The sequence below is a fragment of the Pseudarthrobacter lactosi genome (genome assembly GCF_055412785.1).
Genome location: NZ_JBVAYS010000003.1, coordinates 282,237 through 336,834, shown reverse-complemented (window position 1 = coordinate 336,834; position 54,598 = coordinate 282,237). Strand labels below are relative to the sequence as shown.

General features: G+C 66.2%; 53 protein-coding genes and 3 tRNA genes (2 of these 56 only partly in view). 35 read left to right on the top strand and 21 right to left on the bottom strand.

Annotation, left to right across the window (positions count from 1 at the left end; all coding sequences use genetic code 11):
- A protein-coding gene (locus ACZY0Q_RS15050) for a hypothetical protein (RefSeq protein ID WP_463918027.1) crosses the window boundary here: on the bottom strand, window positions 1-159 show its 5' end (the start). The gene continues 810 nt to the left of window position 1, outside the view; the window shows 159 of its 969 coding nt (coding positions 1-159); the start codon lies at window positions 157-159; the stop codon falls past the left edge of the window.
- A gap of 190 nt (window positions 160-349) precedes the next feature.
- Between ACZY0Q_RS15050 and ACZY0Q_RS15045 the strand changes: the two genes are divergently transcribed.
- On the top strand, window positions 350-1,042 hold the full coding sequence (locus tag ACZY0Q_RS15045) for a hypothetical protein (RefSeq protein ID WP_463918026.1): 693 nt from the start codon (window positions 350-352) through the stop codon (window positions 1,040-1,042).
- Between the two features lie 146 nt (window positions 1,043-1,188).
- Window positions 1,189-2,151, top strand: a complete 963-nt coding sequence (locus ACZY0Q_RS15040) for a spermidine synthase (protein WP_463918025.1) — start codon at window positions 1,189-1,191, stop codon at window positions 2,149-2,151.
- A 28-nt stretch (window positions 2,152-2,179) separates the two neighbouring features.
- Here ACZY0Q_RS15040 and ACZY0Q_RS15035 read toward each other — a convergent pair whose 3' ends face one another.
- Entirely contained in the window at window positions 2,180-3,094 is a 915-nt protein-coding gene (locus tag ACZY0Q_RS15035) for a LysR family transcriptional regulator (RefSeq protein ID WP_463918024.1), read from the bottom strand.
- Between the two features lie 129 nt (window positions 3,095-3,223).
- Between ACZY0Q_RS15035 and ACZY0Q_RS15030 the strand changes: the two genes are divergently transcribed.
- Both ACZY0Q_RS15030 and ACZY0Q_RS15025 read left to right on the top strand, forming a co-directional pair.
- On the top strand, window positions 3,224-4,606 hold the full coding sequence (locus tag ACZY0Q_RS15030) for an MFS transporter (RefSeq protein WP_463918022.1): 1,383 nt from the start codon (window positions 3,224-3,226) through the stop codon (window positions 4,604-4,606).
- A 57-nt stretch (window positions 4,607-4,663) separates the two neighbouring features.
- A complete protein-coding gene (locus ACZY0Q_RS15025; RefSeq protein WP_463918019.1) occupies window positions 4,664-5,413 on the top strand; it encodes a 3-hydroxybutyrate dehydrogenase in 750 nt (249 codons plus the stop codon).
- 78 nt (window positions 5,414-5,491) lie between these two features.
- Here ACZY0Q_RS15025 and ACZY0Q_RS15020 read toward each other — a convergent pair whose 3' ends face one another.
- Together ACZY0Q_RS15020 and ACZY0Q_RS15015 are read right to left on the bottom strand one after the other, a co-directional pair.
- Window positions 5,492-5,755, bottom strand: coding sequence for a hypothetical protein (locus tag ACZY0Q_RS15020; RefSeq protein ID WP_463918017.1), 264 nt, complete (start codon window positions 5,753-5,755; stop codon window positions 5,492-5,494).
- Between the two features lie 186 nt (window positions 5,756-5,941).
- Complete coding sequence (locus ACZY0Q_RS15015) at window positions 5,942-6,343, bottom strand: winged helix-turn-helix transcriptional regulator (protein WP_463918015.1); 402 nt, start codon at window positions 6,341-6,343, stop codon at window positions 5,942-5,944.
- Window positions 6,344-6,466: 123 nt separating this feature from the next.
- Here ACZY0Q_RS15015 and ACZY0Q_RS15010 point away from each other — a divergent pair, with 123 nt between their 5' ends.
- Window positions 6,467-7,330: an SDR family oxidoreductase gene (locus ACZY0Q_RS15010; protein WP_463918012.1), complete on the top strand. Its 864-nt coding sequence runs from the start codon at window positions 6,467-6,469 to the stop codon at window positions 7,328-7,330.
- Between the two features lie 41 nt (window positions 7,331-7,371).
- Here ACZY0Q_RS15010 and ACZY0Q_RS15005 read toward each other — a convergent pair whose 3' ends face one another.
- Window positions 7,372-8,007: a LysE family translocator gene (locus tag ACZY0Q_RS15005; protein WP_463918010.1), complete on the bottom strand. Its 636-nt coding sequence runs from the start codon at window positions 8,005-8,007 to the stop codon at window positions 7,372-7,374.
- A gap of 34 nt (window positions 8,008-8,041) precedes the next feature.
- Window positions 8,042-9,544, bottom strand: a complete 1,503-nt coding sequence (locus tag ACZY0Q_RS15000; RefSeq protein WP_463918008.1) for an amino acid permease — start codon at window positions 9,542-9,544, stop codon at window positions 8,042-8,044.
- Between the two features lie 226 nt (window positions 9,545-9,770).
- On the opposite strand from ACZY0Q_RS15000, the gene ACZY0Q_RS14995 reads away from it, so the two are divergent.
- The 4 genes from ACZY0Q_RS14995 to ACZY0Q_RS14980 all read left to right on the top strand — a co-directional run bounded on the left by ACZY0Q_RS14995 (window position 9,771) and on the right by ACZY0Q_RS14980 (window position 13,047).
- Window positions 9,771-10,199: a hypothetical protein gene (locus tag ACZY0Q_RS14995; protein WP_463918006.1), complete on the top strand. Its 429-nt coding sequence runs from the start codon at window positions 9,771-9,773 to the stop codon at window positions 10,197-10,199.
- Window positions 10,193-10,426 carry a helix-turn-helix transcriptional regulator gene (locus ACZY0Q_RS14990; RefSeq protein ID WP_463918005.1) on the top strand — a complete coding sequence of 78 codons (234 nt, stop codon included), beginning with the start codon at window positions 10,193-10,195 and terminating at the stop codon, window positions 10,424-10,426. Before ACZY0Q_RS14995 ends, ACZY0Q_RS14990 begins: the two co-directional genes overlap by 7 nt.
- Window positions 10,423-11,394 (top strand): NAD(P)-dependent alcohol dehydrogenase, encoded by a 972-nt coding sequence (locus ACZY0Q_RS14985; RefSeq protein ID WP_463918004.1) that lies wholly within the window; start codon window positions 10,423-10,425, stop codon window positions 11,392-11,394. The genes ACZY0Q_RS14990 and ACZY0Q_RS14985 overlap by 4 nt, the downstream gene beginning before the upstream one ends.
- Window positions 11,395-11,556: 162 nt before the next feature.
- Window positions 11,557-13,047, top strand: coding sequence for an HNH endonuclease signature motif containing protein (locus ACZY0Q_RS14980; RefSeq protein WP_463918002.1), 1,491 nt, complete (start codon window positions 11,557-11,559; stop codon window positions 13,045-13,047).
- A 14-nt stretch (window positions 13,048-13,061) separates the two neighbouring features.
- Here the strand turns inward: ACZY0Q_RS14980 and ACZY0Q_RS14975 are convergent, their stop codons facing one another.
- Both ACZY0Q_RS14975 and ACZY0Q_RS14970 read right to left on the bottom strand, forming a co-directional pair.
- Complete coding sequence (locus ACZY0Q_RS14975) at window positions 13,062-13,274, bottom strand: helix-hairpin-helix domain-containing protein (RefSeq protein ID WP_463918000.1); 213 nt, start codon at window positions 13,272-13,274, stop codon at window positions 13,062-13,064.
- Entirely contained in the window at window positions 13,271-13,615 is a 345-nt protein-coding gene (locus ACZY0Q_RS14970) for a mycothiol transferase (RefSeq protein WP_463917998.1), read from the bottom strand. The genes ACZY0Q_RS14975 and ACZY0Q_RS14970 overlap by 4 nt, the downstream gene beginning before the upstream one ends.
- Window positions 13,616-13,793: 178 nt before the next feature.
- On the opposite strand from ACZY0Q_RS14970, the gene ACZY0Q_RS14965 reads away from it, so the two are divergent.
- The 4 genes from ACZY0Q_RS14965 to ACZY0Q_RS14950 all read left to right on the top strand — a co-directional run bounded on the left by ACZY0Q_RS14965 (window position 13,794) and on the right by ACZY0Q_RS14950 (window position 18,509).
- Window positions 13,794-14,630 carry an IclR family transcriptional regulator gene (locus ACZY0Q_RS14965; protein ID WP_463917997.1) on the top strand — a complete coding sequence of 279 codons (837 nt, stop codon included), beginning with the start codon at window positions 13,794-13,796 and terminating at the stop codon, window positions 14,628-14,630.
- A 188-nt stretch (window positions 14,631-14,818) separates the two neighbouring features.
- Entirely contained in the window at window positions 14,819-16,522 is a 1,704-nt protein-coding gene (locus tag ACZY0Q_RS14960) for a urocanate hydratase (RefSeq protein WP_463917995.1), read from the top strand.
- A complete protein-coding gene (hutH, locus tag ACZY0Q_RS14955) occupies window positions 16,519-18,111 on the top strand; it encodes a histidine ammonia-lyase (RefSeq protein WP_463917994.1) in 1,593 nt (530 codons plus the stop codon). The genes ACZY0Q_RS14960 and hutH overlap by 4 nt, the downstream gene beginning before the upstream one ends.
- 161 nt (window positions 18,112-18,272) lie before the next feature.
- Entirely contained in the window at window positions 18,273-18,509 is a 237-nt protein-coding gene (locus ACZY0Q_RS14950) for a hypothetical protein (protein ID WP_056348863.1), read from the top strand.
- 159 nt (window positions 18,510-18,668) lie between these two features.
- Here the strand turns inward: ACZY0Q_RS14950 and ACZY0Q_RS14945 are convergent, their stop codons facing one another.
- From ACZY0Q_RS14945 to ACZY0Q_RS14925, 5 genes are all read right to left on the bottom strand, one after another.
- A complete protein-coding gene (locus ACZY0Q_RS14945; RefSeq protein WP_463917993.1) occupies window positions 18,669-18,926 on the bottom strand; it encodes a hypothetical protein in 258 nt (85 codons plus the stop codon).
- Between the two features lie 182 nt (window positions 18,927-19,108).
- Window positions 19,109-19,510, bottom strand: a complete 402-nt coding sequence (locus ACZY0Q_RS14940) for a universal stress protein (protein ID WP_463917992.1) — start codon at window positions 19,508-19,510, stop codon at window positions 19,109-19,111.
- Between the two features lie 70 nt (window positions 19,511-19,580).
- Window positions 19,581-21,197 carry a tripartite tricarboxylate transporter permease gene (locus ACZY0Q_RS14935; RefSeq protein WP_463917991.1) on the bottom strand — a complete coding sequence of 539 codons (1,617 nt, stop codon included), beginning with the start codon at window positions 21,195-21,197 and terminating at the stop codon, window positions 19,581-19,583.
- Complete coding sequence (locus ACZY0Q_RS14930; RefSeq protein WP_463917990.1) at window positions 21,197-21,709, bottom strand: tripartite tricarboxylate transporter TctB family protein; 513 nt, start codon at window positions 21,707-21,709, stop codon at window positions 21,197-21,199. Before ACZY0Q_RS14930 ends, ACZY0Q_RS14935 begins: the two co-directional genes overlap by 1 nt.
- Entirely contained in the window at window positions 21,706-22,716 is a 1,011-nt protein-coding gene (locus ACZY0Q_RS14925) for a Bug family tripartite tricarboxylate transporter substrate binding protein (RefSeq protein ID WP_463917988.1), read from the bottom strand. The genes ACZY0Q_RS14930 and ACZY0Q_RS14925 overlap by 4 nt, the downstream gene beginning before the upstream one ends.
- Window positions 22,717-22,968: 252 nt before the next feature.
- Here ACZY0Q_RS14925 and ACZY0Q_RS14920 point away from each other — a divergent pair, with 252 nt between their 5' ends.
- Together ACZY0Q_RS14920 and ACZY0Q_RS14915 are read left to right on the top strand one after the other, a co-directional pair.
- Window positions 22,969-24,546 carry a sensor histidine kinase gene (locus tag ACZY0Q_RS14920; protein ID WP_463918668.1) on the top strand — a complete coding sequence of 526 codons (1,578 nt, stop codon included), beginning with the start codon at window positions 22,969-22,971 and terminating at the stop codon, window positions 24,544-24,546.
- Window positions 24,543-25,208, top strand: coding sequence for a response regulator (locus tag ACZY0Q_RS14915; RefSeq protein WP_463917987.1), 666 nt, complete (start codon window positions 24,543-24,545; stop codon window positions 25,206-25,208). Before ACZY0Q_RS14920 ends, ACZY0Q_RS14915 begins: the two co-directional genes overlap by 4 nt.
- Here ACZY0Q_RS14915 and hutG read toward each other — a convergent pair whose 3' ends face one another.
- Both hutG and ACZY0Q_RS14905 read right to left on the bottom strand, forming a co-directional pair.
- Window positions 25,209-26,192, bottom strand: coding sequence for a formimidoylglutamase (gene hutG / locus ACZY0Q_RS14910; protein WP_463917985.1), 984 nt, complete (start codon window positions 26,190-26,192; stop codon window positions 25,209-25,211).
- A gap of 121 nt (window positions 26,193-26,313) precedes the next feature.
- Window positions 26,314-27,756, bottom strand: a complete 1,443-nt coding sequence (locus ACZY0Q_RS14905) for an NCS2 family permease (RefSeq protein ID WP_463917983.1) — start codon at window positions 27,754-27,756, stop codon at window positions 26,314-26,316.
- Between the two features lie 107 nt (window positions 27,757-27,863).
- On the opposite strand from ACZY0Q_RS14905, the gene ACZY0Q_RS14900 reads away from it, so the two are divergent.
- Window positions 27,864-30,257: an ATP-binding cassette domain-containing protein gene (locus ACZY0Q_RS14900; RefSeq protein ID WP_463917982.1), complete on the top strand. Its 2,394-nt coding sequence runs from the start codon at window positions 27,864-27,866 to the stop codon at window positions 30,255-30,257.
- Window positions 30,258-30,424: 167 nt separating this feature from the next.
- Complete coding sequence (locus tag ACZY0Q_RS14895; RefSeq protein ID WP_463917980.1) at window positions 30,425-31,072, top strand: copper resistance CopC family protein; 648 nt, start codon at window positions 30,425-30,427, stop codon at window positions 31,070-31,072.
- Here ACZY0Q_RS14895 and ACZY0Q_RS14890 read toward each other — a convergent pair.
- Window positions 31,069-31,701, bottom strand: coding sequence for an FAD-binding protein (locus ACZY0Q_RS14890; protein WP_463918667.1), 633 nt, complete (start codon window positions 31,699-31,701; stop codon window positions 31,069-31,071). The genes ACZY0Q_RS14895 and ACZY0Q_RS14890 overlap by 4 nt on opposite strands.
- 418 nt (window positions 31,702-32,119) lie before the next feature.
- Between ACZY0Q_RS14890 and ACZY0Q_RS14885 the strand changes: the two genes are divergently transcribed.
- The 5 genes from ACZY0Q_RS14885 (at window position 32,120) to ACZY0Q_RS14865 (ending at window position 39,391) form a co-directional block, all read left to right on the top strand.
- A complete protein-coding gene (locus ACZY0Q_RS14885) occupies window positions 32,120-33,157 on the top strand; it encodes a universal stress protein (RefSeq protein ID WP_463917978.1) in 1,038 nt (345 codons plus the stop codon).
- Window positions 33,158-33,197: 40 nt separating this feature from the next.
- Window positions 33,198-35,939 carry a PEP/pyruvate-binding domain-containing protein gene (locus tag ACZY0Q_RS14880; protein WP_463917976.1) on the top strand — a complete coding sequence of 914 codons (2,742 nt, stop codon included), beginning with the start codon at window positions 33,198-33,200 and terminating at the stop codon, window positions 35,937-35,939.
- 98 nt (window positions 35,940-36,037) lie between these two features.
- On the top strand, window positions 36,038-37,456 hold the full coding sequence (locus ACZY0Q_RS14875) for a LolA family protein (RefSeq protein ID WP_463917974.1): 1,419 nt from the start codon (window positions 36,038-36,040) through the stop codon (window positions 37,454-37,456).
- A gap of 71 nt (window positions 37,457-37,527) precedes the next feature.
- Window positions 37,528-38,472, top strand: a complete 945-nt coding sequence (locus ACZY0Q_RS14870) for an ABC transporter ATP-binding protein (protein ID WP_463918666.1) — start codon at window positions 37,528-37,530, stop codon at window positions 38,470-38,472.
- A gap of 112 nt (window positions 38,473-38,584) precedes the next feature.
- Window positions 38,585-39,391 carry an ABC transporter permease gene (locus tag ACZY0Q_RS14865; protein ID WP_463918665.1) on the top strand — a complete coding sequence of 269 codons (807 nt, stop codon included), beginning with the start codon at window positions 38,585-38,587 and terminating at the stop codon, window positions 39,389-39,391.
- 108 nt (window positions 39,392-39,499) lie between these two features.
- Here ACZY0Q_RS14865 and ACZY0Q_RS14860 read toward each other — a convergent pair whose 3' ends face one another.
- Entirely contained in the window at window positions 39,500-40,894 is a 1,395-nt protein-coding gene (locus ACZY0Q_RS14860) for a C40 family peptidase (RefSeq protein ID WP_463917972.1), read from the bottom strand.
- A 348-nt stretch (window positions 40,895-41,242) separates the two neighbouring features.
- Between ACZY0Q_RS14860 and ACZY0Q_RS14855 the strand changes: the two genes are divergently transcribed.
- From ACZY0Q_RS14855 to ACZY0Q_RS14845, 3 genes are read left to right on the top strand one after another with little or no spacing between them, the layout of a single operon-like run.
- On the top strand, window positions 41,243-42,082 hold the full coding sequence (locus ACZY0Q_RS14855; RefSeq protein ID WP_463917970.1) for a TIGR04222 domain-containing membrane protein: 840 nt from the start codon (window positions 41,243-41,245) through the stop codon (window positions 42,080-42,082).
- Window positions 42,057-42,974 carry an MbnB/TglH/ChrH family RiPP precursor modification enzyme gene (locus ACZY0Q_RS14850; protein WP_463917969.1) on the top strand — a complete coding sequence of 306 codons (918 nt, stop codon included), beginning with the start codon at window positions 42,057-42,059 and terminating at the stop codon, window positions 42,972-42,974. The genes ACZY0Q_RS14855 and ACZY0Q_RS14850 overlap by 26 nt, the downstream gene beginning before the upstream one ends.
- Entirely contained in the window at window positions 42,974-43,465 is a 492-nt protein-coding gene (locus tag ACZY0Q_RS14845) for a hypothetical protein (protein WP_463917968.1), read from the top strand. Before ACZY0Q_RS14850 ends, ACZY0Q_RS14845 begins: the two co-directional genes overlap by 1 nt.
- 42 nt (window positions 43,466-43,507) lie before the next feature.
- On the opposite strand, the gene ACZY0Q_RS14840 is transcribed toward ACZY0Q_RS14845, so the two are convergent.
- Together ACZY0Q_RS14840 and ACZY0Q_RS14835 are read right to left on the bottom strand one after the other, a co-directional pair.
- On the bottom strand, window positions 43,508-44,428 hold the full coding sequence (locus tag ACZY0Q_RS14840; protein WP_463917966.1) for a cation diffusion facilitator family transporter: 921 nt from the start codon (window positions 44,426-44,428) through the stop codon (window positions 43,508-43,510).
- 10 nt (window positions 44,429-44,438) lie between these two features.
- Window positions 44,439-44,867 (bottom strand): metallopeptidase family protein, encoded by a 429-nt coding sequence (locus tag ACZY0Q_RS14835; RefSeq protein ID WP_160677193.1) that lies wholly within the window; start codon window positions 44,865-44,867, stop codon window positions 44,439-44,441.
- Between the two features lie 73 nt (window positions 44,868-44,940).
- Between ACZY0Q_RS14835 and ACZY0Q_RS14830 the strand changes: the two genes are divergently transcribed.
- The gene (locus tag ACZY0Q_RS14830) at window positions 44,941-45,570 is read left to right on the top strand and encodes a class I SAM-dependent methyltransferase (RefSeq protein ID WP_463917964.1); all 630 of its coding nucleotides are present in this window, start codon (window positions 44,941-44,943) and stop codon (window positions 45,568-45,570) included.
- A 9-nt stretch (window positions 45,571-45,579) separates the two neighbouring features.
- Here the strand turns inward: ACZY0Q_RS14830 and ACZY0Q_RS14825 are convergent, their stop codons facing one another.
- Both ACZY0Q_RS14825 and ACZY0Q_RS14820 read right to left on the bottom strand, forming a co-directional pair.
- On the bottom strand, window positions 45,580-46,524 hold the full coding sequence (locus ACZY0Q_RS14825; protein ID WP_463917962.1) for a DMT family transporter: 945 nt from the start codon (window positions 46,522-46,524) through the stop codon (window positions 45,580-45,582).
- Between the two features lie 53 nt (window positions 46,525-46,577).
- The gene (locus ACZY0Q_RS14820) at window positions 46,578-47,651 is read right to left on the bottom strand and encodes a PHP domain-containing protein (protein WP_463917961.1); all 1,074 of its coding nucleotides are present in this window, start codon (window positions 47,649-47,651) and stop codon (window positions 46,578-46,580) included.
- A gap of 167 nt (window positions 47,652-47,818) precedes the next feature.
- Here ACZY0Q_RS14820 and ACZY0Q_RS14815 point away from each other — a divergent pair.
- The 9 genes from ACZY0Q_RS14815 to ACZY0Q_RS14775 all read left to right on the top strand — a co-directional run.
- A tRNA-Glu gene (locus ACZY0Q_RS14815) sits at window positions 47,819-47,891 on the top strand.
- Between the two features lie 90 nt (window positions 47,892-47,981).
- A tRNA-Asp gene (locus ACZY0Q_RS14810) sits at window positions 47,982-48,055 on the top strand.
- A gap of 48 nt (window positions 48,056-48,103) precedes the next feature.
- Window positions 48,104-48,179: transfer RNA gene (locus ACZY0Q_RS14805), tRNA-Phe, on the top strand.
- Window positions 48,180-48,603: 424 nt separating this feature from the next.
- Window positions 48,604-49,620 (top strand): LacI family DNA-binding transcriptional regulator, encoded by a 1,017-nt coding sequence (locus ACZY0Q_RS14800; protein WP_463918664.1) that lies wholly within the window; start codon window positions 48,604-48,606, stop codon window positions 49,618-49,620.
- A gap of 72 nt (window positions 49,621-49,692) precedes the next feature.
- Window positions 49,693-51,366 (top strand): ABC transporter substrate-binding protein, encoded by a 1,674-nt coding sequence (locus tag ACZY0Q_RS14795; protein ID WP_463917959.1) that lies wholly within the window; start codon window positions 49,693-49,695, stop codon window positions 51,364-51,366.
- Between the two features lie 99 nt (window positions 51,367-51,465).
- The gene (locus ACZY0Q_RS14790) at window positions 51,466-52,443 is read left to right on the top strand and encodes an ABC transporter permease (protein WP_463917957.1); all 978 of its coding nucleotides are present in this window, start codon (window positions 51,466-51,468) and stop codon (window positions 52,441-52,443) included.
- Window positions 52,444-52,451: 8 nt separating this feature from the next.
- Entirely contained in the window at window positions 52,452-53,456 is a 1,005-nt protein-coding gene (locus ACZY0Q_RS14785; protein ID WP_463917956.1) for an ABC transporter permease, read from the top strand.
- Entirely contained in the window at window positions 53,453-54,415 is a 963-nt protein-coding gene (locus ACZY0Q_RS14780) for an ABC transporter ATP-binding protein (protein ID WP_463917954.1), read from the top strand. Before ACZY0Q_RS14785 ends, ACZY0Q_RS14780 begins: the two co-directional genes overlap by 4 nt.
- On the top strand, window positions 54,412-54,598 hold the start of the coding sequence (locus ACZY0Q_RS14775; RefSeq protein WP_463917952.1) for an ATP-binding cassette domain-containing protein. 866 nt of this gene lie beyond the right edge of the window; only the first 187 of its 1,053 coding nucleotides appear in the window; its start codon is at window positions 54,412-54,414; its stop codon lies off the right edge, out of view. The genes ACZY0Q_RS14780 and ACZY0Q_RS14775 overlap by 4 nt, the downstream gene beginning before the upstream one ends.

The window sequence follows — 54,598 nt, the reverse complement described above, 5'->3', positions numbered from 1 at the left end:
GACAGCATCAGTGCGGGAAGTCCCGTACGTACCGCCCGTCTGCGGCGCTGCTGTGGGTAACGTACTGGGGAACGTACCGGGCGCACGTTCTCCTGTGGTTCCGCGGGTGGCCGGTGGAGCCGGGTAAGCCGAATCCTCGGGCCATTGGTTCTCTGTCATCTTCGCTCTCTCTTTCCAAAGAAGACCTCTTGTTGATCAAGAACCAGCGATACTGGCGATAAAATAGTAAGCATGATTAGTAATGGAAGGTAAGTACCCTTCCTACCTGAATTTAAAAGGGGTCCGTATCGCCTGCCGGCCTGGCATCGCAGGGACCCTGTCACAACGAAGTGGAAAGAGGCGAGTAGTTGTGGATACAACATCGTGGGTTTGGGTGATCGTTGGCATCGTAGTGGTGGTTCTGATCGTGTTGTTCCTGGTAACGGGGCGTCGCCGTCGGGCGCTAGAGCAGAAGCGGGACGATTCGAACCGCGAAAAGGCCGCCGAAATGCGCCGGAAGGCGGAGGCAGTGGAGCTCGATGCGCGTGAGAAGGAAGCCCGGGCGAGCCGGGCCCGTGCCGACGCGGAGCAGGCGCAGGTCGATGCCGCTCGGCTGAAGCAGGAAGCCGAGCAGAAGGCCAACGATGCGCGATCTCTCCGCGACGATGTGGTCAGGCAGACCGAAAAAGCTAACGCGATAGACCCGGACGTAAGTCACGACGGCGACGCCCGCGCAGACGCTATGTGGGCCGACACCGACGTGCATCCGGACGACGCCCCCCGCATCGACGGCAGGCCGCGCACCGACGCCATTCGAACCGACGCCGCACGCACCGACGCGACCCGCACTGACGCCGCACGCACCGACGCGACCCGCACTGACGCCGCACGCACCGACGCCACCCGAATCGACGGCACGCGGGCGGAGGCGCTCCGGCCGGAGTCCAACGTGAACCCGGAAGCCGACGAGCAAACTGACGCCACCCGCACCGACGCCACCCGGGCGGACGCCCTGCGGCGGGACCAGGAAAGGACAGATCGGGACAGGCCGCTCGCAACATAGCCAGGGTCGCTGCCTGGACAGGTCTGGTCTGGACTGAGACTGGGCTGGGCCCTCCTCATCGACCGGCGCTGGCGGCCTGCCATGAAGGCGGGCCGATTTGGGGTGTGCAACTAGGGTTGATCCATGACTGAAGCGGCACACGGGTAATGGCAAAGCGCGGCAAGTCAGGCGGGCGGAACAGCCAGCGTCCGACGGCGGGTGTCATCGAGGTGCCCAAGGGTACCCGTCCTGATGGCCCCGTTGAGGGCGTCTACTACATTGATACCGGTGACTGCGAGCTCATTGCGGATCAGGACAACTCCAACGGGTGGCTCCTTAAGATCAACGGTGTCATGAGCTCCCACATCGACCTCGCCGATCCGTTGTTCCTCGATTTTGAGTACATGCGCTGGATGGCGGCGCTGATTGAGTCACGGTGGCCGCCGAAATCCGGAAAGGGCGGAACCAAGGCGGCCGCACCCACCACGGGCGAGGCCGAGCGGCTGCGCGGGCTGCATCTGGGCGGCGGGGCCTGTTCCCTGGCCCGTTACTTCCACACCGCCTATCCGGACGCCCGGCAGGTGGTGGTGGAACTTGACGGCAAGCTGGCCGAGTATGTCCGCGGCTGGTTCGACCTGCCCAAGGCTCCGCTGCTGCGGCTGCGGGTGGGGGAAGCCCGCGAGGTCACCGAGACGCTCACGCCGGACAGCCGTGACTTCATCATCCGCGACGTCTTTGCCGGTTCACTGACGCCCCGGCCGCTCACCACCGCCGAGTTCAATGACCACATCAAGCGGGTCCTGTCTCCGGGCGGTATCTATGTAGTGAACTCCGGCGACGCCCCGGATTTGAAGAACGCACGGGAAGACGCCGCCACCATCGCGGCCGCGTTCGCACACACCGTCATCATCGCCGACCCCGCCATGCTGAAGGGCCGCCGCTACGGCAACATGGTCATGGCCGGCAGCGACAGCCCGCTCGACGGAGACCCGCAGCTGGCCCGGCGGCTGCTAGGCGGCGCCGTCCCGGCCCACATCTGGAACGACGCCCAGGTGCGAGCCTTCGCTGCAAACTCCCCGGTGCGTCACGACCCGGCAGCCCCGTCGGCAACACCATCGGTTGCTCCGTAACGGCCCTTTTGGGGCGCGAAGAGGGCCGTTACGGAGCAATCGATGTGTGTCCCCGCCCCAGCAGTGCATCCCGGTGCGCCACCGTCTGGTCGCGCAGTGCCTGAACAACGGCGGCCACGGCAGGGCGGCGCATCGAATCCGGCCGCAGCACCATCCAATAGGGGAGCAGCTCGGCGAAGTCGTCGGGGAGCAGCCGGACCAGGTCGTTGTGCAGATTGCCCATAAAGCAGGGCAAGAATCCGATGCCCGCGCCGGCACGGGTGGCCTCCACATGGACAAACACGTTGGTGGACGTGAGTCCTTCGCGCATGGCAGGCACCAGCCGCCGGGGTGCGTCCAGATCGTCCACCTGCAGCATCGAATCCACAAAATACACCAGCGGGTGCTCTGTCAGCTCGGCAACGCTCGCCGGCGTCCCGTTCTCGGCGAGGTAGGCACGCGAGGCGTACATCCCCAGCATGTACTCGCCCAGTTGGACGGCTTCGGCCCGGTGGACCTGCGGTTCGCCCACCACCACTTCGATGTCCAGGCCGGAGCGCTGCTGCAGTGCGCGCCGGGTCATGGTTACCACTTCCACACTCAGCCCTGGGTGTCTCCGGCGTAGCCGCGCCACTGCGGGTGCGGCGATGTAGGCGCTGAAGCCGTCGGTCGCCGTCATACGAACGACGCCGGTAATCGGGTCCGGTGCCTGGCCTGCCTGTCCCAGCGCGCTCACCGCAGCCTCCACCTGTTCGGCAACCCGGACGGCCTCCGTGCCCAGCTCCGTCAGCTCCCAGCCGCCGGCCGCCCGTGCCAGTACCCGGCCGCCGAGCGCCTTTTCCAGGGCAGCTATCCGGCGCGAAACGGTGGTGTGGTTCAGCCCCAACACTTGCGCCGCCGTCGTAAATTTAGCTGAGCGGGATACCGCCAGCAGGACCAGCAGGTCATCGGGATTCGCCTTCATATCTGCAATTGTGCACATAGCTGGTGCTGGATTGGGTATTGAAGGCGCATGTTTGTGCAGTAATACTCAGTGGAGCCATTAGTGCTGTGGATCACAGCGCGTGTCAAAGTGGACACTAAGGAGAAACTCATGAGCGTAGAGCAGCGCTCGGCAGACAATGCCGCCGGATCCGCACCCAAGGGATCCGGGCTTAAGAAGATTGTGGCCGCCTCGATGGTGGGCACAGTGGTGGAATGGTACGAATTCTTCCTCTACGCCACCGCCGCCACCCTGGTCTTTGGGAAGTACTTCTTCCCCGCCACCGGCAACGAGCTGGACGGCATCATCCAGGCGTTCCTCACCTACGCAGTGGGCTTCGTGGCGCGCCCCCTCGGCGGCATCGTCTTCGGCCAGATCGGCGACAAGCTGGGCCGCAAGCCCACGCTGCAGCTGACCATCGTGATCGTCGGTGTGGCTACGTTCCTAATGGGCTGCCTCCCGGGCTTCGCCGACATCGGCTACCTGGCTCCGGCGCTGCTGGTTGCCCTCCGCTTCATCCAGGGCTTCGCGCTCGGCGGTGAATGGGGCGGCGCCGTGCTGCTGGTTGCAGAACACAGCCCCAACAAGTCCCGAGGTTTCTGGTCCAGCTGGCCGCAGGCCGCCGTGCCGGTGGGCAACCTCCTCGCCACGCTGGTGCTGTTCGTCATGTCCTCCACCCTCAGCCCCGAGGCGTTCCTTGGCTGGGGCTGGCGTGTGGCCTTCTGGCTCTCCGCCGTGATCGTCTTCGTTGGCTACTACATCCGCACGCACGTCACCGAGGCACCCATCTTCCTGGAGGCCAAAGCCCTCGTGGAGAAGGAGCAGGCTGTCAGCTACGGCGTCTTCGAAGTGGTCCGCAAGTACCCCAAGGGCATCCTCCAGGCCATGGGGCTGCGCTTCGCCGAGAACATCATGTACTACTTGGTGGTCAGCTTCGCGATCGTCTACCTCAAGAGCGTGCACAAGTACGACACGTCCTCGCTCCTGCTGGCACTGCTGATCGCCCACGTCATCCACTTCCTTGTCATCCCGCAGGTGGGCCGCCTCGTGGACAAGCTGGGAAGGAAGCCCGTCTACCTCATCGGGTCCATCTCCGGTGCGGCCTGGCCGTTCTTCGCCTTCCCCATGTTCGATACCCGCAACGCCGTAGTGATTGTCCTGGCCGTGACCATTGGCCTGTGCCTGCACGCGTTTATGTACGCCGGTCAGCCTGCGATCATGGCCGAGCTCTTCCCCACCCGGATGCGGTACTCGGGCGTATCCCTGGGCTCGCAGGTCACCTCGATCTTCGCCGGTTCGCTGGCGCCGCTGCTGGCTACCCAGTGGCTCAAGGACTCCGGTTCCTGGCTGCCCACCGCCATCTACCTGGTGGTTGCCTGCGCGATCACCACAGTGGCGGTGCTGAGCCTGAAAGAAACCAAGGGCATTGCCCTGGAAGACGTGGACAAGGCCGACGCCGCCCGCGAGGGACTGCTCCCGGCCGGCTCACGCTGAGCTGCTTGAGCAGTTCACCGCAGGGAAATTGAGCGCGCACACGATGGGAAAAGATCAATGGAAAACACACTGAACGGCCGCAAGGCTGTGGTGACCGGAGGTGCCAGCGGGATCGGCGCCGCCTGTGTCCGGGAGCTCGCAGCCCGTGGGGCAAAAGTGGTGGTTGCCGACGTCGACTCCGCCGGCGCTGCCGCACTCGCCGATGAAGTGGGCGGCACTGCCTGGGCCGTTGACCTGCTGGACGCGGACGCGCTCTCCACCCTGAGCCTGGACTGCGACATCCTGGTGAACAACGCCGGGATCCAGCGCATCAGCCCCATCGAAGCGTTTGATCCGGCGGACTTCCGCCGGATCATCGCGCTTATGCTCGAGGCACCGTTCCTGCTGATCCGGGCCGCGCTGCCGCACATGTACGCCAACGGCTTCGGCCGCATCATCAACGTGTCCTCCGTGCACGGCATCAGGGCCTCCCCGTTCAAGAGCGCGTACGTTTCCGCCAAGCACGGCCTCGAAGGGCTGAGCAAGGTGACGGCGCTTGAGGGCGGGGAGCACGGAGTCACCTCCAACTGCGTCAACCCGGGGTATGTCCGGACCCCGCTCGTCGAAAAGCAGATTGCGGACCAGGCCAAAGTGCACGGCATCCCCGAGGCCGAGGTCCTGGCCAAGGTGATGCTCACCGAGTCTGCCGTGAAACGCCTCGTGGAACCGGAGGAAGTTGCTTCGCTAGTGGCCTGGCTGGCGTCCGATCACGCTGGCATGGTCACCGGGTCCAGTTACGTGATGGACGGCGGCTGGTCAGCGCGCTGACATCCGGCGCCTCCGCTGCCCCCACGCGCAGTCCGGCCTGCCGGCTTCGGGCCGTTGCAATCCCGCCACCTGAGGCAGCTAATCCTGCGGCCTCAGGTGGCGGTGGTCGTAGAAGAAGACCCCAGCCTCGGCGCCGAGTTCCACGGACGGACCGCGGTGGGACATGATGATCCCCGCGTGCCGGCCGTTGAAGGGATCGTCACCCACCACGGCATCGCCCACGCGATAGGGGCACCGCGGGCGGAACGCCGCGAGAACCCGGCCGCGGGCGCGGTGGACAAGGGCAGAAAGTCTGACGGGCCGCCCCATGCTGGCCAGGTCCTGGACATGTGCTTTCACCATGCGAACCACTCCTTGAAGCGGCGTGGAGCCGCTCACCTCGGTGCGGTAGCCGGAAAGCTCCCAGCAGAGGATGGTCCTCCTATTCCTGGCTGGCACCTTACAGATATCGTAGGCGCTATTCCCACCAGTCACACCAGTAACAAGTACCTGTCTTCGTGGACGGGCCCTACTTAGGGGATTTTAGGGTCAGCGCTCGCCGTTTACGATCTCGTCAGCGTTGTTGAAGGCCCAGGTGACCAGGGGAACCAGCAGGCCGGACAGTTCATAGCCGCGCTCAGTCAGGCTGTAGTCCACGCGGGGCGGAATGACCGGCTGGGCCTTCCGCAGCACCAGGCCGTCGCGCTCCAGGGTCTTGAGGGTTTGTGCCAGCATTTTCTCGCTGATTCCCTCGGCGCGGCGCCGGAGTTCGCTCCAGCGCTGCTCGCCTTCCGAGAGCGCCAGCAGGATCAGCACGCCCCATTTGCTGGTGATGTGGTCCAGGACAATGCGGCTGGGGCATCCGGCCGGGAACACGCCGTCGGCCAGTCCTTCCGGCAGGTGGGCCCGGAGATCTGCCGGCAGGACGGCGGGCCATACAGTTGCTTCCATACCCATAACTTACCAAAAGGTGAGTACCTTACCTCAAAGTGCGTACTCTCTTCTGGGAAGTAATGGCAAGGATGGCTGGTTGTGCAGGGTGACCCCCTTAGGAATGGTGAAAGGAACCAACCCATGAGCATCGTTATCACAGGAGCAACCGGACAGCTTGGCCGCCACGTCGTCGAGGCGCTCCTGCAGCGCAACGTTCCGGCAGCAGAGATAGTGGCCGCTGGCCGGTCCATTGAAAAGCTTGCCGACTTCGCAGCCCGGGGCGTCCAGGTCAGGTCAATGGACTATGCGGACCCCGCGTCCGTGGCACAGGCCCTGGACGGCGCCAGCAAGGTCCTCCTGATTTCCGGCAGCGAGGTTGGCCAGCGCGTGGACCAGCACCGCACGGTGATTGAGGCAGCAGCGGCGGCGGGCGTGGAGCTGATCGCCTACACCAGCATCGCCAACGCAGACACCACCGGCATGAAGCTGGCCGCCGAGCACCAGGCAACGGAGGCCATCCTGAAGGATGCGGGCGTTCCGTTCGCCCTCCTCCGCAACGGCTGGTATCTCGAAAACTACACCGACCAGCTCCAGGGCACGCTGGCGCAGGGTGCGCTTGCCGGCAGCGCCGGGGAAGGCAAGGTCAGCGCCGCGGCCCGGGCGGACTACGCCGAAGCTGCCGCCGCCGTGCTTGTTGCCGAAAACCAGGCAGGCAAGGTCTATGAGCTCGGTGGGGACCACGCCTTCACGCTCACCGAACTGGCGCAGGAAATCAGCGCCGCGGCCAACAAGCCCGTGGTGTACCAGGACCTTCCGGCCAGTGACTACGCCGGACTTCTTGCCGGATTCGGCGTGCCGGAGCTCTTCGCCGACGTCCTGGCGGACTCGGACCTTGGCATTGCCCGGGGTGACCTCCTGGTCAGCGGCTCGGACCTTCGTACACTGATCGGCCGGCCAACGACGCCGATGCCGGCTGCCGTCCGTTCCGCGCTCGCTTCGGCCTAAACAGCAAGCGGCCTGGTTGCCCTGCCTTCAGGGCGGGGCAACTAGGACTTGCTGCCGGTCAGGGCCAACGTTCCGCCGAGGCCGATCATCAAGGCTCCTCCCGTTGCCTCCACCGCTGAAACCCGGCGGGGCGACCGGGCGAACCATTGGCGGGCTGAACCTGCGGCGACGGCCCAAAGGCTGTCTGAAACTATGGCGATCAGCAGGAACACCGCCCCCAGCAGCGCCAGCTGGAACGGAATGGCCCCGGACGGGTAGTCCACAAACTGCGGCAGTACCGCTACGAAGAACACCACTGACTTCGGGTTGGTGAGACCCACTACCAGGCCTTCAGACACCAGCCGTCGTGGGGAGGAGGCCACTGGCTGACGATCGGCGAATGAGTTGTGCCGCCGGTTCCGGATGGCCTTGATGCCCAGATAGACCAAGTAGGCAGCCCCTGCCAGCTTCACGACGCTGAACAGGACAACGGACTGCGCCACAATAATGCCCACGCCGAACGCAACTGCAGCCACCTGCACCAGTTGCCCGGTCGCGTTGCCCAGTACCGTCAGGACACCTCCCCTCCAGCCCAGGGCCAGGGAACGGCCGATCACGAACAGCACGCTGGGGCCGGGAACGGCGATCAGCACCACGGATGCCAGCGCAAACGCCAGCAGGTTTGAGAAGGGAACCATGCCTGATCTTAGCTCCGGCGGGGCCCGGCGGGCATCAGTGGCCGCGGGCTGAGGTGACCACCGGCAGCGGTGAGGTTTCGTCCACAAGTTCGGCCCGGCGTCGTCCGTTCCCTTTGACCCAGAACCGGTAAGCGAGGACCAGCAGCCCAAGCCACACCGCTCCCACGTAAAGCGCCACGCGGGTGTCCTCGAAAGCGCCCAGGACGGCGATGACCAGCGCCATAAACGCGATGGTCAGGATTGAAGCCGCCGGCCACCACGGGGACGGGAATTCCGACGCCGGCAGGCCCTTCCGAGCGATCTCCCGCTTCATCGCGACATGGGAAGCCAGGATCATGACCCATACCCAGACGGTGGCAAACGTGGCAATCGAGGCGATCAGGATAAAGACGTCTTCGGGAATAACCGCGTTCAGGACCACGCCCACCAGAAGGATGCCCGCCATCATCACCACCGTCATCCACGGCACGCCATGGCGCGAGACCTTGCCGAAAACTGCCGGCGCGTGGCCCTGGTTGGACAAGCCGAACAGGATGCGTCCGGCGCCGAAGATGTCGCTGTTGATGGCGGAGAGCGCGGCCGTGATCACCACGGCGTTGAGGATGTGCGGTGCGGCCGGGATGCCGAGGCCGCTGAAGATCTGGACAAACGGGCTTCCGTTAGTGCCGATCTCGTTCCACGGGAACAGGCTCATCAGCACGCCGAGGGTCAGCACGTAGAACAGCAGGACGCGGACCGGGACCGTGTTCACGGCCTTGGGGATGACGTTCTTGGGGTCTGCGGCCTCGCCGGCGGTGATGCCGAGTGTCTCGATCCCGCCAAAGGCGAACATCACGACGGCGAACGAGGCCAGGAGCCCCTCGAAGCCGTGGGGGAACAGCCCGCCGTGCTCCACGAGGTTGCCGAGTCCCGGCGCCACCGTGGAGCCGCCCGCCTGGAAACCGAAGGCGATGATGGCGGCGCCGCCGGCGATCATGGCGATGATGGCCACCACTTTGATCAGCGAGAACCAGAACTCGAGCTCCCCGAAGACCTTCACGCTGAGCAGGTTCATTGCGGCCAGGAAGCAGATAATGGCCAGAATCCAGATCCAGCGGTCCACCTGTGGAAACCAGAAGCCCATATAGATGCTGAAGGCCGTGACGTCCGCGATGGCGACGATGGCCATTTCAAAGACGTAGGTCCAGCCGGTCACAAACCCTGCCAGCGGCCCGAGGTAGCGGCTGGCGTACTGGCCGAACGAGCCCGACACGGGATGCCGGACGGCCATCTCGCCGAGGGCGCGCATGACCATAAACACTGCCGCGCCGCCGATGATGTAGGCGAGCAGGACTGCCGGGCCCGCCTTCTGGATGGCGGAGGCGGAGCCGTAGAACAGGCCGGTTCCGATCGCCGAACCCAGGGCCATAAAGCGGATATGGCGGACGTTCAGTCCCCGGTTCAGGGCGTGTGCGACGGCGGATCCCGGCTTGGGCCTTTCGGCCGGGCTTGCGTCTTGGGTGGCGGCTGTGTCTTGTCTGGTGGCGGCGGGCTGCATACAAATACCTTCTCGTCATTGGGAGGGGGATCGCCAACCAGCAGACCACTTTGGCGCCCGAGGTGATGAGACTCACGGGCGGTTGGTGTCTTCCATCTCAGACTGGGGGCGGCGTGTGGCCTTTTTCTGTTTGTGGAGTCCAAAACTATTGACATCATGTCTGGTTTTCTTTACTTTTGAGATGTCAGCTTTGTTTTACATTTGGTGGTAATGGCAGGAGCGGAAAATGTCCTTCGAAGAGAAGAGCGCCTGGATTATGGGGGTGGTGGCCGTGGGCTCTTATGGCGTGTATCTGGCCATCGTCCTGGGCCTGGCAGGCACCATTCCCCTAGTTGACGTTCCCTACGTGGCTCCATTGCTGTGGACTATCGGGGCATCCATTGCTGCGTCCATCGCCCTGCACGCTCTCCTGGGCATCCTTTCGCCCAGGGAGGCCGGGAAGAAGGACCAGCGCGACAGGGAGATCTACCGTTTCGGTGAGTACATCGGCCAGTCTTTTGTGGTCATCGGGGGTGTCACGGCGCTGCTCCTGGCGATGGCGGAGGTGGATCACTTCTGGATTGCAAACGTCATCTACCTGACGTTTGTGTTGTCCGCGATCCTGGGTTCCGTAGCCAAGATCGTTGCCTATCGCCGGGGGTTCCAGCCGTGGTGAAGCCAACGCGGGTAACCAATTCCATCCGGCGCCTCCGGTTCGAACGGGGCGAGATGACGCAGGCCGAACTCGCCGACCGTGTGGGCGTCACCCGCCAGACCGTCATTGCCATCGAGCAGGGCCGGTACTCGCCGTCCCTGGAGATGGCTTTCCAGATCGCCCATGTCCTCAGCGTGCCGCTTGAGGACGTGTTCCAGTACCCGAACCACGAAGGAGACGCATCATGAAAGCTATCGTTCAAGACGTTTACGGGAATGCGGACGTGCTCCAGCTGCGGGATATTCCGCAGCCGCTGCCCGGCGTTGGGGAAGTGCTGATCGGGGTCCGCGCGGCCGGCGTTGACCAGGGCGTGTGGCACCTCATGACCGGGCGGCCGTACCTGCTCCGGCTCTTCGGGTTCGGGCTGAAGAAGCCCAAGGTGCCCGTTCGCGGACGCGAGGTGGCCGGCGTCGTGGAGGCTGTGGGGGCAGGCGTGACACGCTTCCAGCCCGGCGATGAAGTGTTCGGCACCTGTGAGGGGTCTTTCGCCGGCTTCGTCTGCGCCCAGGAGAAGCGTGTGGCCGCGAAGCCCGCAAACCTCACGTTCGAGGAGGCCGCGGTAGCACCAATTTCTGGTGTTACGGCGTTGCAGGCTGTCCGCGACGCCGGGCAGGTCAGTGCCGGCCAGAAGGTGCTGGTCATCGGGGCCGGCGGGGGAGTCGGGTCCTTTGCGGTGCAGGTGGCGAAGGCATTCGGAGCTGAGGTCACAGGAGTCTGCAGCACCGGAAAAGTTGACCTTGTTCGGTCCCTCGGCGCTGATCATGTCATCGACTACACCCAGGACAACTTTGCACGCGCCGGGCTGCTTTACGACGTCATTCTGGACACCGCGGGCAACCGGCCGCTCTCAGTCCTGCGGCGGGTGCTGACCGCGCGGGGAACGCTGGTGATTGTCGGCGGTGAGGGCGGCGGGAAGGTTACAGGCGGATTTGAGCGCTCGATGGCTGCGCCGCTGGCATCGTTGTTCTCCGGGCAGAAATTCAAAGGGCTTGTTTCGACAGAGAACTATCGCGATCTCGAGGCGCTGACCACGCTCATTGAAGCTGGCAGCGTGAAGCCTGCCGTGGACAAGGTCTACGCGCTCGCTGAGGCGCCAGCCGCGGTTGAATACATGCACGAGGGCCGGTCCCGCGGCAAGGTAGTGGTCAGGATCTGAGGCTCTTCAACCACCCGCCTCATCGCCCTTCCACCCTCGTTGCGAAGGGACAGCTAGGCCCTGAACTGCTCCGCCGGCACCTCAAAGATGATGTCAGCGGAGTTATGCACATAGGCGTTCATCCTCGCTGTTTTTGTCAGACCCTCACGGGATGATTTGAGTATGGATAGCAGAGCGGCTGTGGTGACGGCGGAGGCCCTTTCGGTGTCCTTCGCTGAGCTGGCTGTGCGGCTCCGTGGCGGGGCAAACTGCAATGGTTCCGGAGGGGCTGATCCGCTGCGGCGGGCGGCGGATGGATTCCTGGACGGGCTGGCCGAGATCTCACGACTGGACGCGAAAAGTGCCGCCCTGAAAGTCTGGCTGGCTGCCGGTTACAGCGCCGCTGCCGAGGCTCTGGCGGGCCCGGCTGAGTCCCCGCAGGACCACCGGGGCCAGGAGATGGCCGTGGTCGCCGAGGTCGCCTGCGCCATGACCGTCAGCGAACGCACTGCCGGTGCCCTGCTCGGCGAAGCCCACTCCCTGACCACGGCCCTGCCGCTGACGTTGTCCGCGCTGCAGGCCGGGACGATTTCGTGGCAGCACGCGAGGATCATGGTCGACGAAACCACTAACCTGGACCCCGCCGGTGCCCAGGCGCTGGAGGCACATTTCCTGGACCCCGACGCGGTGAACGCGGCGAGGGGTGGTTTGGCCGGGGAACTCATCCCCGGGAGGTTCCGGGCCAAGGCCCGGACCTGGCGGGAACGGCACCATCCGGTCAGCATCGAAAAACGCCACGCACGCGGTGTCCAGGATCGGCGGGTGGAGTATGCCCCGGACCGCGACGGCATGGCCTGGCTCTCCGCCTACCTCCCCGCCGACACCGCCGCCGGGATCTGGAACCGCACCACCACCGCAGCCCGCGCCCTCCAAGGACCGGACGAGGACCGGACCCTCACCCAGCTCCGCGCCGACACCGTCGCCACCTGGCTATTGGGCGAGGAAGCCGATGCGGCCGGGGACGTGGATGGGAATGACGGTGTCCCCTCGCCGCGGGCGCAAGTTCTCGTGACCGTGCCGGTGTTCGCGCTGATGGGCCTGACCGATGAACCAGCCATGCTCGACGGATACGGACCCATCCCACCCTCCATGGCCCGGCAGCTCATCGCCGACGGCGCCGAGTCCTTCCACCGCGTCCTGATCGACCCGCGTGATGGTGCTGCGTTGGAGATCGGGCGGAGCAGCTACCGGGTCACGAAAGCCCAACGCCAATGGCTCCGACTCCGCGACGGGAAATGCCCGTTCCCCGGCTGCAGCAACCACTCCCTCGACAACGAAGCGGACCACCTCCTTGCCTGGGCCCACGGCGGCACCACCGGAATCAGCAACCTCGGCCAGCCCTGCCACAAACACCACAGACTCAGACACACCACAGCCTGGAAACCCACCACCGCCACCAAAAACAAACCACCCGGCTGGACATCACCCACCGGACGCCACTACACCAGCGAACACCCCGACTGGGAACCACCAACCTGGCCACAATTGAAAGACCCGGAATTCTACGCAGGCGCCGTTCCAGATGGAGGCGCCCCGCCAGACGATCCGCTGGATGAGGAGTCCCACCCGGACGAGGCGTCATTTCTGACCTCCGGGATGCCCTCAGTCACCTAGGCACGAACCCGACTTCAGGGCGTGAAGGTGAGCCCGCGCTCGGTGGCGGCCGCTTCGAGAATCCGCAAGGCCTTCGGACCAATGCCGTGCATGGCAAGCAGTTCCCTGCGGCCAAGCAAGGCCACCTCAGCCAAGGAAGTGATGCCCGCATGGAGGAGGGCGCCGTTTGCCGGCCGGCCGATCGGCGGCAGGTCCCCGATCTGCGCAGGAACGTCGCTGGTGCTCATGCCTGCCTCGCCGCAGCCTCGATGGTGGCGTCGCTGTGCGCTGCGGCAAACTGTTGCAGCTCAACGATCTCAGAACGGCCTTCCTCGGCGCCAGCCCAGAGGTCAGCATCTGGGCTGGCGTCATCGTCGAACCATGGGAGATGCTGGCCGCTGGGGCGGCCAAAGACCTCGCCGAAGCAGCCGAGTTCCGTACTTGCCACATGGTTGACCAGGCCCAGCAGATTGGTGCCGGTCGGAGGGAGTGGCCCGCGGACGTCGTACGCACTCGGGCCGTCCAGCTTGCCGAGCAGGTTGTCCCGTCGGACCCGGAGGTAGCGATGCAGCGTGTCTTTTCCATCCATAGCGGGCACTCTACCGAACGGCCAGCTTTTCTTTGGGCACAGATCCCGGTCCTTCACAGCCGAGGAATAGTCTGGTATCCCGGACAATGACTACGTGTGGACGGCACACACGAAGCGGGCCAGGGGCGCAAGGTTAAGTACGGGATCCCGGACATGGCCGGAAGCCCCGCGAGAAACGATGGAGGGCACAGTGGTGTCGAGCACGGAAGCCAGGCCTGAGGCCGGCGGTGAACCAAGGGCAACGTCGAAAGTCCCCGCGGCTGAGAACACTCTCCGTATCCTCAAATTACTGGCCTCGAAGCGGGGGCCGATGGCGGCGTCGAGCATTGCCACGTCCTTGGGATTGCCGCGCTCAAGCGTTTACCACCTGCTCGGGGTGATGGAGGTGAACGGTTTTGTCCTCCACTTGCACGAGGAGCAGCGCTACGGGCTGGGGATCAGTGCCTTCGAGCTGAGCTCCGCGTATTCGCGGCAGGAGCCGTTGTCACGCCTGGGCCGGCCGCTGCTGGCGTCGCTGGTGGACGTGATCGGCGAGAGCGCGCACCTGGCGGTGCTCCACGGGCGCGACGTGCTGTACATCGTGGAGGAGCGGGCCAAGAACCGCCCGTCCCTGGTGACCGACGTCGGCGTCCGGCTCCCCAGCCACCTCACCGCCAGCGGGCGCGCCATTCTCGCTGCATTGCCCAAGTCGCAGGTCCGGGCGCTTTACCCGAATGCCGAGGCCTTCACTGCCCGGCATGAGGTGGCGGGGGCCATCATGAAGTACTCCGCGCTGTCCTCCCACCTGGACCAGGTCAGGCAACGCGGCTATGCCACCGAACACGGCGAGGTGACGCCCAACTTCGGCTCGATCGCCGCCGCTGTCACGGACCACGTGGGATGGCCGACGGCGGCAGTAGCCGTCACGTTCCTCGAGGACAAACTGCCGGCGGACCAATGGCCGGCGCTCGCCGGGCGGGTCCAGAAAGTCGCCGACGAGCTGTCGGTGCGCATCCACGGCCGCCCGGCCAAGTAGCGCTGCCCGCCGACCGGCCGGTCTCGTTCCCCCGATCGCCCCGGGCAGGAATTGCAGCGGTCTGGAATCCCGGACACCGCCCCTCCGAAAGCCCTGTCCGGTCCGGATTGGAACGGCTTTAGTAGATACAGAACCAGTTCCCAATATGGCGAAACCACACACTCGCCCAGAACACGAAGGAGCCCCTCATGGCACCCGCCGATTTCACTACCGGTGCCCGTCCGGTCAAAGCTGCCCGCGGCACCGAGCTCACCGCCAAGTCCTGGCAGACGGAAGCCCCGCTGCGGATGCTGATGAACAATCTGGATCCCGAGGTGGCCGAGCGTCCCGATGACCTGGTGGTTTATGGCGGCACGGGCCGGGCGGTCCGGTCCTGGGCCGCGTTCGACGCGATCACCCGCACCCTGGAAACCATGGAGAAGGATGAGACGCTCCTGGTCCAGTCCGGTAAGCCGGTGGGTGTGTTCCGTACCAACGAGTGGGCGCCGCGTGTGCTGCTGGCCAACTCCAACCTTGTGGGTGACTGGGCGAACTGGCCCGAGTTCCGCCGGCTCGAGGCCGAGGGCCTGATGATGTACGGCCAGATGACCGCCGGGTCGTGGATCTATATCGGCACCCAGGGGATCCTGCAGGGCACCTTCGAGACGTTCGCCGCAATCGCCCGCAAGCTCACCGGCGACGAGGACGGCACCCTCGCCGGGACCCTGACCCTGACCGGTGGCTGCGGTGGCATGGGCGGGGCACAGCCGCTCGCGGTGACCCTGAACGAGGGCGCCTGCCTGATTGTCGACGTCGATGAAAGCCACCTGCGCCGCCGCGCCGGCAAACGCTACCTCGACGAGGTCGAAACCGACCTCGACACGGCCATCGCCAAAGTCCTGAAGGCCAAGGAAGAGCGCCGAGGCTGGTCCGTGGGCTATGTCGGCAACGCCGCCGAGGTCTTCCCCGAGATCCTGCGCCGCCACAACGCCGGGGAGCTCACCGTGGACATCGTCACGGACCAGACCTCCGCGCACGATCCGCTGTCCTACCTCCCCGAAGGCATCACCGTGGCCGAGTGGCACACCGAGGCCGCCGCCGATCCGGAAGGCTTCACCAAGAAGGCCCAGGCCTCGATGGCCAGGCACGTCCAGGCCATGGTCGAGTTCCAGGACGCCGGCGCCGAGGTCTTCGACTACGGCAACTCCATCCGCGACGAGGCCCGCACGGGCGGCTACGACCGGGCGTTCGAATTCCCCGGCTTCGTCCCGGCCTACATCCGGCCACTGTTCTGCGAGGGCCTGGGCCCGTTCCGCTGGGTCGCACTCTCCGGTGACCCGGAGGACATCGCCGTCACGGATGCTGCGATCAAGGAACTCTTCCCCGAGAACAAGCACCTGCACCGCTGGATCGACGCCGCACAGGAACGGGTCGAGTTCGAAGGCCTGCCGGCGAGGATCTGCTGGCTCGGCTACGGCGACCGCGCCAAGGCCGGCCTGCTGTTCAACCAGCTCGTCAAGGAAGGCAAGGTCAAGGCGCCCATCGTGATCGGCCGCGACCACCTGGACTCCGGCTCGGTCGCGTCCCCGTACCGGGAGACCGAGGCCATGGCTGACGGCTCGGACGCGATCGCGGACTGGCCGCTGCTGAACGCCCTGCTGAACACCGCTTCCGGTGCCACGTGGGTCTCGATCCACCACGGTGGCGGCGTCGGGATCGGCCGCTCCATCCACGCCGGCCAGGTCTCCGTCGCCGACGGCACCGACCTCGCCGCGCAGAAACTCGAACGCCTCCTCACCAATGACCCCGGCATGGGCGTCATCCGCCACGCCGACGCCGGCTACGACCGCGCCCTCGACGTCGCGAAGGAACGCGGCGTCCGCATCCCGATGAACGAAGGAACAGCAAAGTGACCATCACCACCCACTCACCGCTCACCGTCACCCTCGGCTCCAGCGGCGTCACACCCGAGGACGTTGTCGCCGTCGCCCGCCACAACGCCCAGGTGACCATCGCCCAGGACGCACTGGATACGGTTGCCAAGGTCCGCGCGCACATCGACGAACTGGCGCACAGTGAGACCCCTGCCTACGGCATCTCCACCGGCTTCGGGGCGCTGGCCAACCGGCACATCCCCAGCGAGCTGCGCACCCAGCTGCAGAAATCGCTGATCCGCAGCCACGCCGCGGGCATGGGCCCGGCCGTGGAACGCGAGGTGGTCCGCGGCATCATGTTCCTGCGCGCCAAGACCCTCGCCTCGGGCCGCACCGGTGTCCGGCCGGTCGTCCTGCAGACCATGGTGGACGTGCTCAACGCCGGCATCACCCCGGTGGTCCGCGAGTTCGGCTCGCTCGGCTGCTCGGGCGACCTCGCCCCGTTGTCCCACTGTGCCCTGGTGCTGATGGGCGAGGGGGAAGCGGAAGGGCCCGACGGCGTGACATACGGCGGGCGCGGTGAGGCGCCTGTCGCTGAGCTGCTCGCCGGCCACGGCATCGAACCGGTCACCCTCGCCGAGAAGGAAGGCCTCGCGCTGGTCAACGGCACCGAGGGCATGCTGGGCATGCTCCTGATGGCCGTCGCGGACCTTCGCCAACTGCTGACGACGGCGGACATCACCGCCGCGCTCAGTGTCGAGGCGCTGCTCGGTACAGACCAGGTCTTTGTGCCGGAGCTGCATGCAGCGCTGCGTCCGCACCCCGGCCAGGCCGCCAGCGCAGACAACATGCTGCGCGTGCTGTCCAACTCGCCGATCGTGGCCTCGCACCGGGTGGGGGATTCCAAGGTCCAGGACGCCTACTCGCTGCGCTGCGCACCCCAGGTGGCCGGCGCCGCGCGGGACACGGTGGACTACGCCGCCCTGGTGGCGTCCCGTGAGCTTGCCGCGGCCATCGACAACCCGGTTGTCCTGCCGGACGGCCGGGTCAGTTCCAACGGCAACTTCCACGGCGCACCCGTGGCGTACGTCCTGGACTTCCTGGCCATCGCCGTCGCGGATCTCAGCTCCATCGCCGAACGCCGGACGGACCGCATGCTGGACCCGGCGCGTTCGCACGGGCTGCCGGCGTTCCTGGCGGCGGATCCGGGCGTGGACTCGGGCCTGATGATCGCCCAGTACACGCAGGCCGGGCTGGTGTCGGACAACAAACGCCTGGCCGTCCCGGCGTCGGTGGATTCAATTCCGAGCTCCGCCATGCAGGAGGATCACGTGTCCATGGGCTGGCACGCGGCCCGGAAGCTGCGCAAGGCCGTGGAGAACCTCCGCCGTGTCCTGGCCATCGAACTGGTGACGAGCGCCCGCGCCATCGACATGCGGACGCAGCTGTCCGACGGCGAGCTCGTTCCGGGCCCGGCCGGCGCTGCCGTGATCGGGGTACTGCGGTCCGTCGTCGAAGGCCCTGGAACCGACCGATTCCTGTCACCGGAGCTGGAGGCGGCTGACCGTCTGGTTGCCTCAGGAAAGGTTCGTGAGGCTGCCGAATCCGCCGTCGGGATTCTTGCCTGAGCGGGAATATTCTTCGGTCCTGCTGCGAAATTCAACCAATGTCGAAATATGGTGCGACACGTACATATTCGGCACCGGGAGTGTAGTAGAAATGAAGATGTAGTGAAAGTCACATCAAAGAGGCTGTGGCGCAGAACGTATACAAAGGGGTAGTAGTTCAAATGAAAGCACGCGGGGCTGTCCTGTCGAGGCGAAATGTCCATTCGGCCACCATCTCGGAGTGGGGAACGCTCAAAGCTGGGGACCGGGTGGAGATCATCAAACACGCGCACGTCATTGCGGCGGGCGAAGTGGAAGAAGTATCGCAGAGCGGGAACGTGCTGTGGCTCGTACCGGCCACTCCGTCTGAAAAGGAACTTTTCCTTAAATCCGATGGTGTAGAAGTCCGCAGGAGTTAGGGCCGAAAGACCAAAAACACAAAAGAGTCCCTTCCTTCCGCATCGGAAGGAAGGGACTCTTTTTGGATCGCGGGCGTGGATCGCGGGCTGGATCCAAGCAGGGATCGAAGCCCGAATCTACGTCTGAATCAGCTCAAGCCGCAATGCTGTCTGAATAGCTCAGGCCGCAATGCTTTCGTACGTTTCACCGAAGGGGACCGTTTCGTCCAGGGCCACGGTGAAGCGTCCCGGGCGCAGCCGCGTCACAAGGATGCCACAGGCGGCGTCTTTTGCCGGCTCGATCAGCGTGGCAACAGCGTTGTCCAGGCCCTCGTGCATCTCGTTCGCAGTGGAAAACTGCAGGTCGATGGACAGAACAGCCGGGGCTTCGACGGTCGCGACGGCGGCCAGGGGGCGTTCCAATGTAGCTGTAGTCATGTGCCAATCTTTCTGTGAATCGTGCCAAAGGGCTCGACCAACTGTACCCGCTACGGCGTCACAAATGTAAGATGACTGCTCTATCGCCCGCCTTAACGCCAAAAATCCGAAGCTTGTTCGCAGGACCTCACCGTCAAGGCCGGGTCCCGCGAACAAACTTCGGACTGAACGTGCTGCCCTGATCAGCCCGCTATGCCCGCTTTGACGGCCAGTACGGGACAATCGGCCTCGAGCAGGATCCGCTGGGAAACGCTGCCCATGATCAGTTTGCCCACTGGGGTGCGTCGGCGTAGGCCGATCACAATCAGTGATGCGTTGTGCTCCTCCGCGGCGTCAAGGACCTCCGCTGCCGCATCATGTCCACGGACCGGCTGCTTGATCACGTGGTCGATCCCGTGGGATGCCAGGCGTTGGTCGATGCTTTGCATCTCCTCTTCCTGGGCGTACCGGTTATCCACTAGGGCATCACCCTTGGAGGAGTTGATGACCAGCAGGGTGGTGTTGCTCTTCTTGGCCTCGGCGATGGCCTGTGTCAGGGCCGCCTCGCCCTCGGGGGTCGGGACGTATCCCACCACGATCGTCATGGCTGTACCTCATTTTCTCTAAAGTTGATTCTGCTGCTGGACGGATCGGGGGCGGCTGCCCCCGGGCTGGTTAGCCCTCGCCGTCCCCTTCACCATCAGCGGTGGCATCGCCCCGGTGGCTGCCGTGCGTGACGTTGCCGCCGGCCTCCCTTGGTGCGGACGCGCCTGAGCCGGTCGGAGGTATTCCGGCAGGCACTGCTGCCGGGCGGTTCCGGCGGATCAGCTTGAACAGCAGCGGCCACAGAAGAATGAGGGCGATGATGATGTAGACGCCAATAGCGATCGGCTCGCTCCACAGGCCGGCGGGGTCGCCGGCGCTGAGCTGCAGCGTCTTGCGAAGCTGACCTTCGATCCTCGGCCCCAGAATGACACCGAGGATGAGGGGCAGGACGGGAAGTCCGAACCGCCGCATCATGAAGCCCAGGGCGCCGAGCGCCAGCAGGAGCACCAGGTCGAAGGCCTGCAGGTTCACCGAGTAGGCGCCCAGCGTGGCGAAAAAGAGGATGCCCGCGTAGAGGTAGGGCCGGGGGAGTTGCAGGAGCTTGGCCCACAGCGGTGCCAGCGGCAGGTTGATGATCAGGAGCAGGAAGTTGCCGATGAAGAGGCTCGCGATCAGCGCCCACACCAGCGGTCCCTGGCTTGCGAAAAGCTGGGGCCCCGGCTGGATGCCGTACGAGGTGAAGGCTGCCAGCATCACCGCGGCCGTGGCGTTGGTGGGCAGGCCCAGGGCAAGAAGGGGAGTCATGGTGCCGGCGGCGGCAGCGTTGTTGGCTGCTTCCGGCCCGGCCACGCCCTCAATTGCGCCGTGGCCAAACTCCTCGGGATGCTTGCTGAGGCGTTTCTCGGTCACATAGGAGAGGAACGTGGGGATCTCGGCCCCGCCTGCCGGAAGCGCGCCGAAAGGGAAACCGAACGCCGTTCCACGGAGCCAGGGTTTCCAGGACCGCTTCCAGTCCTGTTTGCCCATCCACGGACGGCCTACGGGAATAACCTGCAGTGGATTGCGGCGCAGGTGGGCGGCGACCCACAGTGCTTCGCCGACGGCGAAGATGGCCACCGCGACCACCACGATGTCCAAGCCGTCAGCCAGCAATGGCTGGCCGAAAGTGAGCCGGCGCTGACCCGTCACCGAGTCGATGCCCACCAGGCCGATTGCGAGGCCGAGGCCCAGTGAGGCAAATCCCCTCAGCCGGGATGATCCAAGGACGGCGGTGACTGCCAGGAGGGCAAGCACCATAATCGCAAAGTAGCTGGGTGAGCCCAGGCTGACCGCAAACTTCACCACGATCGGCGCAAAGACTGCCAGCAGGGCTGTGCCGATGGTACCCGCCACGAAGGAACCGATGGCTGCCGTCGCCAGGGCTTGCGCGGCTCTGCCGGCTTTCGCCATCTTGTGGCCTTCGATGGCCGTGACCACCGAGGATGATTCACCTGGCGTATTAAGCAGGATGGAGGTGGTGGAGCCGCCGTACATGCCGCCGTAGTAGATGCCGGCGAACATGATGAAGGCACTGGTGGGTTCCAGGACGTAAGTGACGGGCAGCAGCAGGGCAACGGTCATGGCCGGGCCCAGGCCCGGGAGGACGCCGACGGCGGTGCCCAGGAGTACGCCGATGACGGCGTAGAGGAAATTCATGGGGGTCAGGGCGGTGGCGAAGCCGTCCATCAGGGAGGAGAAGACGTCCATCAGAGAACCCCTTCCAGGAGGCCTGCGGGTAGCGGAATTCCGAGGCCCAGGTAGAAGCCGTAGAAGGTGAGCACGGACAGGGCCAGGGCGATGATGCCGTCACGGATGTAGTGCCGGCTTCCCAGGGCCCAGGCGCTGCCCCAGAACAGGATGGTTCCCGAAATCACCCAGCCTGCCCAGTCGATAAGCAGGATGTTGGCGACGAACGCTCCGACCAGCGGCAGGACGGTCTTCCAGTCGGCGGGGTGTGTAAGGTCCACGTCCTCGCCGCCTTCCGCTTCGCCTTTGCCGCCGCGGAGTACGTTGATGGCCAGAAGGACGGCGCAGACGATCAGCAGTCCGGCCACGAGGTAGGGCAGGGTCTTTGGTCCCACCGGGTCCGACTTCGAGTACGGGGTCACCAGGGCAATGGCGTCGACGAGGACCAGGACGCCCGCCGCTCCGAGCAGGAGGGCTACCCCCAGCTCGGAGCGGCCTTTGAGCCGTGAGGCCAAAGTTGGTGAGGAGCTCACGTCAGGCCAAGCTTCGTGAGGACGTCCGCCACCCGCTTGTCCTGCTCGGCCAGGAAGGTTTTGAATTCGTCGCCGGTGATGAAGGCGTCGGTCCAACTGTGGGTCTTGAGGGCTTCTTTCCAGGCGGCCGTGCCGTGCATCTTTTCGAGGGCGGCGATCAGCTTGGCCTTGTCGGCGTCGGTGATGCCCGGAGGGGCCACGATGCCGCGCCAGTTGGTGAATACCAGGTCGATGTTCGATTCCTTCAGCGTGGGTGCGTCCACGCCGTCGAGCCGCTTGTCGCCGCTGGTGGCCAAGACGCGGACCTCGCCGGACTGAATCTGCTGGAGGTACTCGCCGGCGCCGGAGGCTGCGAAGCCCACCTTGTTGCCGAGGATGGCCGGGAGGAGGTCCCCGCCGCCGTCGTAGGAGACGAAGTTCACCTTGGTGGCATCGATGCCCACCGCTCCGGCGAGCTGCATGGGCAGCAGGTGGTCCGGGCCGCCGGGGGAGGAGCCGCCGCCCACGCTGATGGAGCCGGGGTCGGCTTTCCATGCGGTGACCAGGTCGTCGATGGTCTTGTAGGGCGAATCCTTGTTGACCATGATGGCGCCGGGCTCTTCGATGAGCTTGGCCAGCGGTGTGGTGGCCGTCAGCTTGGACTCGGACTTGTTGGTGTAGCTGGCGCCCACCACGCCCAGGCCCATGAGCATGGTGAGGTCGCCGTTGCCCTTTTCGTTGACAATCCGGGCCAGGCCAACGGTTCCGCCGGCGCCGGCCAGGTTGAAGACCTCGGTGTTGGCGGCGACCTTCTCGTCGTCGAGAACTTTTGCCGCCACGCGGGCAGTGGTGTCGTAACCGCCGCCGGGAGTGTTGGGGACCATGATCTGGAGACCGGTCACGGGGCCCGCTGCGGCACCGGAGCTGGCGCCGTCGGTGGAGCTCTTCCCGGTGGCACCGCAGCCGGTGGCCATCAGGGCGATGCCGGCGGCGACGGCGGCGATTCGCAATGCGCGGATTTGGCGCATGGTGTTTCCTCTTTTCGATCAAAACTGATCAGCAGGGCTGACTTGTAGTCTCGATGCTAGGCCGGTAAGTGATGGCCATCACTCTTGTGTACGCAGAGAAAGTTAAGTTCATTGCGTTCACGTTTCCGTTGTCCCTCCGGGGGCCACCGTGGCCCTGCTGCAGGCATAGTTCAGGTAGCCTGACCACCAGAGGTCCGACAATCAGGGACCGCCCAACCAGAGGGAAGAACCGCAGTGACTCGACGAAGAGGAATGTCCCTCGCGGGCCAGTACCTGGTTCTGCAGTTGCTGATTGTCCTCGCGGTCCTCGTCGCCGTGGTGGCCATTTCGCTCGCGCAGTCCGCTGCCGCGTTTGAGCGGATCGAAGGCCGCCGCGCGCTGTCCGCCGCCGAAGCGCTCGCCGCCAATCCCACGGTGCGTGAGCTGCTTCCCAACGCCGAACCACGCGGCGGGTCAGCCCTTCCCGCCGTCGCCGAGTCGGTGCGGACGGTGTCCGGATCCTCGAACGTGGCGCTCGCAAAGCTGGACCGCACGGTGGTTGCATCGTCCGATCCCAGCCTGCTGGGCCAGCCCTTGGAACTTGGCGCCAGCCGCGTGCTCGAAGGCCGCGCGTGGACAGGCGTAGTGGACGGATCCGGCGCGGAGGAACTGTCCGCGCACGTTCCGATCCTGGACGACGCCGGGAAAATTATCGGCATTGCGTCCGTCAGCCGGAACTACCCTTCCCCTCTGGAGCGGCTGGGGGATGCCGTGCCCAACCTCCTCACCTATCTCGGTGTGGCAAGCGTGCTGGGTGTCGCCGGCTCGCTGTTGCTCTCCCGCCGGGTGAAGCGGCAGACCCTGGGCATGGAACCGAGCGAAATCACCGGCCTGGTGGAAAACCGCGAGGCCATGCTGCATGGCCTGAAGGAAGGGGTGGTGGCGCTGGACCCGCACGAGCGCATCACCGTCGCCAACGACAGCGCCCGTGCGCTCCTGGGCCTCCCCGCGGACTGCGTGGGCAAGCGTCTCGCCGGCCTGGCCGTGGAGCCCGCACTGAAGGACGTCCTCACCCGTGAGCAGCCGGAGCCGGACCAGCTGGTGCTCGTTGGCGACCGGCTGGTGGTCCTGAACCGGGTTCCCATCCTTTCGCGCGGCCGCGACATCGGGTCCGTCACCACGCTTCGCGACCGTACGGAACTGTCCGCACTTGAGCGGGAACTCGGAGCCACCCGGACGGCCACCGACACGCTCCGTGCCCAGGCCCACGAATTCGCCAACCAGCTCCACGTGATCTCAGGCCTCATCCAGATCGGCGAATACGATTCCGTGGTCCAGTTCGTCAACGGCGCCACCCTGGACAGGACCCGGCTCAACGACGAGGTCACCAGCCGCATCGAGGACCCGGCGCTCGCCGCGCTGCTGATCGCCAAGTCGAGCCTGGCCACCGAACGCGGTGTCACTTTGCAGCTCGATCCGGAATCCGGGCTGGAGCGCGTTGACGACGAGCTGTCCCGGGACCTCACCACCGTCGTCGGGAATCTGGTGGACAACGCGTTCGACGCCGTCACCGGGCTTCCGGAGGCGTTGGTCAGGGTTCTCGTTGAGGACACCGGCGACGGCGTCACGGTCACCGTCCGCGATTCCGGACCCGGCGTCACCGGTGATCCGGCGGAGATCTTCCGGCAGGGTTTCACCACCAAGGACCCCGGCCCCGGCGGGAGTCGCGGCTTCGGACTGGCGCTCTCCCGGGTGGTCTGCCGGCGCAGCGGCGGCGACCTCACAGTAACCAACGACAATGGAGCGGTCTTCACCGCCCGGCTGGAACGAACACGGAGACCGCAGCAATGATCAAAGTCCTGATCGTCGATGACGACTTTATGGTGGCCAAGGTCCACGCAGGGTTCATCCAGCGCACGCCGGGTTTCGCCGTCGTCGGGGTGGCCCACACTGGTGCCCAGGCGGTCATCGAAACCGGGCGGCTGCAACCGGACCTGGTGCTGCTCGATATCCACCTGCCGGACATCAATGGCCTGGACCTCATGCACAAACTGCGCGAAGTGGCCCCTGAACTGGATGTCCTGGTGATCAGCGCCGCCCGCGAGGTGGACACGGTGCGCAAGGCCCTCCGCGGCGGGATTGTGCACTACCTCATCAAGCCCTTCTCGCAGACTGACCTGCAGGAACGGCTGGAGCACTACCGAAGCGCCTATCAGGGCCTCGACTCGGTCAAGGATGTGGCTGAGCAGTCGGACGTGAACCGCGTGTTCGGGCTGGACCGGATCGATCGGCCGCTGCCGAAGGGCTGCAGCATAGAAACGCTGAAGCTCGTGGAGGCAGCCCTGAAGAAGGCCGACGGCGACCTCTCCGCCAACGAGGTGGCCGTCCAGTTAGGCACTTCCCGGGTCAGTGCACGCCGGTATCTGGAGTACCTCCACGATGAGGGCGTGCTGGATGTCCGGCTCAAGTACGGGGTGGGCAGGCCCGAGCGGCGCTACGTGCTTAAGGCTTAGCTAGCGCAGCAGCGTGTTCACCAGCCGCGCGGCAACCTTGGCGGTCCGGCCGTCTACGTCGATCTCCGGGTTCAGTTCCGCCACGTCCAGGTGCAGGAGCTTGCCGCTTTCCGCCACCTGCCGGCAGACGGCGCTGATGACGGGCAGCGGCACGCCGTAGGCGGCGGGGGCGCTCACGCCGGGGGCCACCGACGCCGGCAGGACATCCAGGTCGATCGTCAGGTACAGCGCGTCCACGCCTGCCAGGAAGTCCGCCACAAACGCCCGTACGCGCTCTGCCGTGCTGTCCTCATCCAGCAGGTACCGCACGCCCAGTTCGTCCGCTGTGTTGAAGAGTGATTGGGTGTTGTTCGGCTCGGAAATCCCGACGACGGCGTACCGGAATTCGCGCCCCGCGGCGGCTTCCGCCCCGGCCATCTGGAGAAACGGCGTGCCCGAACTGGGGAGGGGTTCGTCGCGGAGGTCGAAGTGCGCGTCCAGGTTCAGGACGCCCAGCCGTTTGCCGCGGCGCACTGCATCGGATCCGGCCACGCCCAGATAGCTGGCGAACGCGGTCTCGTGCCCGCCGCCCAGCACCACGGTGAGGTGGCCAGCGTCGAGCATTGCAGCGATCGCGTGCCCGGCGCGGGCCTGGCCGGCCTCCAAAGCTCCGTCCGAAACCACGATGTCCCCGGCATCGGACACGGTGCGGTCCAGGTGGAAAGCGAGCGGGCCGAGCGCTGACCGGATGGCTGCGGGCGCCAGCGCGGCTCCGGTCCGTCCCTTGTTCCGGCGCACACCCTCGTCGCTGGCGAAGCCCAGGATCACGGCGGGGACCGCGGCGAGGGGTGCCGCAGAATCGTGTCCTGAACGGTCAGCCGATTCAGCGCCGGGTGCGTAGGGCGAAACCGCCTGCCACCAACGTAGGTGCTCGGCGCCGTCGCCATCGAACCGCCCCGTCCAGGGCTGCGGGGACAGGTCAACGGTGAGCTCAGGAGAAACCATCCCCCTAGCTCACCGCAGCCCGGGCCCAAAAACCAGCGGCGCCGCCGTCGGACTGTCCGGAATCCCGGACACTGCCGCGAACTCCCGTCTCAGCCGCCGTGCGGACGCGCGGGCGCCGAGGCTAGGGCATGCCCAGCGCGGCCTCGATCGGGCCGGCAGCGAAGAACAGCAGGAACGCGCCGGCCACCGCCCACATCAGCGGATGGACGTCCTTAGCCCGGCCTTGGAACGTCCGGATCAGGACAAACGCGATGAATCCGGCACCCAGGCCGTTTGCGATCGAGTAGGTAAACGGCATCAGGGTGAACGTGAGGAAGGCCGGGATGGCGATGCCCCAGTCCTGCCAGTCGATCTTGCCCACCTGGGAGACCATCATGAAGCCCACCACCACCAGTGCGGGGGCCACCGCCTCGAACGGCACGAGGTTGATCAGCGGGGTGAAGAACATGGCCACCAGGAACAGCAGGCCGGTGACGATGGACGCCACGCCGGTCCGCGCACCCTCGCCGATCCCGGCGCCGGCCTCAACGTAGATCTGGTTCGAGGAGACGGAGGCGCCGCCGCCCACGATCGCGCCGAGCGCGTCCACCTGGAGCACACGGTCCACGTCCGGGATGTTGCCGTCCTTGTCCACAGTGCCGGCCTCGTTGGCAAGGCCCACCATGGTGCCCATGGCGTCGAAGAAGATGCTGAGCAGGATCACGAATGCCAGCAGGGTGGCGGCCACGAAGCCCAGGTGTTCAAAAGCGCCGAACGGGTTGGCTTTACCGATCAGCGACAGGTCCGGGGCGCTCCATCCTGTAAAGGACGGCGCCACCAGGGACCAGCCTTGCGGGTTTGCGGTGGTGCCGTCAAAGCTGGGGCCGATGTGGAGTGTCATTTCAAGGATCACGGAAATGATGGTGGAGGCAATGATGCCAATCAGGATGGCGCCCTTGACCTTGCGGACCACCAGGCCGATGGTGAGGATCAGGCCGAAAACAAAGACAGCCGTGGGCCAGCCCAGCAGCTTGCCGTCGAAGCCCAGGCCCACGGGAACAGTGGTGCCGGCAGCGTCAGGGATCCGGCGGACAAAGCCGGCATTCACCAGCCCGATCAGGGCGATGAACAGGCCGATGCCCACCACGATGGCGGTCTTGAGTCCGTCCGGGACGGCCTTGAAGACGGCGGTCCGGAACCCGGTGAGGACCAGGATCAGCATGGTCACGCCGGACAGGACCACCAGGCCCATCATGTCCGGCCACGTCAGGCCCGGGTTCGTGGCGACCGTGACGGCCACAAACGCGTTGACGCCAAGGCCTGCGGCAAGCGCGAAGGGGTGCCTGCCCCAGGCGCCCATCAGGATGGTGAGGATGCCGGCCACAAAAGCCGTCACAGCGGCCACCGCGGCAAAACCCAGGGTGTTGCCGCTGGAATCCGGGCCGGACAGGATGAGGGGGTTAAGCACCACGATGTAGCTCATGGCAAAGAACGTGGCAAAGCCGCCGCGGATCTCGCGGGAGAGGTTGGACCCCCGCTCGGAGATCTTGAAGTACCGGTCCAAGGCAGAGCCCTGCTTAAGCATTAGTCCTCCGGATGTGTTGTTGGGGGTTACTCGATCCTAGAGGGCGGCGGCGCGCGCCTAGAATGTCTGTCAGGAACCTCACAATGCCGAGCAATGTTGGAGACACCATGACTACTGACACATCGACAGACCAGCAGCTCCCCGCGGCGCACGTCGCCGACAGCCACGATCTGATCAGTGTGCAGGGTGCCCGGGAGAACAACCTCAACGACATCAACATTGAGATCCCCAAGCGGCGCCTGACAGTATTCACCGGGGTGTCCGGATCGGGTAAGAGCTCACTGGTGTTCGCGACGATCGCCGCTGAATCCCAGCGGATGATCAACGAGACCTATAGCGCCTTTGTGCAGGGGTTTATGCCCAACCTGGCGCGGCCTGACGTGGACCACCTCGAAGGGCTCACCACGGCGATCATCGTTGACCAGGAGCGGATGGGCGCGAACCCCCGCTCCACCGTGGGCACTGCCACGGACGCCAACGCCATGCTCCGGATCCTCTTCAGTCGGCTGGGAAGCCCGTATGTCGGCCCGCCCACGGCGTTTTCCTTCAACGTCCCCACGCGTAAGGCCAGCGGTGTGATGAGCACCGAGAAGGCCGGCGGCCGGGTGGAGAAGGCCGTGGTGCAGAACGCTGTCTACCTGGGCGGCATGTGTGCGCGCTGCGAGGGGATGGGCTCGGTCTCCGACTTTGACCTCACCGCTTTGTACGACGACACCAAGTCCCTCGCCGACGGTGCCCTGACCGTTCCCGGCTACAGCATGGACGGGTGGTACGGCCGCCTGTTCGAGGGCATGGGCCTGCCGATGGACAAGCCGATTGCCACGTTCACGAAGAAGCAGCTCGAGACGATGCTGTACGCCGAGCCCACCAAAATCAAGGTTGAGGGCATCAACCTCACCTTCGAGGGCATCATCCCCAAGATCCAGAAGTCCATGCTGTCCAAGGACGTCGAGGCGATGCAGCCGCACGTGCGGCGCTTCGTGGAGAGCGCCATCACTTTCCAGGCCTGCCCCGAGTGTGAGGGCACGAGGCTCAGCCCCGAGGCCAGGTCCGCGAAGATCCACGGCAAGAACATTGCCGATCTTTGCGAGATGCAGATCAGCGACCTGGCCGAGTGGGTCCGCAAGTTCGACGAGCCGTCGGTTGCGCCGCTCCTCAAGGGGCTGCGCCACCTGCTGGATTCCTTCACCGAAATCGGGCTGGGCTACCTCTCCTTGGACCGCCCGGCAGGCACCCTCTCCGGCGGCGAGGCACAGCGAACCAAGATGATCCGGCACCTTGGCTCGTCCCTCACGGACGTCACCTACGTCTTCGATGAACCCACCATCGGCCTGCATCCGCACGACATCGAGCGGATGAACCAGCTGCTGCTGCAGCTGCGCGACAAGGGCAACACCGTGCTGGTGGTTGAACACAAGCCCGAGACCATCGCCATCGCCGACCACGTGGTCGATCTCGGCCCCGGCGCCGGCACCGCAGGCGGCAGCGTCTGCTTCGAGGGCACTGTGGAGGGGCTGCGGCGAAGCGACACCATCACCGGCCGTCACCTCGATGACCGTGCGAGGGTCCGGGGATCCGTGCGCAGTTCGACCGGTGTCCTCGAGGTGCGTGGCGCCTCCACGCACAACCTCCAGGATGTCGACGTCGACGTTCCGCTCGGCGTGCTCTGCGTGGTGACCGGGGTGGCAGGTTCGGGCAAGAGCTCGCTGATCCATGGTTCGGTGGCAGGGCGTGACGGCGTGGTGGTAGTCGACCAGGCCGCCATTAAGGGCTCGCGCCGCAGCAACCCCGCCACGTACACGGGCCTGCTCGAGCCGATCCGGAAAGCGTTCGCTAAAGCCAACGGCGTGAAGCCGGCGCTGTTCAGCTCCAACTCCGAAGGTGCCTGCCCCACCTGCAATGGCGCGGGCGTCATCTTCACGGAGCTGGGCGTCATGGCCACCGTCGAGTCAACGTGCGAGGACTGCGAGGGCCGGCGGTTCCAGGCGTCAGTGCTGGAATACAAGCTGGGTGGCCGCAACATCTCGGAGGTGCTGGCCATGTCCATGACAGAGGCCGAGGTCTTCTTCAGCGAAGGGGAAGCCCGCACGCCTGCGGCCCACACCATCCTGGACCGGCTCGTCGACGTCGGACTCGGTTACCTGACCCTCGGCCAGCCGCTCACCACGTTGTCCGGTGGCGAGCGTCAGCGCGTCAAGCTGGCAACGCAGATGGCGGAGAAGGGTGACGTCTACGTCCTGGACGAACCGACCACCGGCCTCCACCTCGCGGACGTCGAAAACCTCCTCGGTCTCCTTGACCGGCTTGTCGAAGCGGGCAAATCGGTCATCGTCATCGAACACCACCAGGCGGTCATGGCGCACGCCGACTGGATCATCGACCTCGGCCCGGGGGCAGGGCACGACGGCGGCAAGGTCGTTTTCGAGGGGACTCCCGCCGAGCTCGTGGCCGCCAAGTCCACGCTCACCGGCAAGCACCTCGCGGCGTACGTCGCCGGCTGAACACCCGCCGGCTGAACACCCGCCGGCTGAACACCCGCCGGCTGAACGCCCGCCGGCTGAATGCCGGTGCCCGGGAAGCGTGCGCTGCCGCAGCCCGGAAGCCCGCCCAGTGAAGTTCGCCTAGGCTGAATGGAAGGCACCAGTCAACCCAAGGGAGCAGTACACCTATGCGATGCATCCGCCGCCAGTTGCTGAGCGTTGTGCTCGGGACCTTCGTTTTCGTAGCCGCGGTCCTGGGATTCGCGGCTCCGGCCTCGGCTCACGATGCCGCGGAGTCCAGCAGCCCCGCGCAGGGCGCCACGGTGCCCACGGCGCCGGGGCAGGTGTCTGTCACGTTCAACAAGAACCCGTTGGGCATCGGTGCACAGTTCTCCGTCAAGGATTCCGCCGGTGCCGAGTGGGCCGACGGCGCGGTTGTGATCGTGGACAGCACGGCCACGCAGAAGCTCAAGGCCGGCGCACCGGCCGGTGCATACACCGTGGCCTGGCGCGTCGTCAGCTCGGATTCCCACCCGATCGAGGGAACGTTCGGCTTCACGGCCGCCGCCGCTGCGGCGGGAGCCGCGCCGTCGGGAAATTCGCCCACGGGAACATCGGCGGCGGGAGCATCGCCGTCGGCCGCCATTCCCACGATGGGAAGCGCGCAGCCGGGAACCGTGGCGACTCCGGCGCCGGCCGAAAACGCGTCCCAGCCGTTCCCCTGGAGCCTGGTGGTCTTCGCTGCAGTGGCCGTGGGACTGCTGGTGGCCATCGGTATCCTCGCGAAGCGCCGCCTCACCACAGGCAGCGACGACGACGAAACCGAGCAGGCCTAGACCGCGGCGGCGCTTTCCGGGTTGACCGAGGCCGAGATGGCCTGGCCCACGGTCTTCGCCTGACGCAGGACTTCCTTGGGTGAGGGCGTGATGAGCTCGCCCACTCCCACGAGGTAGATGCCGATCTGGCGCATCGCGGCCACCAGGTTGCGGCCCACCGTGATGCCGAAGTCGCTGAGCATTCGCCGCAGCTGGCTGTGCGCGCACCGGGTCAGCACAATGTTGTCTGCCAGCAGGATTCCGTTGGGCGTATGAACTTCCCACTGGCCGGACGGAGACCCCGCGGCCATTCCCGTGCCCGGTTCCGTGCTGGTTCCGCCCGGCGCGCCGCCCACCATGATCAGCTGAACCGCCCGCGTGGTGTTGCGGACGTCCATGTGGTGGCTGGCGGCATAGTTGCGCAGGTGGCGAAGGATCTCGTTGCGTTCCCGGAGGGAATCGGAGTCTGCTGCGTCGCAGCGCTGCAGTGAAGCAGTGTTGGCCGGTTGTCCGGCGCCGAGGATGTCGAGCCCGTCCACCACGATGGCGTGCACGCCGCGGCGGCGCAGTTCCGCGCCAACAGCCAGGCCTGAGAGCCCCGTGCCGATGATCACCGTGGTGGTCCGTTCGGTCCCGCCATTCACAGGCATGCTTGACACTACAGTTTTCCTCCTTCAAAGGCTTTCGGATGCAGGCAGCGTCGCCCCGCATGCGTTCCGTTACCCCCAAAGTCCGGCCGCAGCACCGGCCCGGGACGCACCGTGAATTGGGCGTCGGCGGACCGGCAGTGCCTCGAAGACTACAGAACATTAAGGGCCATGGATAGCCCAAACACAAACATTCTTCTCCCCGATGAATACGCTTTCCGCTCCGTTCGCCGTGGGCTGTGGATAACCGGCCACTCAGCGGCCGCGGCCGCTTGCTAAGTGTCCGCGGACCGAGAATAGTGAGAAGCGGAAGCAGGGTTCTCCAGCCCGTCGGGGCACACATCGCGGCCGGTGCGGGCGGAGGGCGCCGCGTCTGGCAGAATAGCCGCAACATAAGGCAGTATCGCGAGGAGGCGGCCCCATGGGCGCACATGAGTTGCATCCGGATCCGGAAGAGGACAGGGCCGGAAATTCGGCGGCTCCGGTGGGGATTGTTGTCGGCGTAGACGGGTCCGACCACGGCCAGTGCGCCTTGGTGTGGGCAGCCCGGGAAGCCGAGCGCCGCCGTCGGCCGTTGCATATTGTCACCGCCTATTCCGTGCCGATATTTGCGGCGTCCGGGCTGGACGGCGGCTACGCCACCGTGGACGATTCCGTGATCCGCGAGGGCGCCGAAGCGATCGTCAAGCAGGCGCTGGACAAGGTTTCCGGCTACAACATCGAGGTTGAGGGCTCCGTGGAGAACGGGGACGCCTCGGGTGTGCTCCTGGAAATGTCCGAGACGGCTGATCTGCTCGTCTTCGGCACCCGCGGCCGGGGCGGCTTTGTGGGACGCCTGCTGGGCTCGGTGAGCAGCGCCTTGCCGGCCCACGCCAAGTGCCCCACCGTCACGGTGCCGCTGGTGTGTTCGGACCGGCTGGGCGAAACCACGGAGGACAAACGCATCAGGGCCGAGCAGGCCAAGCCAGGGCACAAGCAGGTCGAGAACGTTGTTGTGGTGGGCGTGGATGGGTCAGAGCAGGCACGGATCGCCGTGCTGGAGGCTGCCGACCAGGCTGAACGGCTCGGGGCAACCCTGCGCGTGATCTGCGCAGTGCCGCAGTTCAGCGGCTCCCTGGCCTGGGTTCCGGCCCCCATGGACCGCAAAGCCCTCTTCGAAGACATCCGGATCCAACTGGACGCCGGGATGGCCTGGCTCAAGAGCCACTACCCGAACCTGTCCGTGGAGTCGGAGCTGCTGGACGGCTCGGCTGTGGACGTCCTGGTGGAGGCCAGCCGGCACGTAGAACTCGTAGTGGTGGGCACCCGGGGCCGTGGCGGGTTCACCGGCATGCTCCTGGGTTCCACGTCCGGTGGCGTGCTGCACCATGCCAAGAGTCCGGTCCTGGTGGTTCCGGACCGCGACGATCCGCGGCTGGCGGACCGGGCGCAGTTCGGACCGATCCCCGGCGCAGCCTGACCCGACACCTCGCACCACCTTCGCGGCAGGAGGCATGAAAATGCCTGACACCGGCAGCCCGCCTCCCATCCTTGGATTGGAGGCCGTCACCGCAGCAATGGTTCCCCTGGTGGGTGGCAAAGCTGCCAACCTGGGGGAGCTGCTCGCCGCTGGGCTGCCCGTGCCGGACGGCTTTTGCCTCACCACGGAGGCCTACCGTGAGGCGACCACCGTGGATGCGCATCGAAGCGGCGGTCCACTCGCCGAGGTCCACGCGGCGCTGAAAGCAACGCCCGACGGCGACCTCCCTGCCCTGGCTGCGCTGGCGTCCCAGGCACGGGACATGATCCAAAACGCGCCTGTCCCCGCGGAGGTGGCCGCCGCCGTCGAGACGGCCTACGCAGCCCTGGGCGACAACGTTCCGGTGGCCGTCCGGTCCTCGGCCACTGCCGAAGACCTTCCCTCGGCGAGCTTCGCCGGCCAGCAGGACACCTACCTCAATGTGGTGGGTGCCGCCGCCGTTGTGGAAGCCGTGCGTGATTGTTGGGCCTCGCTCTGGACGGACCGGGCCGTCAGCTACCGGGCAAGCCGGGGGATCGACCCCGCTACAGTGGCGCTGGCCGTGGTGGTCCAGCGGATGGTGGATGCCACCGCCGCCGGTGTGCTTTTTACAGCCAACCCGCTGACGGGCCGCCGGAAGCAGGCCGTGATCGATGCCAGCCCGGGGCTGGGGGAGGCCGTGGTGTCCGGGGCCGTGAACCCGGACCATTTCGTGGTTGACCCGCTCACCGGGCGGGTGCTGGAACGCCGGCTGGGGGACAAACGCATCGCTGTCCGGCCGATCCCCGGCGGCGGCACCCGGACGCTCGCGGTCAGCAATGGCGGGGCTGCGGCCTGCCTGACGGACAAGCAGGCCGCCGAACTGGCAGCGCTGGGCCACCGGGTGGAGGGCCATTTTCGCTCGCCACAGGACATCGAATGGGCCATCGCCGGCGACGGCCGCCTTTGGCTGACCCAGTCGAGGCCCATCACCACGCTGTTCCCCGTCCCGCAGCGTGTCGGTGTCCCGCAGCCGGCCGGAGCAGGCACTCCAGGCGGGGACGGCACGCGCGTTTACCTGTGCTTCAGCCTGGCGCAGGGCCTGACCCGCCCCATCACGCCCATGGGCCTGGCTGCTTTCCGCCTTATTGCCTCCTCGGTGGCCCGCGCGGCGAAATTCGACGTGCCGGAGCCGCGCAAGGGTCCGTCGCCGTACGCAGTGGCGGGCCAGCGGATCTATTTCGATCTGACCGCGGTGGCCCGCAGCACCACCGGCCGGCGGATTGTTCCCAAGGTCTTTGACGTGATGGAAGCACGCTCTGCCACGGTGCTGCGCAGGGTGTTCGAGGACCCGCGGTTTTCCGTGACGCGCAGGACGCCGTTGGGCTTGCTGCGGCACGTGGTTCCGGCGGCTGTGCATGCCGGGGTGCCGGAGACGCTGCTCCGGGCAGTTTTCCGCCCGGATGCTGCCCTCCGCCGGACCAACCGGCGCGCGCGCGAGTTCGCCGACTCAGTTGAACCGCCGGCCGGGCTCACCCCGCTGCAGTGCCTGGACCACGCCGAACACCTGCTCGGCACGCGCATCTTCTCGGTGGTGCCGTCCATCCTGCCGCTCCCGGCACTGGGTTTCGCTGCGCTGGCGCTGGCCGGAAAACTGCTGGGCGGCGGGCGGTGGGATGACCTGCAGGTTGTGCTCCGCGGGCTGCCCAACAACGTCACCACCGAGATGGACCTGGAGCTGTGGCGCCTCGCCCAGGTGATTAAGAACGATGGCGGTTCCCGCACCGCCCTGACGGGCCGGAAACCCGCCGAGCTGGCCGAAGATTTCCGCGCTGGCCACCTGCCCGCGGTGCTGCAGTCCGGGCTGGCGCGGTTTATGGGCCAGTACGGGCACCGCGCCGTGGCCGAGATCGACGTCGGCATGCCGCGCTGGTCGGACGACCCCACACACATCCTCGGTATCCTGGCCAACTATCTCCGGCTCGAGGCTTCCGCGCTTCCGCCGGATGTCCAGTTCAGCAACGCCGCCGAGGAAGCCGAAGCCTGCGTTAACCGTCTCGTCGCGGAGGCGCGGAGCCGCGGCCGGCTGCGCGGGGCGGTGGTTCGGGCAGCGCTTCGGCGGACCCGGCTTTTTGCCGGGTTGCGCGAGCTTCCCAAGTACCAGTTAGTGGTGGGCCTCGCCGAGGTGCGGAAACAACTGGCCCTGGCCGGTGCGGCCCTGGCCGAGGCCGGGGTAGTAGCCGAGGCGGATGACATCTTTTTCCTGGACCTGGACGAAGCCAGAGCCGGTCTAAGTTCCGGAACTGACTTCCGCGATCTGGTGGCGCAGCGGCGCGCGGACTACGCCGCGGAACTCGAACGGCGCCACATACCCAGGGTGTTGCTGTCGGACGGCACGGAGCCCGAAGCCATACCGTCCGGCGACGCTGCCGCGGCATCCACGGTGCCGGGGGCACTGAGCGGGAGTCCGGCGTCGGCCGGTGTTGTCACGGCGACCGCCCGCGTGATCCTCGACCCCGTGGGCGCGCACCTGGAACCTGGAGAAATCCTGGTGGCACCGTCCACGGACCCGGGCTGGACGCCATTGTTCCTCACCGCGGGCGGACTGGTGATGGAGATGGGCGGGCCAAATTCCCACGGGGCCGTGGTGGCCCGGGAGTACGGTATCCCGGCGGTGGTGGGCGTCCCGGACGCCACGCTTCGGCTCGAAACCGGCCAGGAAATAACGGTCGACGGCGGCGCCGGAACCGTGGTGCCTTCGTAGCCGGCGAGCCCCGGGGCAGGACTTCCAGAAGAGACGTGTGCGCAGGCGTCCCCAGGCGTAACCTGAAGTATGGGCTCCAAGGATGACGCGGGGCTGGCATGAACCGCGCATGGCTGCGCTGGGTGCCGGCCGCAGCTGTACCTGCAGTGATCGCCGCCGGCGTGCTGGTGGGATCCATTCCGGCGAGGGCCGGCGATCCGTTGCCACAGAAGTCGCCGGCTGAGGTCCTGACCCTCCTTGGCCAGCACAACACCAGGTCATTCTCCGGAACGGTCGAGCAATCCGCCGAGCTCGGCCTGCCCGAACTTCCGGCTGCCGGTCCCACCTCCGGACCGGTCTCGGCGGGCGGAGCTGCCTCAATCCTGGAGTTCCTGACCGGTGAGCACACCGCTCGGATCTTTATGGATGGGCCAACAAAAATGCGGGTCCAGGTGATGGACCGGCTGGCTGAACGGGACGTCATCCGGCGCGATAGCGATGTGTGGTTCTACAACTCCAAGGACAACAGCGCCGCCCACCTCGCCTTGCCCGCGTTCGCCAGTGACCTGCCGCTGCCCGTTCCTGAATTTCCCACACTGCCCGGTGCTCCCGCACTGCCGCCCGGTGTTCCCGCACTGCCGCCCGGTGTTCCCGCACTGCCCGGTGACCTGCCGAGCCGGGACCTGCCGCTGCCCGTTCCGTCCATGCCCATCCTGCCCGGCGACCTCCCCGCCCCACCGGTAATGCCGACACCCGAGGACCTGGCCCGGAAGTTCCTCGCCGTTGTGGACAGTTCCACCGAAGTGACGGTGGGACCGGACGTGGAAGTCGCCGGCCGGGCCGCCTACAGCCTGACACTGGCGCCGAGGACGCAGGGGACGCTGGTTGAGAAAATTGCCATCGCCGTTGACGGCGAGACAGGAATGCCGCTGCGGGTATCGGTGATGGCGCGCGGCCAGGCAGAACCGGCCTTCGAGTCTGGCTTCACCAGCCTGTCCCTGGCAGCCCCTGACAGCTCGGTGTTTACGTTCGTTGCCCCGCCAGGCGCCACGGTCAAAGAGCTGCAGGTACCACCGCTCCGGCTCCAGCCCGGAATGCCGGTCCTCCCTCCCGTTCCCGGCGGGATTACTCCGGGCGTGGTCCCTGACGGGGGCCCGGACCAGCCCAGCGCGCCGGACCAGCCAACGGCACCGGATCAACCCCCGCTCCCGGCAGGGCCGCCCGCCGCGGACCAACCCGACACGGATAAGGTTCCAGGCAGCGGCGCCGGCATGCGGCACCGCGACACGACCCGACCAACGGTGACCGGCAAGGGCTGGGAAACCGTGATCGGGTTCCCCGCGGCACCCGACGGACAAGGGGCTGCCTGGACTGAATCCTTGCTGAAGGATCCGCTGCTGTCCCAGGCCGCCGTCGTCGTGCCCGGTGGACGGCTCCTGTCCACGTCGCTGGTCAACGTCCTGCTGACCGACGACGGCAGGATCTTTGTGGGGATGGTCCCGGCGGAGCGGCTGCAGGCCGCCGCCGGCACGGCGTGACCGCGGCCGGGGGGACGGCTGCCGGGCTAGCGGCCGCCCGGACCAGCGTTGAAAGGAGCGGGACGGCCGGGCTGACCATCGAAACCCAAGGCCTGACCAAGCGTTTCGGCCACCAAGTGGCGGTCAACAACGTGGACCTCGCCGTGCCGCACGGTGCAGTGTTCGGCTTCCTGGGCCCCAACGGTTCCGGCAAAACCACCACCATCCGGATGCTGCTGGGCCTTGCCGCGGCGTCGGCCGGAACCGTCAGTGTCCTGGGACTGCCGATGCCGCAGCGCCTGCACGAGGTCCTGCCGCGCGTCGGTGCCCTGGTGGAGGGGCCGGCGTTCTATCCGTTCCTTTCCGGCACCGCCAACCTGCACCGCCTGGACGCCGCCAGCCGGCATGCGGCCCCCGCTACCCGGACCGCCCGCGTGGCCGCCGCGCTTGACCGCGTGGGTCTCTCACACGCTGCCGGCAAGCGGGTCCACGCCTACTCCCTGGGCATGAAGCAGCGGCTGGGGATCGCCAATGCGCTGCTGTCGCCGCGGGAACTGCTGGTGCTCGATGAGCCCACCAACGGGCTGGACCCGCAGGGAACCCGGGAAGTGCGGAGCCTGGTCCGGTCGCTGGCCGCCGACGGTGCCACCGTCTTTGTGTCCAGCCACCTCCTCGCTGAGGTGGAACAGATCTGCACGCACGCGGCCATCATGAGCGCCGGACGGCTGGTGGCGCAGGGGCCGCTGGCGGAGCTCCGCCAGGCCGGCGAAACGCGGATCCGCCTGTTAACGCCCGACGCCGGGACGGCCAGTGAGGTCCTGCTGCGGTTGGGCATGTCCCCGGGAACGGGAACATCTGAACCGGACGGGGGCGTGCTGACCGCGGTCGCGGCCGCGCCCCGACTGGAGGCCCCGGAGGACATTGTGGCGGAGCTGGTGGCGGCCGGGGTGCGGGTCCGTGGCTTCACCGTGGAGCGGGAGAGCCTGGAGGAGCGGTTTGTTGCGCTCACGGGGGAGGGGTTCGACATTGCCCAATAGTGCTTCTGCAGCCGGCAGTGTTCCGGCAGCCCGTGGCGTTCCTGATGCCGGCAGTGGTTCGCGCACCGGCAGTGGGTCTGAGGTCGGCAGCGCTCCAAGTACGCCCTCGAGCCTGTCCCTGCTGGCGTCTGAGCTGAAGACGTTGTTCCGGCGCCGCCGGACCGCCGCCATGCTGGTGGCCTTGGCCGCGATACCGGTGCTGATCGCCGTCGCCGTCCGGCTCTCGTCATCCGTTCCGGCCGGGAGGGGACCGGCGTTCCTGGACCGGATCAGCCAGAACGGGCTCTTTGTGGCGGTCACGGCGATGCTGGTTTCCGTGCCGCTGTTCCTACCCCTGACCATTGGCGTGGTGGCGGGGGATACCATCGCCGGCGAGGCCAGCCTGGGCACCCTGCGCTACCTGCTGTTGGCGCCTGCGGGGAGGGTGCGCCTGCTGCTGGTGAAGTATGCCGGAGCGCTGGCGTTCTGCATTGCCGCGCCCGTCACGGTGGCCCTTGCCGGGGCGGCGATCGGGGCTTCGCTGTTCCCCGTCGGCCCGGTCACGCTCCTGTCCGGCGACGTCGTCCAGCCGCCTGAGGCCGCCCTGCGGCTGGTCCTCATCGCTGCGTACCTCGCGGTGTCCCTGGCCGGACTCTCGGCGATCGGGTTGTTCCTGTCCACCCTGACGGTGGTCCCGGTGGGCGCCATGGCCGCCACAGTGGTGCTCTCGGTGGTCTCCCAAGTGTTGGACCAGTTGCCCCAGTTGGAATGGCTGCACCCGTGGCTGTTTACGCACTACTGGTTCGGCTTCGCAGACGTCCTGCGCCAGCCGGTGCTGTGGGACTCTTTTGCCAGCAACGCGCTACTGCAGGCGGGCTACGTGGCCGTGTTCGGGGCGCTCGCCTACGGCCGGTTCGTCACCAAGGACGTGCTGTCCTGAGCCTCGAAGCCCTGGGTTTGGATGACCTGCGCTTTGACCCCTGGTGACGCTTTGACCTCTGGAGGCCAGAGCCCTGAGTTGAAGTCCCGGACAGGAGCCCTGGCCGCGTCAGTAGCGGGCTGCGTAAGGGTGGAGCTGCATCCCGGCCATCCAGCTCAACTGGGTCACGCCGATGCCCTCGTCCGGGTTCAGTGCCTGCACTACCTGGCCGTTCCCCAGGTAGATGGCCACGTGATAAAAGCCCGGTGCTGAGCCCCAGACCAGCAGGTCGCCGCGCCGTGCCTGGGAGATCGGCACGTGCACGGGAGCGGCCGCGTACTGCTGCGCAGCCGTGCGCGGCAGGTACTTGCCCGCGGCGGCGAAGGCCGTTTGCACGAGGCCGGAGCAGTCAAAACCGTTGGGGCCGGTGCCGCCGTATTGGTAGAAGTACGGCGACCCCACCTTGGACATCGCCACGGAGACAGCCGTCTCATTGGAGCCACCCGGCGATGGGGCCGGTGTTGGCGCAGGAGCAGGAGCAGGAGCAGGCGCGGGCGCAGGCGCCGGTGCTGGCGCCGGGGCGGGCGCAGGTGCGGGAAGAGGTGCGGGGGCGGGTGCTGGGGCCGGTACGGGTACTGGAGCAGGGGCCGGTGCGGGTGCGGGTGCCGGAGCGTCGGCGGGCCGGTCTGCTGCTTGCGCCGCCGCAGCCCGATCAGCAGCCGCAGTGAGCTCGGCGAGCCTGGCTTCCTCCCGCTGCCGGTCCAAAGCGTCAATGCGAGCTGACTCGAGGGCCACTGTGGTGTCCCGCAGCTGGGCGAGTTGATCCACGAGGATTGTCCGCTGCGCCGCGGCTTCGGCTACGGCCTTCGCTTGGGTGGCGTTGGCCTGTTCAGCCTCTTCCTTGCGGGCTTCGGCCTTCTGGGCGGCGTCGTCGGCGGCCCGGTTGGCGTCGTCGGCGGCGGCCGTCAGGGACTGCGCTGCGGACGCGGCCGAGGCTGCTGATTCGAAGGCGCGGCTCCGGCTGGCCGAGATGGCTTCCAGCGTTGCGGCCTGATGCAAGGCTTCGGCGTTGCCGCTGACGAACGTGCCCAGCGTAGGGTTCAGCCCGCCGTTGCGGTATAGGTCGCCGGCGAGCTGACCCACCTGCTTCCGGGTCCTGTCCTGTTCCTGCGTGGCCACGGTGGCTTTCGCCATTGCCACTTGCGCCGCCGTCCGGCGGTCCTGCAGTTCAACCAGGGCTTCGCCGTAGGCGTTATTGGCCTGCAGCGACAAGGCAAACGTGGCTTGCTGGGCGCTCTTGGCGTCCGCCAGGAGGCGTTCGATGATGGTGACCTGATCCGCCGTCGCGCGTTCACTCGCCTTGGCTGTGGCGATGTCCTCCGGGGTGGGAAGCTCCGGCGACGCCGGGCGCTGGAGACTGGGAGCCTGCGGCGGCGCTGCCTGGGCCGGAAGGGTCATGGTGCCGAAAAGTACGACGGCGGTGCACAGCACGGCGGCCTTCAGGCCGGATCCGGTCAATCCCATTCGCAGAACCTCGCACGCAGTAAGGCTGGGGGAGCGAGGTCTGGTGGCGGCACAAGGAGCCCCTCTGCTGATCTCCCAGCAGTCCGAGGCTACGTCAGCGTGTGCACTTTGGCAACACTAGTCACATCAATAACATAAACAACAAGAGTGCGGTTCCGGCACATATCGATCCGGCGTGTCGCGAATCGATCCCATCGCAGGGGAGATCTCTCCATGCCGGAACTGACGCGGGAACCGTAGCATTGGGGGAGTATTACAGCGATGGGGGAGCTAACCGTGGAGCCGACATGGGGCATTGAAGGTCCAGACTTTCTGGCGTGGTACGTGGCGTTGGGGTTCTTGCTTGGCGTGTGTATTTTTCTGCTCCGCCTGTTCACCGGCGGATTGCTCCCGCTCCGGCGAAAGGTTGACCCGCATTCCCTCGCTCCGCTCGATCTGGCCTACCTGAGCGGCGGACCGTTCCACGCTGTGGCCGTCAGCCATTGGCTCGCCACCAACCCAAGCAGCGAACAGTACTCCCCGGAAGAACGGCGATTCCTGGACGCCAACTGGCAGGATCCCCTGTTTCAGGCTGTTGGCGCCAGCGTACGGAACGCCGCGGTTACGCCGAAGTCGTGCCTCGCGGATGCCTTTGTCCAAGGGCGCCTCAATGACCGCCACGCCCGGCTGGCCCGGCTAGGGCTGCTGCGCAGCCGCGGCGTCATGGTTGTCCTCCGGGCCCTCAAATGGGCCATCATTCTGCTTCTGATCCTCGGTGTGGTGCGCGTGGCAGCGGGCATCCTGAACGGCCGTGCAACCACCGACCTGGTGGGCGCAATCATCGCAGGCCTCTTCGCCCTGTTTGTCCTGGCCATAAAAATCCCGACCATCACGCAGCCCGGTATCCAGGTGCTTCGTGAACTCCGGCGGCAGAACCAGGACCTCAGGCCCGACAGGCCAGCCGGCTACTCCGGAGCCGTCCCGGCCCGGGTTGCGCTGGGTGCGGCGCTTTTTGGCACGGCCGGCCTGTGGGTGGCCGCCCCCGCCTATGCCGCCACGATGGGTATTCCGGTGGCGGGCGCGGGGGCAGGCGCGGGGACCTATTACGGGGACCCGGTGTCATCCTCGGACTCATCCTCCGGCAGCGGCGGCAGCTCGTCCTGCAGCAGCGGCGGCGGCAGCTGTGGTGGCGGCGGCTGCGGTGGCTGACGGCGGGCTTCTATCGCCCGGCCTTGGGATCGGCTGGCGGCCGGGCCTGGCCGGACCCATCGCGCGGTTGTCAGGCCTGTCCTTTGTTGAGGCGGTGGCCGAAAACCTGCACGATCACGGCAGGGGCATCGAGGTCCCCGCACCGTTGCAAGAGCTGATCGACGGCGGAGCGACCGTCGTCGCGCATGGCATCTCGCTGTCCCTGGGGTCGGCCGGCGAGGTGGACCAAGCCCGGCTGTCGCACCTGCGGAAAGCCGGAGAGGCGGTCCGCGCTCCGCTCGTCAGCGAGCACATCGCCTTCGTCCGCTCCGGCGGCCACGTCCCGGCAGGGGCGCCGCACGCCGATCTCCTTGAAGCCGGCCACCTGTTGCCCGTGCCGCGGAACAACGACTCGTTGCTGGTCCTCACAGCCAATGTGCGGCAGGCACAGGCCGGCCTTGACGTGCCGCTCGCCCTGGAGCCCATCGCGGCCCTGGCCGAATGGCCGGACAACACCCTGACCGAGGGACAGTTCCTGACCGAGTTGCTGGAGCGGACATGTGCGCTGCTGGTGCTCGATGTGGCCAATGTCTACGCCAACGCCGTAAACAACCGCCGTGATCCCCTGAAAGCCCTCCTTGAATTTCCGCTTGAACGGATCGCGTACTGCCACATAGCCGGGGGAGCCGTGCTGGATGGCCTCTATCAGGACACACACCAGGAGCCGGTGCCCCGGGAAGTCCTGGAACTAGCCGCCGAACTCGTCAGGGTCACGGGGCCCCTGCCGCTGATGCTGGAGCGGGACGGCAATTTCCCGCCGGAACAGGTCTTCTTTGCTGAGCTTGACGCTATTGCCGACGCCGCCGGAACTCCGCGCGTGACGCCGGTGGCTGAGGCCAGGGGCATCGCCTGATGGGGGTCGAATCCGCGCTGGCGGCGGCACGTTCGGTGTTGGCCGCACGGCAGCAGGAACTGGTGACCGCACTGGTGGCCGACGGTCCTGTGCCCGAGGGATTTGATCCCGAGCGTGTGGCTGCCGTCCGGTTGGGGCTGGCCCGCAAACGGCTGGGTGGCCTGGGGCAGCATTTTCCGGCGCTGGTGGCCGCCATACGCGCCGATCCTGCACTATGGGACCTGTATTTCGGCTGGCACGTTACGCACCACCCGGGGCCCGGCTATTTCGCCGATGGTGCAGGCCTGATCGACTTTCTGGATGCGTCGGGGAACCTCCCCGCAGCTGCCACCAGGGAGGCTCTGATGCTGCGGATGGACACTGCGCCGGGACCGGAGGGGGAACGAATCCCGGCCTCGTGGGTTGGGCTCCGCCGCGTGCGCGTTGGGGGTGCCCGGTGGTGGGCAGCCGGTAGTCACCGCCGCTGGGTCTGGCTAAGCGGTCCCCGCTGACCCACTGAATGCCCCGCCGTCGTCGTCCTGCTGGGAGTCCTGCTACGCGTGCTGGCGCGATTCGTGCTCCGAGTGGCTGGCGGGCTCCAGCTGGAAAGTGCAGTGCTCGGTGTCAAAGTGGGAGCCCAGGCAGGTGGTGAGCTTGTCCAGGAGCTGATCGGCGCCGCGGGCATTGAGGACGCCGTCCTCCACCACCACGTGGGCCGAAAACACCGGCACGCCGGAGGTGATCGTCCAGATGTGGATGTCATGGACATCCACCACGCCGTCAACGCTGAGGATGTGCTCTCGGATCATCTGCACCTCCACGCCTTTGGGGGTCGCCTCCAGCAGCACGTCCACCACATCGCGCAGCAGGCTCCAGGCCCGCGGCAGGATCATCAGGGCGATAAGTACGGAGGCGATCGTATCGGCGGCCTGGTAACCGGTGAACATGATGACCAGGGCAGCAACGATCACGGCGACCGAGCCCAGCAGGTCGCCCAGGACCTCAAGGTAGGCGCCCCGGACGTTCAGGCTGTCCTGGTGCGCGCCGCGCAAAATCAGCAGCGAGACCAGGTTGGCCACCGCGCCCAGGATGGCGGCGAAGAGCATGATGTCGGTGTGGACCTCGGGTGCGGAGCCGATCCGGCGGATGGCCTCGGTGAAGATGACCACGGAGATGACAATCAAGATCAGCGCGTTGGCCAGGGCTGCCAGGACCTCGGCACGCTGGTAGCCGTAGGTCCGCTGATCGCTGGCCGGGCGTCCCGCAATCCAGGCGGCCAGGAGCGCGATGGTCACGCCGGCCGCGTCTGAAAGCATGTGGCCGGCGTCCGCCAGCAGGGCCAGTGATCCGGACAGCGCCGCGCCGATCACCTGGACCACCACCACCGCAAGAGTGATGGCCAGGACGGCGATGAGGCGTTTGCGGTGCCGGCCCGTTGCCGTGATCCCGTGCGTGTGGCTGTGGTCGTGTCCCATGCCTACAAGGCTAGTCCCAGCCGAGCTCGTGCAGCCGCCGGTCATCGATGCCGAAGTGGTGGGCGATCTCGTGGACCACAGTCACAGCCACTTCCTGGATCACCTCGTCGCGGGACCCGCAGATGTCCAGGATGGGTTGGCGGAAGATGGTGATCCGGTCCGGCAGCGAACCGGCATCCCACCACGAATCCCTTTCCGTCAAGGGAACGCCCTCGTAAAGGCCCAGCAGAACGGTGTCCGGGTCCTCGCCTGGGCCGGGCACGTAGTCGTCCTCGACAAACACGGCGACGTTGTCCATGGCGGCCGCCAGCTTGGCGGGAATCAGTCCCAGGGCATCCGTGACAGCGGCTTCGAAATCGTCAGCGGACATCTCAAACGGACCGGACTCTTGCGGGCCATCCGGGATGATGGGCAGGCCGGGCGGCAGGTTGGCGGGCATAAGCAGACTCTAGTCCGCAGCCGGGTGGGCGTGCATACTGAAACCCGTCACTGACCGCCTTGTGAGGAGCCGGATGTCCGTCCGCCATCGCCTATTCGCCGCAACTTACGATGCGTTATCGGCCTCTGTGGAGCGCCGGGAGCTCGCCCCTCGCCGGGCGCTGCTGCTTTCCGGGCTGACAGGAACCGTGGTGGACGTCGGCGCAGGCACCGGGGCGAACCTGCGGCACTTCCGCCACGCTGAGCGGGTAATCCTCGTAGAGCCGGACCGTTACATGCGGGCCAGATTGAGCGCACGGCTCGGGGAGTCATCGGTTCCGGTGGAGATTTCCGACGACGATGCGGAGCACCTGCCGCTGCCGGATGGCGCGGCGGACGCTGTTGTGTTCACCCTGGTACTTTGTTCGGTGCCGGATCAGCGGCTTGCCTTGTTGGAGGCGCGCAGGGTGCTCAAACCCGGCGGGACACTAGCGGTGCTGGAGCATGTCCGCGGACAGGGCCGGGCGGCCCGCTGGCAGGACAGGTTCGACGGTCTGTGGGGCCGCTGCGTGGCGCCCGGGTGCCACCTCAATCGGAACACGGTGGCATCCATCGGCGAGGCCGGGTTCGAATTCACGGAGGTCAGCAGGTTGGAGGCCCCCGCTGTTGCCCTGGCGACGCCCATCATCGCGGGTACGGCAAAGGCGAGCCCGACTCTTCGCTGAGCGGCGCCCCTACCGGGACCTGCGGCGGGTCAGGCCCACACCCACCAGGCAGACCACCCCGCCCACCAGGCCCAGTAATGCGGGCACTTCGCTGAGGAGCAGCCAGGAGATCAGGATGGTGGTGCCCGGCACAAGATAGGTGGTGGCCGCCAATTTTCCGGCATCAATCAGGGACAGCGCGTAGGCCCAGGTGGTGAAGGCGATGGCGGTGGGGAAAATGCCCAGATACACCAGGCCCAGTGTTGCCGGCAGCGGTGCCGACTGCAGCTCAGACACCAGCTGGCCGCTGAACGGCAGGCAGCAGACGGCCCCCACCATGATGCCGAACCAGGTGGCCTGGGCCGCCGGGAACTTCCGCAACACGGGCTTCTGGATGATGACGCTGACGGCGGCGAGCACGGCGGCAAGGAGGCAAAGCAGCACGCCCGCCACATCCGCCGTCGAACGTTCCCCGGAACCCGTGCCGGAGCCGAGCGCGATCAGCGCTACCCCGCCGAACGCCACCAGGCTCCCGATAATGAGCCAGCGCGGGAAGCCTTCCTTCAGGAAGAATCCGGCCATAATGGCCACCAGGATGGGGTTGACGTTGATCAGCAAGGCGGCGGTCCCGGCGTCCAGCAGGTGTTCCGCCGCGTTCAGGGCCACGTTGTAGCCGCCGAACCACATGACGCCGTACCCCAGGATGGGCCACCATTCGCGGCCCCGCGGCAGCAGCTTGCTTTTGGCCAGTTGTGGCAGCACCAGTGCGCCGAGCACGACGGCGGCAACCGCCAGCCTGCCCAGGGTCAGGGAGCCAGGGGAAAAGGTAGGCCCGATCGCCCGGATGCCCACAAACGCCGACGCCCAGAGCACCACGGTGACCACCACGGCAGCGACGCCGAGCGCGTTGGAACGGCCAGGTGGCGGGCGAAGCGCGGTTGATGTTGCTGCGATGGGAGGGGTGCTTGAAGCCATGCTGCCAATCTATCCCCGCGGCAACGCCGGCAGCTGGCGGGAATCGGTCACGTCTAGTCGAGTTTCTGCCAATCCCGGGCCGACCACTCCAGCAGCCGCTTCAGTGGCCAGGTGGTCACGATGCGCTCCGTAGGCACGTTGTTGTGCGCGGCACGGGCGGCCCCGTACTGGAGGAAGTCGAGCTGGCCCGGAGCGTGGGCGTCGCTGTCGATCGAAAACAGGCAGCCCGCGTCGAGGGCCAGCTGGATCAGGTCGTCCGGCGGGTCCTGCCGCTCGGGGCGCGAGTTGATCTCGACCGCCACATTGTTTTCGGCGCAGGCGGCAAAGACCTTCCTGGCGTCGAAGTCCGATTGCGGGCGCGTGCCACGGGAACCCTCCACCAGGCGTCCGGTGCAGTGGCCCAGCACGTTGGTCCGGGGGTTCTGGATGCCCTGGAGCATCCGCTGGGTCATGGTGGCGCGGTCCGCCCGAAGCTTGGAATGGACGCTGGCCACCACAATATCCAGCCGGTCCAGCATCTCCGGCGACTGGTCCAATTCGCCGGATTCCAGGATGTCCACCTCGATGCCGGTCAGGAGCCGGAATCCGTCGCCGTCACCTGCGGAGGCGGTACCTGCCGAGCTCTCACCTGCCGAGGCGGCGTTGATGGCGGCCACAACGTCGAGCTGTTCGGTCAGGCGCTCCGCGGTTAGCCCGTTGGCGATGGTCAGGTTGGGGGAGTGGTCTGTCAGTGCCAGGTACTCGCGGCCCAGCAGCCGGGCGGCATCGGCCATCAGCTGGATGGGGGAGCCGCCGTCGGACCAGTCGCTATGGCTGTGGAGGTCGCCCCGGAGGGCTCCGTGCAGTGCGGCCCCGCCGTCCGCAAGAGGCGCCGCGCTGCGCTGGCGAAGATCCTCAAGGTACTCGGGCACCTCGCCGTCCACGGCCTGCCGGACCACCTGGTAGGTCCTGTCGCCGATGCCCTTCATGCTCTTGAGCCTGCCGTCCCGGGCCCTGGCTGCCACCTCGGACGGGTCAAGCCCGGCGATAATCCCGGCGGCCTTCCGGAAGGCCTGGACCTTGAACGTGGCAGCGCGTTCCCGTTCCAGCCAGAAGGCAATTTCATTGAGTGCGGCGACGGCATCCATCTGTCCATCTTCGCGTGTTCCGGCCGCTTGAGTCAGGTGTCCGGGAGCCGATTTTGAGTTATTCCCACCGAGGCCCTATAGTTTTAGAGTCCAGTTCGGAGCAACTGCAAACGAGAAGACTGAGAGCCACGGCTTGAAGCCTTTTATTTTGTGCCGAACGGGTTCTGGCCCCCATCGTCTAGCGGCCTAGGACACCGCCCTTTCACGGCGGCGGCACGGGTTCGAATCCCGTTGGGGGTACGCAAGGAACTGGTCTGGCAGGCTGAAAACGTCTGGTAAGCTGGAAGCCTTGAAAAAAGCGGTAGCGATGCCGCGAAGCAAGAAAATCAAGGCCCTGTAGCGCAGTTGGTTAGCGCGCCGCCCTGTCACGGCGGAGGTCGCGGGTTCAAGTCCCGTCAGGGTCGCTCTGATTGCTGGAAGAAATTCCGGCGGTCAAGGTGACATGTCACCTAGGCTCTGTAGCTCAGTTGGTAGAGCGTTCGACTGAAAATCGAAAGGTCACCGGATCGACGCCGGTCGGAGCCACCACTGGGAAGCATCAGTTCTTCGGAACTGGTGCTTTTCTTCTTTAACAACCACCTGCTTCCCGGCCGGTCCATGACGCGCACATTCCTTGCCGACGCGCACATTCCCTGGTGACACCGAAATATAGGTGCGTCAGGGATTTTCCGTGTCGCTGGGGAAATTGCGCGTCATAGGGGTTCCACGCGACGAAGCCATGCACCACGGAAAGTTCTTTACGCCAGCCGTTGACAGGTCCCATGTAACGCGCGTAACCTAAATCACACGCAGCATGTAACGCGCGTTACTAAATGAATCCGGCCGGTCACCAGACAGGCCCCACGCAGAAGTCCCGGAGCATTCAATGGCGAACAGCAACCCACCCGCACCTGCCGCGAAGAGGCGCGCAGCAGGTACGACGGCGGCAGCCCCTGCGCAGCGTGGAGTCACCATGGCGGATGTGGCCAAGCACGCCGGGGTGTCCCGCACCGCTGTGTCCTTCGTCCTCAGCAACCGGGAGCACGCCAACGTCTCGCAGGACACCAAGCACCGCATCCTTGAGGCGGTCCAAACACTCGGCTACCGTCCCAACGCCGGCGCTCGGGCCCTGGCCTCCCAGCGAAGCGACTGGTACGGCATCGTCACGGAGATTGTCACGGCACCGTTCGCCGTGGACATCATCAAGGGCGCACAGGACCAGGCCTGGCTGTCCCGCCGGTTCCTGCTCATCGCGCCCTCCGACCAGGCCGATGCCGTAGGACCCAACCAGGGCATGGAGGATGCAGCCTTTGAAAAGCTACTGGAGCAGAGGGTGGAAGGACTTCTGTACGCGGCCACCTTCCACCGGGCCGTGCACGTTCCGGAAAGCGCCCATGAGGTGCCCACTGTCCTGATCAACTGCTTCGACGCGGACGGGAAGCTGCCCTCGATCGTCCCGGACGAACGCGCAGGTGGGCGCGTCGCCGTCGAGCGCTTGCTCCAGGCAGGCCACTCCAGAATCGGTGTCATCAACCTGGATCCGAACATCCCCGCCGCCGTCGGACGACTGGAGGGGTGCCGTGAAGCGCTCGCCGCAGCAGGGCTGGAACTGGACCCTGATCTTCTAGTCTCGGGATACGCGACGGCGGACGGCGGCTACGAGGCAGCCTGCCAAATTCTTGATAGATATCCCGCTGGGGACGGCAGGCCAACTGCCCTGTTCTGCCTCAACGACCGGATGGCCATGGGCGCCTATGACGCCATCAAGGAGCGCGGGCTCGCCATCCCCCAAGACATCGCCGTGATCGGCTTCGACAACCAGGAACTCATTGCGGCCTACCTCAGGCCAAAACTGACCACGGTTGCGTTGCCCTTCGAGGAGATGGGTGCGCTGGGTGTCCAGACACTCGCAAGCCTTACAGCAGGACAGCCGATCATCGCCCATCAGCAAATGGTCGACTGTCCGCTGCTAGAACGCTTTTCAGTCTGACGGCAAATCATTACCTGAAAAGCAAACCCCAACCACACCTTCAGCGATGAAGAGAGGAAAGAGATACCCATCATGACACAACAGCGATTCTTCAGGGCTGCCCGAATCACGGCGGCCGGCCTGGCCGTGGGAGCCCTCCTGCTCACCGGCTGCTCAGCCAACCAGGGCACAACAGGTGCAACCGGCGCCTCAGCCGAGAGCGCATTCCTGACCATTCCCCGCGAGGACATGGGCACGTTCGTCCAGAACTTCAACCCCTTCGCACCCACGGTGAACCCCATGGTGCAGCAGTCGATCTACGAGTCCCTTCTGATCTTCAACCCGGCAAAGGGGGACACAACGCCGTGGCTCGCCACTGAGTGGCAGGCGGCAGCCGACGGCAAGTCCATCACCTTCACCCTCCGCGATGGAGTGAAGTGGTCGGATGGAAAGCCGTTCGTCGCAGAAGACGTGGCGTACACGTTCGAACTGCAGAAGAAGATCAAGGGCGGCTTTGAATACCTCGAAACGGTGACCGCCGACGGCGCCAACAAGGTCACCTTCAGCTTCAACAAGCCCTGGTCGCCGGCCCTGTACGACCTCGGCCAGCTCACCATCCTGCCCAAACACATCTGGTCCGCGCTTGCTGACCCGGGCAAGGACACCAACGCAACGCCGGTGGGCACCGGCCCGTACACCGAGGTGGACAGCTTCCAGGCCCAGTCCTTCGTGCTGAAGAAGAACCCCAACTACTGGCAGCCGGAAAAGCAGAAGATCGCCGGCATCAAGATGCTTGCCTTCGCCGGGAACGACGGCGCCAACCTCGCCGCCGCGAACGGCGACGTCGACTGGGCGCCGCAGTACATTCCGAACATTGAAAAGACCTTCGTCTCCAAGGACAAGGAACACCGCCAGTACTGGTTCCCGGCCACGGGCGCGACCATCAACTGGCAACTCAACACCACCAAGGCACCCTTCAACGACGTCGACGTCCGCAAGGCACTCAGCATGGCCGTGGACCGCGACCAGGTGACCAAGATCGGCATGAGCGGCTACGCGAAGCCGGCCGACTGCACAGGCCTGTCCGGCAACTATGAAAAGTGGAAGAACGCCACCGTCAAGGACAACTGCACGTGGACCAAACTGGACGTGGACGCTGCGAACCAGCTGCTGGACAAGGCCGGCTTTGCCAAGGGAGCCGACGGCAAACGCACGCTGAAGGACGGCAAGCCCTTCGAGTTCAAGATCTCCGTGGGCGCTTCTTCGTCCGACTGGCTTTCCGTGGCCAACGTGATTTCCCAGAACCTCGCCGAGGTCGGCGTGACGGCCAAGGTTGATTCCCCGGACTGGGCGGCTGTTGTAGCCGGCTACGAGACGGGCGACTTCGATTCGGGCATCGTCTGGAGCGCCAACGACCCCAGCCCGTACAAGTACTTCAACAACGCAATGGGCACCGCATCGGTCAAGCCGGTGGGGACCAAGACGTTCGACAACTACCACCGCTTCGGGGACGCCAAAGCAGACGCGCTGCTCGCCGAGTTCGCCGCGGAAGCCGACGAGGCCAAGCAGCAGGACATCGCCGACAAACTCCAGGAAGAATACAACGACGCCGCGCCCGTGGTGCCGCTGTTCTCCGGCCCGGAATGGGGCGCCTTCAATGACACCCGGTTCACCGGCTGGCCCACGGAGGACAATCCCTACGCGACCCTCTCGGTGAAGTCGCCCACCACCGTCCTGGTCCTGACGACGCTGGAACCGCGCAAGTAGCGCGTCGCCACCCTTTCTCCTGGCGGGCCCGCGCCTCTTCCAATGGGGCGCGGGTCCGCCACCCAAAAACTTTCCGCAATTCCCGAATGGAGGGAAACCGTGCGCTTTATCCTGCGCCGCCTGGGTTTCTACCTGATTGCCTTCTGGGTGTCCATCACCCTGAATTTCCTGCTCCCACGCTTTATGCCCGGCGACCCCGTCTCCCGGATGTTCGCCCGGAACCAGGACCGTATGCAGCCTGAGCAGATCGAGCAGCTGCGCAAACTGCTCGGCGTGGACGACCGGCCGCTCTGGGAGCAGTACTTCGGCTACCTACACAACATGCTTACCGGCCAGATGGGGGTTTCCATGTCCCGCTTCCCCGCTCCGGTCACGGAAGTGATCGGTTCGCAGGTGGGCTGGACGCTCCTGCTGGGCGGGACCGCACTTGTGATCGCCGCCGTCGTGGGCAACCTGTTGGGAATCCTGGCGGCGTGGCGCCGCGGCGGCGCCGTTGACTCGGCGCTCCCGCCGCTGCTGATCTTCATCGGCTCCTTTCCCTACTTCTGGCTCGCGATGGGCGCCCTCTACCTGTTCGGCGTCACGCTGGGCTGGTTCCCCATCCGGCACGCCTTCAGCGACACCATCACCCCCGGCTTCAGCTGGGAGTTCGTGTCCGACGTCGGCATGCACCTGGTGCTGCCGGCCCTCACCATCGTGCTGGTTTCGATCGGCGGCTGGATGCTGGGCATGCGCAACACGATGATCGCCACCAACGCGGAGGACTACATCACCATGGCCGAGGCGAAGGGCCTGCGCCCGGGCCGGATCATGTTCCGCTACGCCGCCCGCAACGCCATGCTGCCATCCGTGACCGCCTTCGGCATGAGCCTGGGGTTTGTGGTGGGCGGTGCCCTCCTGACCGAGGTGGTGTTCGCCTACCCGGGCGTCGGCTACCAGCTGCTGGCCGCCGTGCAAGGACTCGATTACCCGCTTATGCAGGGCCTGTTCCTGACCATCACGGCCGCCGTGCTGCTGGCCAACTTCCTGGTGGACATCCTCTACGTCCGCCTCGACCCGCGCGTGCGCAGCAACTAGGACTGATCATGACCACTTCCATCGAAAACACCGCTTCCAGCCTGCCCGGCGAGACCCGCGCGGCAGACCCGCTCACCGGCAAAACGCCCGACGGCGGTACCGGGCTTCCGCCCGCGGTTTCCGTCCGGCAATCCAACCGGAGCCTCCTGCACGGGCTGCTGACCAACAAGAAGGCCATGACCGGCGCGGCCATCCTGTTCGTTTTCATCGCGCTGGCGCTCCTGGCCCCGGTGCTGTTCCCGGACAACCCGTCCAAGATCACCGGCATGGCGTCACAGGAGCCCGACGCCGAATACTGGCTGGGCACCACGGCCAAGGGCCAGGATGTCCTGGCCCTGACCATCCACGGTTCCCGCAGCTCCCTGTTTGTGGGCCTGACCGTGGGGTTCGCCTCCACGTTCATCGGCATCCTGGTGGGCCTCGCCTCGGCCTATTTCGGTAAGTTCATCGACGAGGCACTCTCCCTCACCACGAACGTGTTCCTCCTGCTGCCGGGCCTGCCACTCCTGGTGATCCTTGCCGCGTTCCTGCCGCCCGGCCTTGGCACCGTCATCCTGGTCCTGGTGGTCACGGGCTGGGCCGGCTCTGCCCGGGTGCTGCGCTCCCAGGCGCTGTCCATCCGGTCCAAGGACTTCGTGGCCGCTGCCGTGGTCACCGGCGAACGGCCGCTCAGGATCATGTTCGGCGAAATCCTGCCGAACATGGCGTCCATTGTTATGGGCACCCTCCTGGCCTGCATCATCTACGGCATCGGCGCCCAGGCCGGCCTGGAGTTCCTGGGCCTGGGCGATGTAAGCACGGTCTCCTGGGGCAACAACCTCTACTGGGCCGGCAACGAAGGTGCGCTGCTGACCGGCAGCTGGTGGGTCTTTGTCCCGTCCGGCGTGTGCATCGCGCTGGTGGCCTTCTCGCTGGCGCTGATCAACTACGCGGTGGACGAGGTTACAAACCCCCGCCTCAGGAAAATCAAGAAACCCAAGCCCGTCCCCACCGGAAAGCGAGCAGCGGCATGACCGTCTCACAGACCTCCCTCGGCTCGCACCAGCCCGTCCTGGAGATCAAGGACCTCACCGTGAAGTACCGCGGCGACACGCGGTCCACCACCGCCGTCGACCGCGTCTCCTTCAGCATCGGCGCTGGCGAGATCTTTGGCCTGGCCGGTGAATCCGGCTGCGGCAAATCCACCATCGCGAACGCCATCATGCGGCTGCTACGCGACCCCGCGGAGATCGCCGGCGGCAGCATCCGTTTCGGCGGCAGGGACGTCCTGACGCTGGGCAAGGAGGAGCTCCGCCGATTCCGCTGGCAGGACGTGGCCATGGTTTTCCAATCGGCCATGAACTCGCTGAACCCGGTGATGACCATCGGCGACCAGATCGTCGATATCTTCACCACGCACGCCGGCTACTCCCGCAAGGAGTCCCTGCGGCGGGCGGCCGAACTGCTGGAACTGGTCCGGATCGATCCCGCCCGGCTGAAGTCCTACCCGCACCAGCTGTCCGGCGGCATGCGCCAGCGGGCTGTCATCGCCATGGCCGTGGCGCTGAAGCCCTCGCTGCTGATCCTCGACGAGCCCACCACCGCCCTGGACGTGGTGGTGCAGCAGGAAATCATGGCCCAGATCAAGGACCTGCAGCACCAGCTGGGCTTCTCCGTCCTCTTCATCACGCACGACATGTCCCTCATGGTGGAACTCTCGCATCGGATGGCGGTGATGTACGGCGGCAGGATCGTGGAAACGGCCAAGTCCAGGGACATCCATACCGCTCCGCGCCACCCGTACACGCAGGCGCTGATGGGAGCGTTCCCACCCCTGACGGGACCTCGTGTGCCGCTCACCGGCCTGGCCGACGGCGTGAAGTTCAGCAACATCGCCGACCTCCGGGAAGCGGCTCCCGGGCATTTTGTCGCCCCGGTCTCCCAGGCTCAGTCGGCCCAGAACGAGCCCGCCCTGGAAGGAGCTCACTCATGAGCAAGCACAGCGAAACACCGGCCCTTGAAGCCCCAGCCCTTGAGGTACGGGGCCTGGTCAAGGATTTCCACAGCGGCGGGCTGTTCTCCCGCGCGGCCGTGCGAGCCCTTGGCGGGGTGGACCTGAGCATTGGCAGGGGTGAAATCGTTGCCCTCGTGGGCGAGTCGGGTTCCGGCAAGAGCA

Bases quoted from the DNA above. Each gene is read 5' to 3' on its own strand.
- ACZY0Q_RS15040 (WP_463918025.1), top strand. From the start codon at position 1,189: ATGGCAAAGCGCGGCAAGTCAGGCGGGCGGAACAGCCAGCGTCCGACG.
- ACZY0Q_RS15035 (WP_463918024.1), bottom strand. From the start codon at position 3,094: ATGAAGGCGAATCCCGATGACCTGCTGGTCCTGCTGGCGGTATCCCGC.
- ACZY0Q_RS15030 (WP_463918022.1), top strand. From the start codon at position 3,224: ATGAGCGTAGAGCAGCGCTCGGCAGACAATGCCGCCGGATCCGCACCC.
- ACZY0Q_RS15025 (WP_463918019.1), top strand. From the start codon at position 4,664: ATGGAAAACACACTGAACGGCCGCAAGGCTGTGGTGACCGGAGGTGCC.
- ACZY0Q_RS15020 (WP_463918017.1), bottom strand. From the start codon at position 5,755: ATGGTGAAAGCACATGTCCAGGACCTGGCCAGCATGGGGCGGCCCGTC.
- ACZY0Q_RS15015 (WP_463918015.1), bottom strand. From the start codon at position 6,343: ATGGAAGCAACTGTATGGCCCGCCGTCCTGCCGGCAGATCTCCGGGCC.
- ACZY0Q_RS15010 (WP_463918012.1), top strand. From the start codon at position 6,467: ATGAGCATCGTTATCACAGGAGCAACCGGACAGCTTGGCCGCCACGTC.
- ACZY0Q_RS15005 (WP_463918010.1), bottom strand. From the start codon at position 8,007: ATGGTTCCCTTCTCAAACCTGCTGGCGTTTGCGCTGGCATCCGTGGTG.
- ACZY0Q_RS15000 (WP_463918008.1), bottom strand. From the start codon at position 9,544: ATGCAGCCCGCCGCCACCAGACAAGACACAGCCGCCACCCAAGACGCA.
- ACZY0Q_RS14995 (WP_463918006.1), top strand. From the start codon at position 9,771: ATGTCCTTCGAAGAGAAGAGCGCCTGGATTATGGGGGTGGTGGCCGTG.
- ACZY0Q_RS14985 (WP_463918004.1), top strand. From the start codon at position 10,423: ATGAAAGCTATCGTTCAAGACGTTTACGGGAATGCGGACGTGCTCCAG.
- ACZY0Q_RS14980 (WP_463918002.1), top strand. From the start codon at position 11,557: ATGGATAGCAGAGCGGCTGTGGTGACGGCGGAGGCCCTTTCGGTGTCC.
- ACZY0Q_RS14975 (WP_463918000.1), bottom strand. From the start codon at position 13,274: ATGAGCACCAGCGACGTTCCTGCGCAGATCGGGGACCTGCCGCCGATC.
- ACZY0Q_RS14970 (WP_463917998.1), bottom strand. From the start codon at position 13,615: ATGGATGGAAAAGACACGCTGCATCGCTACCTCCGGGTCCGACGGGAC.
- ACZY0Q_RS14965 (WP_463917997.1), top strand. From the start codon at position 13,794: ATGGAGGGCACAGTGGTGTCGAGCACGGAAGCCAGGCCTGAGGCCGGC.
- ACZY0Q_RS14960 (WP_463917995.1), top strand. From the start codon at position 14,819: ATGGCACCCGCCGATTTCACTACCGGTGCCCGTCCGGTCAAAGCTGCC.
- ACZY0Q_RS14950 (WP_056348863.1), top strand. From the start codon at position 18,273: ATGAAAGCACGCGGGGCTGTCCTGTCGAGGCGAAATGTCCATTCGGCC.
- ACZY0Q_RS14945 (WP_463917993.1), bottom strand. From the start codon at position 18,926: ATGACTACAGCTACATTGGAACGCCCCCTGGCCGCCGTCGCGACCGTC.
- ACZY0Q_RS14940 (WP_463917992.1), bottom strand. From the start codon at position 19,510: ATGACGATCGTGGTGGGATACGTCCCGACCCCCGAGGGCGAGGCGGCC.
- ACZY0Q_RS14935 (WP_463917991.1), bottom strand. From the start codon at position 21,197: ATGGACGTCTTCTCCTCCCTGATGGACGGCTTCGCCACCGCCCTGACC.
- ACZY0Q_RS14925 (WP_463917988.1), bottom strand. From the start codon at position 22,716: ATGCGCCAAATCCGCGCATTGCGAATCGCCGCCGTCGCCGCCGGCATC.
- ACZY0Q_RS14920 (WP_463918668.1), top strand. From the start codon at position 22,969: ATGTCCCTCGCGGGCCAGTACCTGGTTCTGCAGTTGCTGATTGTCCTC.
- ACZY0Q_RS14915 (WP_463917987.1), top strand. From the start codon at position 24,543: ATGATCAAAGTCCTGATCGTCGATGACGACTTTATGGTGGCCAAGGTC.
- hutG (WP_463917985.1), bottom strand. From the start codon at position 26,192: ATGGTTTCTCCTGAGCTCACCGTTGACCTGTCCCCGCAGCCCTGGACG.
- ACZY0Q_RS14905 (WP_463917983.1), bottom strand. From the start codon at position 27,756: ATGCTTAAGCAGGGCTCTGCCTTGGACCGGTACTTCAAGATCTCCGAG.
- ACZY0Q_RS14900 (WP_463917982.1), top strand. From the start codon at position 27,864: ATGACTACTGACACATCGACAGACCAGCAGCTCCCCGCGGCGCACGTC.
- ACZY0Q_RS14895 (WP_463917980.1), top strand. From the start codon at position 30,425: ATGCGATGCATCCGCCGCCAGTTGCTGAGCGTTGTGCTCGGGACCTTC.
- ACZY0Q_RS14890 (WP_463918667.1), bottom strand. From the start codon at position 31,701: ATGCCTGTGAATGGCGGGACCGAACGGACCACCACGGTGATCATCGGC.
- ACZY0Q_RS14885 (WP_463917978.1), top strand. From the start codon at position 32,120: ATGGGCGCACATGAGTTGCATCCGGATCCGGAAGAGGACAGGGCCGGA.
- ACZY0Q_RS14880 (WP_463917976.1), top strand. From the start codon at position 33,198: ATGCCTGACACCGGCAGCCCGCCTCCCATCCTTGGATTGGAGGCCGTC.
- ACZY0Q_RS14875 (WP_463917974.1), top strand. From the start codon at position 36,038: ATGAACCGCGCATGGCTGCGCTGGGTGCCGGCCGCAGCTGTACCTGCA.
- ACZY0Q_RS14860 (WP_463917972.1), bottom strand. From the start codon at position 40,894: ATGGGATTGACCGGATCCGGCCTGAAGGCCGCCGTGCTGTGCACCGCC.
- ACZY0Q_RS14845 (WP_463917968.1), top strand. From the start codon at position 42,974: ATGGGGGTCGAATCCGCGCTGGCGGCGGCACGTTCGGTGTTGGCCGCA.
- ACZY0Q_RS14840 (WP_463917966.1), bottom strand. From the start codon at position 44,428: ATGGGACACGACCACAGCCACACGCACGGGATCACGGCAACGGGCCGG.
- ACZY0Q_RS14835 (WP_160677193.1), bottom strand. From the start codon at position 44,867: ATGCCCGCCAACCTGCCGCCCGGCCTGCCCATCATCCCGGATGGCCCG.
- ACZY0Q_RS14830 (WP_463917964.1), top strand. From the start codon at position 44,941: ATGTCCGTCCGCCATCGCCTATTCGCCGCAACTTACGATGCGTTATCG.
- ACZY0Q_RS14825 (WP_463917962.1), bottom strand. From the start codon at position 46,524: ATGGCTTCAAGCACCCCTCCCATCGCAGCAACATCAACCGCGCTTCGC.
- ACZY0Q_RS14820 (WP_463917961.1), bottom strand. From the start codon at position 47,651: ATGGATGCCGTCGCCGCACTCAATGAAATTGCCTTCTGGCTGGAACGG.
- ACZY0Q_RS14800 (WP_463918664.1), top strand. From the start codon at position 48,604: ATGGCGGATGTGGCCAAGCACGCCGGGGTGTCCCGCACCGCTGTGTCC.
- ACZY0Q_RS14795 (WP_463917959.1), top strand. From the start codon at position 49,693: ATGACACAACAGCGATTCTTCAGGGCTGCCCGAATCACGGCGGCCGGC.
- ACZY0Q_RS14785 (WP_463917956.1), top strand. From the start codon at position 52,452: ATGACCACTTCCATCGAAAACACCGCTTCCAGCCTGCCCGGCGAGACC.
- ACZY0Q_RS14780 (WP_463917954.1), top strand. From the start codon at position 53,453: ATGACCGTCTCACAGACCTCCCTCGGCTCGCACCAGCCCGTCCTGGAG.